Below are 48,853 nucleotides of genomic sequence, written 5' to 3'. Positions count from 1 at the left end.
CGTCAGTTCATGCCGACGCACCATGACCGACTCATGCCCGGAACGGCAGCAGATCCACCACCCGGGCAAGAGCCATCAGACACGGCCTAGTGCTGTGGCCGCAAACCGTTCCGGTCACAGCACCAGGGCCTGTCCGGGCGACGGACCGTCAGCGCGACGCGGGGGCCAGCTCCTCGGCCAACTGCCGCACCAGCGGGGTCCGGTAGGCCGCCGCCACCTGCTCCAGCCAGGCCACCTCGGCGTCCAGGTCGTCGTCGGCCGGCCCCGCCCCGGGGGGACGGCCCGGCGACTTCGGACCGTCACCCGGCGCCGCCCGCTTCAGGGCGCACCGCAGTGACACCGCCTCCACGGAGGCGTCCAGCGTCCCTCCCGACAGACCCTCGGCGGCCAGTGCGGCCCGGGCCGCTTCCCGTACCTCCCCGCTGTCGAAGGAACCCACCGCCAGGGCGCCGTCCCTGATCTCGATGACGTACCGGTACAGCAGGACGTCCGGATCCTTCTTCAGCTCGGAGGGCAGCGAGAGCATCACCTCGGGCGCCGCCTCGCGCAGCGCCGACCACAGCGGACGGATCCTCGCGAGGCGGCCGCGGACCCGCCGGAGCCGGACCCGTTCGGCCAGGCTCGGCCAGGCCACCCCGAGGATCAGCAGGAGCAGCGCGCAGGCCAGCAGCAGCTGGGTGGTGGCCACGACGGCCGAGTTGCGGAACCAGCCGGGTACGACCGACTGCACCGCCAGATACGCCACGCGGTGGCACACGTAGAGGAGCCCGGCGACACTTCCCGCGCCGATCAGCCGGAGCGAGGTGAGCAGCGAACCCGAGGCCGCCTGACCGCCGTAGCGCAGGCACATCGAGGCGCAGTTCGTGAGACCCCATCCGAGATAGAGCGTCACGATCCCCCAGTACGCCAGGGACCAGCCGGTCGTCGCCTGCGTCAGCAGGTCCTCGTCGCCGTCCGGACGCGGCATCATGGCGAACACGAGCACCAGCGCCGGCCCGGCCACCGTCAGCCAGCGCACCGGGGAGGACAGCCTCCGCCGGTCGCCGGTGGTCTGGTGGACGAACTCGATCAGGCAGGCCGCGGCGGCCAGTGTGAGCAGATGGACGATCAGATTCGTGCCGCTGGCCACGCCCAGCAGGCCGTCGATGCCCCGCCGGACACCGGGCACCCCGGCCACGGTCGCCGCCGTCACCAGGGACAGGGCGCCCCACAGCGACCGCTCCCGCAGTCCGCCGGCCAGCGCACCCCGCCCCATCCAGGCCGTACCGAGCGTCAGCGGACCGACCAGCGCCAGATCGAAGGCGCGCACCGCGCTCATGCCCCGCGCCCCAGGCCGAGGGCGTCACCCAGCCGGCCGAGAACCCCGGCGGCCCGCGACGAGGCGTCCCGGCCGGCCACCGGGCGGCTCCGGCCGTGACTGCTCATCAGTGTCGCCAGCAGCTCCGCCTGTTGCTCCTCGACGGCCGAGTAGTCGGTGCGTCCCCTGGCGAGCATGCGGTTCACCATCGCCGGGTCGAGATGGGGGAAGAGGCCGGGCGGAAGGGATCGGTCCCCTTCCTGCTGCTGTCCGTGGTCGAGCAGCATGTGCGCCAGTTCGTGCAGGATGATGTGGGTTTGGTGCACGCGGCTGGTGGCGGCCTCGTAGAAGACGATGTCGGAATCACCCAGGCTCAGCCAGAGACCGCACACGCCCGCGACGGAACCGGCCGTATCGGGCAGCGGGAGCAGGTGGAGGGGGCGTCCGCGCCGGTCGGAGACCGAACGGCAGAGCCGCTCGACGTCCAGCGGACGGGCTATCTCCAGCTCATCGAGGATCTCCGTGAACCGGACATCGACGGCCGACCAGTTCTCGTGCTGCACAGATCCCCCCGCCGCGCGGCACGCACCCTCCCGGGCGGGCGGACGCGTGACTTTTCGCGGGAAGTCTATGCACCGTCACTGACAGGGGTTCATCCGGACGTCTCGGGCGGCCGCCCGGCGCCGCCCTCCGGGGCGTCGGCCACCCGGGCGGCGCGTTCCACGAGGGTGCGCACCAGGTCGAGTCCGTGAGCGGAAGACGTCGCCACCGTGGCGGCACGCAGCGCCACGGACCGTACGTCGTTGGCCCTGATGGCGTTGAGGAGACCCAGTTGCGCCATGGTCTGGGTGGCCACGTCGTCGTCGACGAAGTAGGCGGTCGGCACCCCGAAGAAGCGGGCGAGGGCCCGGAGCGTCCCGATGGTCGGGTTGGGGACCTTGCCGTTCGCGAGCATGGAAAGCCGGCCGACCGAGAGCGTGGTGTCCCCGGCGCCGCCGTCCTCCCGGATGCCGTCCACCACCTCCTGCAGCGTGTGGCGGCGGCCGAGCGGCTGCACGTGGGCGAAGAGGTATTCGAGACGGACAGCGAGACGCTGCGCCTCGGCCGGTTGCTCGTCCGGGGATGCGCTCATGTCAGCTGTGCGGTCGCTGTCGTCCACCGCGCCCTTGCCTCTCGCCGTCACCTGTCTCCGGGAAGTATTCCGCAAGGAGGGCGCCCGCGGACCGGCCTGGTGCGGCGAGAGCCGCGGAAACCGGAAACGGGCGGCAGTCCGGGTCTCCCCGGCCTGCCGCCCGCCATTCCCCCGTTGTCCCCCGTTGCTCCCCGCTGTCCCCCGTCAGCGAGGCTCCGGTTCAGCGAACCGCGAGCTTGACGGCCTCGATGGCGCGGTTCTGGCCGACGGTGCCGACACCCACGCCGGTGTGGTAGCCGGACCAGCCGGTCCAGCCGTGGTTCTCGATGTGGCCGTCGATGGCGACGCCGGTGCTCACCGTGATCTCGATGGCCTCGATCTGCAGGCCCAGGCCCTCGGTGCCCAGGGCGATGGTCTGGTTGTCGTCAGCGCACTGCCACTTGTCCGGCCAGCCCAGGTTCTGGACGTGGGCACGCGCGCAGAGACGGCCGGTGCCGACCTTGGCGATGAGCAGCTTCTCCAGGTGCTGGTTCTTGCCTTCGGTGCCGGCGATCTCGCCGTTGCACCTGGGCGTCTGCCAGCCCTCGTTCTGGACATGGGCCTGGTAGCAGATCCCGGCGCCCGAGGTCGCCGCCAGAGCGCTGTCGATGCTCGACGTCGCGGCGCCGGCCGGCGAGGCGACGGCTACGGAGGCGACGGTGAGCGCGACGGTGGCGAAGACGGCGGAAAGCGGCTTGAGCATGGGACCCCCCAGGTCGGCGACCGGGCGGCGGCTGCTGCCCGGGTGGTCCTCATATTCGTCAGGCACCCCGGTGTTGGTCAACGTTTAATGAACTCCGCAGTGCGTCGTTTTGCGTCATCTGCTCCGGTATCGGCCAGAAGATGGGGCGATTTTCGGCTTGGCCGTCGCGCATCTTGGCGTGATCGCGCAGGTTGATTTCACTAAAGGACAACTGCGGTGAAGGTGAAGGACGCCATCCGCAGGCCGGGAACCGGGGAGAAGTCCGGGCCGCGGGCGAAACCCAGCCGGGTGTACAGGGCCACGGCGGGTACGTTCGCCGCTCCCGTCGTCACGGTGACGGGGCGCCCGGCCAGGACGTCGGTCAGTACGTGGTCCAGCAGCAGGGAGGCGATGCCGCGGCGGAACCAGGCCGGGGCCACGCACAGGCGGTCGATGCAGACGCTGCCGTCCTCCTCTTCCTCCCACGCGAGGAATCCGGTGATCTCGCCCGCCCCGGACAGCGCCCCGATCCAGTGCAGCGGCCGTGCCCGCAGCTCCGCGAGGCTCTCGCTCAGCGCGGGGATGCCGTCGAAGCCGATCAGCTCCGCCTCGACCGCGTACGCGGCCAGTCCTATGCGGTGGACGGCGGCGGCGGTCGCGTCGTCGGTCAGGTCCAGCGGGCGGATCAGCGGGTTCGGCACGGGTCCCCTTCGGGCGGCGGCGGGAGGACCCCACGCTACTCGGAGCCGCCGGGACCGGCCCGCCGCAGGCCCGGGCCTGAACCGTTTAGCGGCGCGGCCACTCCGCTCGGTACGATTCAGGCGCGCAGTGTTCGCTCGCGCACCCCCTGAGGCAGGAGAGACCGGTGTCAGACGTCCGTGTGATCATCCAACGCGATTCCGAGCGGGACGAGCGCGTGGTGGCCACGGGCACTACGGCGGCGGAGCTCTTCGCCGGCGAGCGCACCATCGTGGCCGCGCGCGTCGCCGGCGAGCTGAAGGACCTCGCGTACGAGGTGAAGGACGGCGAGACCGTCGAGCCGGTGGAGATCTCCTCCGAGGACGGCCTGAACATCCTGCGCCACTCGACCGCGCACGTCATGGCGCAGGCCGTGCAGGAGCTCTTCCCCGAGGCCAAGCTGGGCATCGGCCCGCCGGTCCGGGACGGCTTCTACTACGACTTCGACGTGGCCAGGCCCTTCACCCCCGATGACCTCAAGACCATCGAGAAGAAGATGCAGGAGATCCAGAAGCGCGGGCAGAAGTTCGCCCGCCGCGTGGTCTCCGACGAGGCGGCCCGCGAGGAGCTCGCCGACGAGCCGTACAAGCTGGAGCTCATCGGCATCAAGGGTTCGGCCTCGACCGACGACGGCGCGAACGTCGAGGTGGGCGCCGGCGAGCTGACCATCTACGACAACCTCGACGCGAAGACCGGCGAGCTGTGCTGGAAGGACCTCTGCCGCGGTCCCCACCTGCCCACCACCCGCAACATCCCGGCCTTCAAGCTCATGCGCAACGCGGCCGCCTACTGGCGCGGCAGCGAGAAGAACCCGATGCTCCAGCGCATCTACGGCACCGCGTGGCCCTCGAAGGAGGAGCTGAAGGCGCACCTCGACTTCCTCGCCGAGGCCGAGAAGCGCGACCACCGCAAGCTGGGCAACGAGCTCGACCTCTTCTCCGTCCCGGACGAGATCGGCTCCGGCCTCGCCGTCTTCCACCCCCGCGGCGGCATCATCCGCCGCACGATGGAGGACTACTCGCGCCGCCGGCACGAGGAGGAGGGCTACGAGTTCGTCTACTCCCCGCACGCCACCAAGGGCGCCCTCTTCGAGAAGAGCGGGCACCTGGACTGGTACGCGGAGGGCATGTACCCCCCCATGCAGCTCGACGGTGGTACCGACTACTACCTCAAGCCCATGAACTGCCCGATGCACAACCTGATCTTCGACGCGCGCGGCCGGTCCTACCGCGAGCTGCCGCTGCGCCTGTTCGAGTTCGGCACCGTGTACCGCTACGAGAAGTCGGGCGTCGTGCACGGCCTGACCCGCGCCCGGGGCTTCACCCAGGACGACGCGCACATCTACTGCACCCGCGAGCAGATGGCGGACGAGCTCGACCGCACGCTCACCTTCGTCCTGAACCTGCTGCGCGACTACGGTCTGACCGACTTCTACCTGGAGCTGTCGACCAAGGACCCGGAGAAGTTCGTCGGCTCGGACGAGGTCTGGGAGGAGGCCACCTCGGTCCTCCAGCAGGTCGCCGAGAAGCAGGGCCTCCCGCTGACCCCCGACCCGGGCGGCGCGGCCTTCTACGGCCCGAAGATCTCCGTGCAGGCGCGGGACGCGATCGGCCGTACCTGGCAGATGTCGACCATCCAGCTCGACTTCAACCTGCCGGAGCGCTTCAACCTGGAGTACACCGCCCCGGACGGCTCCCGCCAGCGCCCGGTCATGATCCACCGCGCGCTGTTCGGCTCGATCGAGCGCTTCTTCGCGGTCCTGCTGGAGCACTACGCGGGCGCCATGCCGCCGTGGCTCGCCCCGGTCCAGGCCGTCGGCATCCCGATCGGCGACGGGCACGTGGAGTACCTCCAGGAGTTCGCCGCCGAGGCGAAGAAGAAGGGCCTGCGGGTCGAGGTGGACGCCTCCTCCGACCGCATGCAGAAGAAGATCCGCAACCACCAGAAGCTCAAGGTCCCGTTCATGATCATCGTCGGCGACGAGGACATGGCCGCGGGCACGGTCTCCTTCCGCTACCGCGACGGTTCGCAGGAGAACGGCGTCCCGCGTGACGAGGCGCTGGCGAAGCTGGCCAAGGTCGTCGAGGACCGCGTCCAGGTCTGATCGCGGACGCGCGGCCGAGCCGTACCGAGGGGCCCCCGGAAAGAGATCACTTTCCGGGGGCCTTCCTCGTACGCGCAGGCGAGGTCATATGCTGCATGCCATGACGATTCAGCCGGAGCAGCAGATCGGTGTGGGCACGCAGGACGCGTTCCAGCGCCTGTGGACGCCTCACCGGATGGCGTACATCCAAGGGGAGAACAAGCCGACCGGCCCGGAGGCCGGGGACGGCTGCCCCTTCTGCGGGATTCCGGAGATGACCGACCAGGACGGCCTGGTGGTGGCCCGGGGCAAGCATGTGTACGCCGTGCTGAACCTGTACCCGTACAACGGCGGGCACCTGATGGTCGTCCCGTACCGGCACGTCGCCGACTACACCGAGCTCGACGGCCCCGAGACGGCCGAGCTCGCGGACCTCACCAAGCGGGCCATGATCGCGCTGCGCAAGGCGTCCGGGGCACACGGTTTCAACATCGGCATGAACCAGGGCGCGGCCGCCGGCGCGGGCATCGCCGCCCACCTGCACCAGCACATCGTGCCCCGCTGGGGCGGGGACACGAACTTCATGCCGGTCGTCGGCCACACCAAGGTGCTGCCCCAACTGCTCGCGGAAACGCGGCAGATGCTCGCGGACGCCTGGCCCACGGACTGACGGACGCCCGGCCCGCGCGCTGTCGCCGGCCGGGCGCCCTGCCCGACCGGCGGGGCGGGTCCGGCTACGCGTCGTACACGTCCGCCTTGCGCGGCGCGGGTTCCTGGATGAGGCCGCTCATGATCGAGGACCGGTTGGTGAAGCGGTCGGTGTCGACGCCGTTCTCCTCCAGGACCTTGAAGGTGGCGGCGTGCACCGACCTCAGGACCGGGGCCACGGTGCGCAGCGCGTCATCGGCCATGAAGCGGTGGCGCCACATCGAGTTCGCCCAGACGTGGCGCAGGCCGAAGGGCTCGGGCAGGACCAGTTTGCCGCCGAGGAAGTCGAGGACCGGCGGGTACCAGGTCAGCGGGGCCCGCACGGCGAGGCGTACCACCTCCTGGGTGGTGACCAGCGGGAGCGGGCGCTCCACGGTCTCCCAGAAGCGGATGCTCTTGGGCACCTCCACCACCGGGGCCTTGGACTTCGTGGTGAACAGTCCGTGCACGGGGCCCAGGGCGTGCGCGGTGACGTCCACGCGCAGCGTCTTGTAGAGCACGGTGACGGTCACCAGCATGGTGATGACGAGCTGGCCGTCCCAGAGCGGGTACTGGATGCCGAGGTAGTGCCGGTTTCCCGCGCTGAACTGCTGCTCGTTGCAGATGCGGGTGATCTCGTGCGGCTTGATGAGGAAGGTGTCGGTGTTCTCGCCGGTGGGGCGGGCCACCTCGGCGGCGCCCTCGCCGACCGGGGTGACGATCCAGTGCTGGATGGCGGCGGGCGGGAACCCGCCGGTGTGCAGGGGGCCGCGTTCCAGCTTGCGGAGCTGGGTGTCGATCGCGCGTATGACGTCCCAGCTGCGGAACGGGTGGATCTCGGCGCCCTCGGCCTTGGGGGACAGCTCCTCGGCCATCTGCCAGCTGCCCCAGCGGGTGCCCATGCCGAGGATGCCCTTGGGGCCCGCGTAGAAGACGTGGTTGCTGCGGTCCTCCGCGGTCAGCTTGGCCAGCTGGTGGCGCAGGTCCTCGCGGGCCTTCTCGTCGGGGTTGCCGGGCACCGCCTCCGGGATCTTGGCGCCGATGCCGTCCCCGTCCAGCAGCCCGTCCCAGCGGGAGCGCAGGTCGGCGGCGGTGGACTCGCAGAGGCGGCGGGCGAGCAGCCAGCCCAGCGCCGGGGCGATGATCATGCCGCGGAGGTAGAGGCCGAGGAAGCCGGTGAACGGCAGCCTGAACATCAGGACGGCCACCACGATGCCCACGCCCACCAGGACCGCGGTGCCGATCCACGAGGAGCGCTTGCCCTCGCCGGAGGACAGGGACTTGCGGAGCTGGAACAGGCCCAGCCACAGCAGCAGGCCGGGCAGGAAGAGCACCCCGCAGACCAGCATGATCAGGCGGAGCTTCTGGTCACGCTCCTTGCGGATGCGGGACGCGGCCAGGCAGTGCTCGACGACGGTCTGCGGATCGGCGCCGAAGGACTGGATGAGCGGTTTGCGGGCCGCGCCGAGGGTGCGGGCCTCGACGGCCCGGCAGAAGGCCTCGCCGAGGTTGGGCTCGAAGAGGGAGATCTTGGGCGGCTTCACCGTGGCGGGGTGGTTCTCGCTGTTGGCCCCGAGTATGGAGGCCAGATCGGTGTCCTTCGCGCCGTCCCGGTACGCGGCGGAGGCCAGTGCGTTGGTCGCCGCCGTCTGGCCGCCGCCCCCCTGGAGCGGAATCTGCGCCCCGGGCCTGAAGTCGAATCCGTCGTCCGCCACCGCTGCCCCCATCGCTGTGCGTTCGTGCTCAATTGGTGCGCCGATGAGCCTATCGGCGGATCCCGCCCCATGGTCATGGGACAGGGAAATGCCGCCCACCGCAAGCTGGTTGGGTGGGCGGCGGCCGCCGCCCCCGCCGGCGGCCTCCGTACGGCTATGTCAACTAGCTTCCCTTCTCCGCCTGTTCGCGCACCTTGTCCGCGATCTGAGGGGGCATCGGCTCGTGGCGGGCGTAGGACCGGGCGAAGCGGCCGGTGCCGTGCGAGACGGAGCGCAGCTCGATGGCGTAGCGGCCGATCTCGATCTCGGGGATCTCGGCCCGGACCCGGGTCCGCCCGGATCCGGCCTGCTCGGTGCCCACGACGCGGCCGCGGCGGCCTGCGAGGTCGCTCATGACGGGGCCGACGTACTCGTCGGGCACCAGGACGGAGAGCTCGGCGACGGGTTCGAGGAGGTGGATGGCGGCCTCGGCGGCGGCCTCGCGCAGGGCGAGGGCGCCGGCGGTCTGGAAGGCGGCGTCGGAGGAGTCCACCGAGTGGGCCTTGCCGTCGAGGAGGGTGATGCGGACGTCGACCAGCGGGTAGCCGGCCGAGACCCCGCGGGCGGCCTGGGCGCGTACGCCCTTCTCCACGGACGGGATGAACTGCCGGGGCACGGAGCCGCCGACGACCTTGTCGACGAACTCGATGCCGCTGCCGGGCGGGAGCGGCTCGACCTCGATCTCGCAGATCGCGAACTGGCCGTGGCCGCCGGACTGTTTGACGTGGCGGCCGCGTCCGGCGGCCTTGGCGCCGAAGGTCTCGCGCAGGCTCACCTTGTGCGGTACGGGGTCCACCTGGACCCCGTAGCGGGTGCGCAGCCGCTCCAGGGCGACGTCCTGGTGGGCTTCGCCGAGGCACCACAGGACGACCTGGTGGGTGTGCGGGTTCTGCTCCAGCCGCATGGTCGGGTCCTCGGCGACCAGCCGGGCCAGGCCCTGGGAGAGCTTGTCCTCGTCGGCCTTGCTGTGGGCCTCGATGGCGAGGGGGAGCAGCGGGTCGGGCATGGTCCAGGGCTCCATCAGGAGCGGGTCGTCCTTGGCGGAGAGGGTGTCGCCCGTCTCGGCGCGGGTGAGTTTGGCCACGCAGGCCAGGTCGCCGGCGATGCACCGGGTGAGGGTGCGCTGCTGTTTGCCGAAGGGGGAGCTGAGGGCGCCGATCCGCTCGTCGACGTCGTGGTCCTCGTGCCCGCGGTCGGCGAGCCCGTGCCCGGAGACGTGGACGGTCTCCTCGGGCAGCAGGGTGCCGGAGAAGACCCGGACGAGGGAGACGCGGCCGACGTAGGGGTCCGAGGAGGTCTTGACGACCTCGGCGAGCAGGGGGCCGTCGGGGTCGCAGGTGACCTCGGGGCGGGCGGCGCCGTCGGGGGCGGTGACGGTGACGGGGGCGCGTTCCAGCGGCGTGGGGAAGCCGCCGGTGACCAGTTCGAGGAGTTCCACGGTGCCGAGGCCCTGGCGGGCCCCGTCGGCGGCGGGGGCGGCCATCAGGACCGGGTGGAAGGTGCCGCGGGCGACGGCGCGCTCCAGGTCGTCGACGAGGGTCTTGAGGTCGATGTCCTCGCCGCCGAGGTAGCGGTCCATGAGGCCCTCGTCCTCGCTCTCGGCGATGATCCCCTCGATGAGGCGGGACCGGGCGTCGGTGATGAGGGCGAGCTCCGCGGGGTCCGGGTCGCGTTCGGTGCGCTCCCCGGAGGCGTACTCGTAGACCCGCTGGGAGAGCAGGCCGAGCAGGCCGGTGACGGGGGCGTGGGCGTCGGCCGCGGCCGGTCCGTGCAGGGGCAGGTACAGCGGGATGACGGCGTCCGGGTCCTGCGCGCCGAAGATCTCGCCGCAGACGGTGGCCATCTGGGTGTAGTCGGCGCGCGCTGCCTCCAGATGGGTGACGACGATGGCGCGGGGCATGCCGACGGCCTCGCACTCGTCCCAGACCATGCGGGTGGCCCCGGAGAGGCCTTCGGCGCCGTCCGCGGCCGAGACGACGAAAAGGGCCGCGTCCGCTGCGCGCAGACCGGCCCTGAGTTCCCCGACGAAGTCGGCGTATCCGGGGGTGTCCAGAATGTTGATCTTGATCCCGCCCCATTCGACGGGGACGAGGGAGAGCTGGACGGAGCGCTGTCGCCGGTGCTCGATCTCGTCGTAGTCCGAGACGGTGGCGCCGTCCTCGACCCGGCCCGCCCGGTTGACCGCGCCCGCGGTCAGGGCGAGGGCTTCGACCAGCGTGGTCTTGCCGGATCCGCTGTGGCCGACCAGCACGACGTTCCGTACGGAGGACGGTCGGTCGGCCGTCAGTGCCCTGCCGGCGGCTCCGGCTTGGTGAGATGTGGCTCCCATGGTTCTCGTGCCTCCCGGTCGTGACGGTGAGGAGGGGGTGCGTCGAAGGGGAATACGCGGTTCTTCGAGCTTTGCACTGGTGTCACACCGCGTCCATACGTCGTACCGGTGGTGTACGGGAGAGGGCCCCGGGGCGGTCCGCGACGTGAAGTACGTCTTACGTGGCCCGAACCGGTGGGTGCGCGGCGTCCGGGCGGCGGCGCGCTGGCTACGATGGGCCAGCCGGTGGCCGTGGTGGCCGTGCGGCCCAGCGACCCTCCGGGAAGGCCATGCTGAACAAGTACGCGCGTGCATTCTTCACGCGTGTTCTCACGCCATTCGCCGCTTTTCTGCTCCGGCGGGGGGTGAGCCCGGACGCGGTCACCCTGATCGGCACGGCCGGAGTGGTGGCGGGAGCGCTGGTCTTCTTCCCCAGGGGCGAGTTCTTCTGGGGCACGATCACCATCACCCTCTTCGTCTTCTCCGACCTGGTGGACGGGAACATGGCCCGCCAGGCCGGTGTCTCCAGCCGGTGGGGCGCCTTCCTCGACTCCACCCTCGACCGGGTGGCCGACGCGGCGATCTTCGGCGGACTGGCGCTCTGGTACGCCGGCTCCGGCAACGACAACGTGCTCTGCGCGGTGACGATCTTCTGCCTGGCCAGCGGCCAGGTGGTCTCGTACACGAAGGCGCGCGGGGAGTCGATCGGGCTGCCGGTGGCCGTCAACGGGCTCATCGAGCGGGCCGAGCGGCTGGTGATCTCGCTGGTCGCGGCCGGTCTGTCCGGGCTCCAGACCTTCGGGGTGCCGTCCTGGATCGGGGTGCTCCTGCCGGTCGCCCTGTGGGTCGTGGCGGTGGGCTCGCTGGTCACGCTGATCCAGCGGGTGGTCACCGTGCGCCGTGAGTCGGCCGAGGCCGACGCGGCCGCGGCCGCCGCCGAGGGTGGCGCCGCCTGATGGGCAAGGCACAGGACAAGCTGGTCGACGGGCTCTACGGGCTCGGCTGGGCCGGCGTCAAGAAGCTCCCCGAGCCCGCGGCGGTGGCCCTCGGCCGCCGGATCGCGGACTTCGCGTGGAAGCGGCGCGGCAAGAGCGTGCTGCGGCTGGAGTCCAATCTGGCCCGGGTGGTACCGGACGCGGGCCCGGAACGGCTGCGCGAGCTGTCGCAGGCGGGCATGCGCTCGTACATGCGGTACTGGATGGAGTCCTTCCGGCTGCCCACCATGGACCCGCGGCGGTTCGGCGTGGACGTCGAGATGAAGGACGACCACATCCTGCGCGAGGCCCTGGCCTCGGGGCGCGGGGTCGTCGTCGCCCTGCCGCACCTGGCCAACTGGGACCTCGCCGGGGCCTGGGCCATCGGCCACATCGGCGTGCCGTTCACCACGGTCGCCGAGCGGCTCAAGCCCGAGAGCCTCTACGACCGCTTCGTGGCCTACCGCGAGAGCCTGGGCATGGAGGTGCTGCCGCACAGCGGGGGCGCCGCCTTCGGCACCCTCGCCCGCCGGCTCCGCTCCGGCGGCCTGGTCTGCCTGGTCGCGGACCGGGACCTGTCGGCCTCCGGGGTCGAGGTGGACTTCTTCGGCTCCACGGCGCGCATGCCGGCCGGGCCGGCGCTGCTGGCCCAGCAGACGGGGGCGGTCCTGCTCCCGGCGACCCTCTACTACGGGGACACGCCGAAGATGTACGGCCGCATCCACCCCGAGGTGGAGGTGCCGAAGACGGGTACCAGGACCGAGAAGACCACGGTCATGACCCAGGCCGTCGCGGACGCGTTCGCGTGGGGCATCGCCGAGCACCCGGAGGACTGGCACATGCTGCAGCGGCTGTGGCTGGACGATCTGACCGACCAGGGGGAGCGCCCGTAGTGAAGATCGGCATCGTGTGCCCGTACTCGTGGGACGTGCCGGGCGGCGTCCAGTTCCACATCCGGGACCTGGCCGAGCACCTGATCCGGCTCGGCCACGAGGTGTCGGTACTGGCCCCGGCGGACGACGAGACCCCGCTGCCGCCTTACGTGATCTCGGCGGGGCGGGCGGTGCCGGTGCCGTACAACGGCTCGGTGGCCCGGCTGAACTTCGGCTTCCTCTCGGCGGCCAGGGTGCGGCGCTGGCTGCACGACGGCACCTTCGACGTGATCCACATCCACGAGCCGGCCTCGCCCTCGCTGGGGCTGCTGTCCTGCTGGGCCGCGCAGGGGCCGATCGTGGCCACCTTCCACACCTCGAACCCGAGGTCGCGGGCGATGATCGCCGCGTACCCGATCCTCCAGCCGGCGCTGGAGAAGATCAGCGCGCGGATCGCCGTGAGCGAGTACGCGCGGCGCACGCTGGTCGAGCACCTCGGCGGTGATGCGGTGGTGATCCCGAACGGCGTGGACGTGGGCTTCTTCGCGTCGGCCGAGCCCAAGGCGGAGTGGGGCGGGCAGACCCTCGGCTTCATCGGCCGCATCGACGAACCGCGCAAGGGCCTGCCGGTGCTGATGGCGGCCTTCCCGAAGATCGTGGAGGCCTGCCCGGAGGTACGGCTGCTGGTCGCGGGACGCGGTGACGAGGAGGAGGCGGTGGCCTCCCTCCCGGCGGACCTGCGCTCCCGCGTCGAATTCCTCGGCATGGTCTCGGACGAGGACAAGGCGCGGCTGCTGCGCAGCGTGGACGTCTACGTGGCCCCGAACACGGGCGGCGAGAGCTTCGGCATCATCCTCGTCGAGGCCCTGTCGGCGGGCGCGACGGTGCTGGCCTCGGACCTGGACGCCTTCGCGCAGGTGCTCGACCAGGGCGGGGCGGGCGAACTCTTCACGAACGAGGACCCCGACGCGCTGGCTGCGGCGGCCGTCGGCCTGCTGCGGGACCCGGCCCGGCGGGCGGAGCTGAGCGCGCGCGGCTCGGCGCACGTGCGCCGCTTCGACTGGTCCACGGTCGGGGCGGACATCCTGGCCGTCTACGAGACGGTCACGGACGGCGCGGCGGCGGTGGCCGCCGACGAGCGCGTCCCGCTCCGCACCCGCCTCGGCTTCTCGCGGGACGCCTGAGCCCGGGGGATCACCAGCCGGCGGAGACGGTCCGGTCCGGCCGCCCGCCGGGGGTGACGGTCACCTCGTGGACCGTGCCCTCCGCCGTCGTGACACGGAGCCGGTCGGACGCCGTCCACACGGCTTCGCGGAGCTCGTCGGCCGGGTCGTCGCCGTTGAACCGGCCGACCGCCCAGCGGCGCTCCAGGGGCCAGGTCCCCTCGTGGACGTAGACGTACCAGAGCGGGTCGATCATGGCCGCGCCCTCCTCCACGACCAGCCGCCGGTCGTCGCGGCCCGGCGCGGCCTCGTTCTTCGTCTCCTCGGCTCCGCCGAACATCGCCATCAGGAGGGAGGCCATCAGCAGGACGGGGATGCCGATGGTGAGCAGCAGGACGCACAGGGCCAGGCGCACCGTGGACTTCGCCAGCCCGAGCAGGACCGCCCCGGTCAGTGCCGCCAGGACGAGCCACCCCAGCAGGACGGCGTGCTCGCGGGCGCGCACGGCCAGGACGTAGCCGCCCGAGTCGCCTCCGTAGAGGAAACCGCAGGCGGCCGTCGCCAGGAGGGCGAGGGCGGCGGCCAGTAGTGCGGCGGCCAGTGGTCTGCCGTGGCGCGTGAGCTGCATGGTCCCCCCGAACGGTGTGGATCACGCAGCCTAGGGGAGCGGGCGGGACGGGGGCCAGGGGCGATGGGGGCCGGGCCGCCGCGGAGCGGTAGGGTCGCGCAGCGTGATCGAAACCCTTGTCTGGATCGCGCTGGCTCTCGGAGTCATCGGGGTCTACCTCAGCTGGACCGCCGGCCGGCTCGACCGGCTCCACTCGCGGATGGACGCCGCCCGGGCCGCGCTCGACGCCCAGCTCGTGCGGCGGGCCTCCGTGGTGGTGGAGGTCGCCACCTCCGGTGTGCTCGACCCCGCCTCCTCCCTGGTGCTGTACGAGGCCGCGCACGCGGCCCGGCAGGCCGAGGAGGAGCACCGGGAGGTCGCCGAGAGTGAGCTCAGCCAGGCGCTGCGGGCGGTGTTCGCCGACGTCGACCAGGTCGAGGTGCTGAAGGCGGCCCCCGGCGGGGCGGAGGCCACCGAGGAGCTGGCCGCGGCCGTCCGCCGGGTGCCCATGGCGCGGCGCTTCCACAACGACGCCGTACGGGCCGCCCGCGCCCTGCGCAGGCACCGCAAGGTGCGCTGGTTCCGGCTGGCCGGGCACGCCCCGTTCCCCCTCGCCTTCGAAATGGACGACGAGCCTCCGGCGGACCTGGCGGAGCGCCCCGTATAGGGCCGCGAGGGGCGGTCCAGTGCCGCAGGGGACAAGTGAAGAGGCCACCGGCTCCACATTGGCCCTTGTTGTGGACTGGTCGGTGGGGTTTCCTCGGCGGAGTAGTACCCGTCTCCCTTTCGAGTTTCCTTCGAGTGAGGTCATCCCGTGAGCACGCTTCCCACCTCCCCCCAGTCCGCTGAGTCGGCCATCGGCACCTCGCGCGTCAAGCGCGGCATGGCCGAGCAGCTCAAGGGCGGCGTGATCATGGACGTGGTCAACGCCGAGCAGGCGAAGATCGCCGAGGACGCTGGCGCCGTGGCCGTCATGGCCCTGGAGCGGGTTCCGGCCGACATCCGCAAGGACGGCGGGGTCGCCCGCATGTCCGACCCGAACATGATCGAAGAGATCATCGAGGCCGTCTCGATCCCGGTCATGGCCAAGTCCCGCATCGGGCACTTCGTCGAGGCCCAGGTCCTGCAGTCCCTCGGCGTCGACTACATCGACGAGTCCGAGGTCCTGACCCCGGCCGACGAGGTCAACCACTCCGACAAGTGGGCCTTCACCACCCCCTTCGTCTGTGGCGCCACCAACCTGGGCGAGGCCCTGCGCCGCATCGCCGAGGGCGCGGCCATGATCCGCTCCAAGGGCGAGGCCGGCACCGGCAACGTGGTCGAGGCCGTCCGCCACCTGCGCCAGATCAAGAACGAGATCGCCCGCCTGCGCGGCTACGACAACAACGAGCTGTACGCCGCCGCCAAGGAGCTGCGCGCCCCGTACGAGCTCGTCAAGGAGGTCGCCGAGCTCGGCAAGCTCCCGGTCGTGCTGTTCTCCGCTGGTGGCGTCGCCACCCCGGCCGACGCCGCGCTGATGCGCCAGCTCGGCGCCGAGGGCGTCTTCGTCGGCTCCGGCATCTTCAAGTCCGGCGACCCGGCCAAGCGCGCCGCCGCCATCGTGAAGGCCACCACCTTCTACGACGACCCGAAGATCATCGCGGACGCCTCCCGCAACCTGGGCGAGGCCATGGTCGGCATCAACTGCGACACCCTGCCCGAGGCCGAGCGCTACGCCAACCGCGGCTGGTAGTCATCACCATGAGCACCCCCGTGATTGGTGTCCTGGCCCTCCAGGGCGACGTACGGGAGCACCTGATCGCCCTGGCCGCGGCGGACGCCGTGGCCAGGCCGGTCCGGCGTCCCGAGGAGCTCGCCGAGGTCGACGCCCTGGTGATCCCCGGCGGCGAGTCCACGACCATGTCGAAGCTCGCCGTGCTGTTCGGCATGCTGGAGCCGCTGCGCGAGCGCGTGCGGGCCGGCATGCCCGTGTACGGCACCTGCGCCGGCATGATCATGCTCGCCGACAAGCTCCTGGACGGCCGTGAGGACCAGGAGACGCTCGGCGGCATCGACATGATCGTCCGCCGCAACGCCTTCGGCCGCCAGAACGAGTCCTTCGAGGCGAAGATCGAGTTCACGGGCATAGAGGGCGGCCCCGTCGAGGGCGTCTTCATCCGCGCCCCGTGGGTCGAGTCCGTCGGCGGCGCCGCCGAGGTGCTCGCCACGTACGACGGCCACACGGTCGCCGTGCGCCAGGGCAACGTCCTGGCGACCTCGTTCCACCCCGAGCTGACCGGCGACGACCGCGTGCACGCGTACTTCGTCGACATGGTGCGCGCGGGGCTGTGACCGGGTCCCGGTAGGATCGGGAACGAACACTGTTGGTGACGCGAAGGAGACAGGCGGATGTCCGGCCACTCTAAATGGGCTACGACGAAGCACAAGAAGGCCGTGATCGATGCCAAGCGCGGCAAGCTCTTCGCGAAGCTGATCAAGAACATCGAGGTCGCGGCCCGTATGGGCGGCGCCGACATCGACGGCAACCCGACGCTCTTCGACGCCGTTCAGAAGGCCAAGAAGAGCTCGGTCCCGAACAAGAACATCGACTCCGCGGTCAAGCGCGGCGGCGGTCTCGAGGCCGGCGGCGCCGACTACGAGACGATCATGTACGAGGGCTACGGCCCGAACGGTGTCGCGGTGCTCATCGAGTGCCTCACCGACAACCGCAACCGTGCCGCCTCCGACGTGCGCGTCGCCATGACCCGCAACGGCGGCTCCATGGCGGACCCGGGCTCGGTCTCGTACCTGTTCAACCGCAAGGGTGTCGTCCTCCTGCCCAAGGGCGAGCTCTCCGAGGACGACGTCCTGGAGACGGTGCTCGAGGCGGGTGCCGAAGAGGTCAACGACCTCGGCGAGCAGTTCGAGATCATCAGCGAGGCCACCGACATGGTCGCGGTCCGTACCGCGCTCCAGGAGGCGGGCATCGACTACGACTCGGCCGACTCCAACTTCCTGCCCACCATGCAGGTCGAGCTGGACGAAGAGGGCGCGCGCAAGATCTTCAAGCTGATCGACGCGCTGGAGGACAGCGACGACGTCCAGAACGTCTTCGCCAACTTCGACGTCTCGGACGAGGTCATGGAGAAGGTCGACGCGTAACGCCGCGTCCACGCACTGACGGCGGGCCGACGGGGACACACCCCGTCGGCCCGCCGCGTTGTCAGTGGCACCGGCTAGCCTGTCGTGAGATGTCGGTGATCGCCCGCTGAGGACCGCAACCATCAATTGAGGAACCCACGCGGCGATCAGCCAGGTCCGCGAGAGCGGCGGCGGTTCAGCCGCAAAGAGGGTGGGGGGTGCGGTGAAGGTACTCGGTGTGGACCCGGGGCTGACGCGGTGCGGCGTCGGCGTCGTCGAGGGAGTCGCCGGACGCCCCCTGACCATGCTCGGCGTAGGTGTCGTACGGACGCCCGCGACCGCCGAGTTGGGCCACCGGCTCGTCGCCATCGAGCAGGGCATCGAGGAATGGCTCGACACGCACCGGCCCGAAGTCGTCGCCGTGGAGCGGGTGTTCAGCCAGCACAACGTCAGCACCGTGATGGGCACCGCCCAGGCGAGTGCAGTTGCCATGCTGTGCGCCGCCCGGCGCGGCATACCCGTCGCCCTGCACACCCCCAGTGAGGTCAAGGCCGCCGTCACCGGCAGCGGCCGGGCCGACAAGGCGCAGATCGGGGCCATGGTGACCCGGCTGCTGCGGCTCGCCGAGCCGCCCAAGCCCGCCGACGCCGCCGACGCCCTCGCCCTCGCCATCTGCCACATCTGGCGGGCCCCCGCCCAGAACCGCCTCCAGCAGGCGGTCGCCCTGCACGCCTCGAAAGGCCGTACCCGATGATCGCCTTCGTCAGCGGCCCGGTCGCCGCGCTCGCCCCCACCCTGGCCGTCATCGAGGTCGGGGGAGTGGGCATGGCCGTGCACTGCACGCCCGCCACGATCGCCGGCCTGCGGACGGGCGAGCAGGCCCGGCTGGCCACCTCCCTGGTCGTACGCGAGGACTCGCTGACCCTGTACGGCTTCGCCGACGACGACGAGCGGCAGGTCTTCGAACTGCTCCAGACCGCGAGCGGGGTCGGGCCCAGGCTGGCGCAGGCCATGCTCGGCGTGCACAGCCCGGACGCGCTGCGGCTCGCCGTCTCCACCGGGGACGAGAAGGCGCTCATGGCGGTGCCGGGCATCGGCAAGAAGGGCGCCCAGAAGCTGCTCCTGGAGCTGAAGGACAAGCTGGGGGCTCCGCGTGGTTCCAGCGGCCTGGTGGGGGCGCAGCGGGCCGCCGCGTCGGGTCCGGCGCCGTGGACGGAGCAGCTGGCGGCGGCCCTGATCGGGCTGGGCTACGCGTCGCGCGATGCGGAGGAGGCGGTGGCGGCCGTGACGCCGCAGGCCGAAGCCGCCATCGCCTCCGGCGGCGCGGCCCCCGTCCCCCAGCTCCTGCGGGCGGCCCTCCAGTCCCTGAACCGCGCCCGCTAGGCCGCGCCGCCGCTGCGAGGCCCCTGCCCCGAATTACCGGGGCTCCGCCCCGGACCCCGCTCCTCAAACGCCGGAGGGGCTGGAATTGGCCCGGCGAGGCTGGACTGCCCGCAGGGCAAAGTCAGCCCCGCCGGCGTTTGAGGCGCGGGGTCTGGGGCGGAGCCCCAGGAGGCGGCGCCGCACACGACAGACCACCGTGCAAACCGAGAAGGCAGACTGACACCGTGAACTGGGACGACGACACCGAGGCCACCGCCGAGGGCGACCGCATCGTCGCGGCCGCCGCAGACGGCGAGGACACCGCCGTGGAGGCGGCCCTGCGCCCCAAGGACCTCGGCGAGTTCGTCGGCCAGGAGAAGGTCCGCCAGCAGCTGGACCTCGTCCTCAAGGCGGCCCGCCAGCGCGGCGCCACCGCGGACCACGTCCTGCTCTCCGGTGCGCCCGGCCTCGGCAAGACCACGCTGTCGATGATCATCGCGGCCGAGATGGGCGCGCCCATCCGGATCACCTCCGGCCCGGCCATCCAGCACGCGGGCGACCTCGCAGCCATCCTCTCCTCCCTCCAGGAGGGCGAGGTCCTCTTCCTCGACGAGATCCACCGCATGTCCCGGCCCGCCGAGGAGATGCTGTACATGGCCATGGAGGACTTCCGGGTCGACGTGATCGTCGGCAAGGGGCCGGGAGCCACCGCGATCCCGCTGGAGCTGCCCCCGTTCACCCTGGTGGGGGCCACCACCAGGGCCGGACTGCTGCCCCCGCCGCTGCGCGACCGCTTCGGCTTCACCGGCCACATGGAGTTCTACGCCCCCGAGGAGCTGGAGCGGGTCATCCACCGCTCCGCCCGCCTCCTCGACGTGGAGATCGACACCGCCGGGGCCGCCGAGATCGCCGGACGGTCCCGGGGCACCCCGCGCATCGCCAACCGGCTGCTGCGCCGCGTCCGCGACTACGCCCAGGTCAGGGCCGACGGCGTGATCAACCGCGAGGTGGCCGGCACCGCCCTCCAGGTGTACGAGGTGGACGGGCGCGGGCTCGACCGGCTGGACCGGGCCGTGCTGGAGGCGCTGCTCAAGCTGTTCGGCGGCGGCCCCGTGGGGCTGTCAACCCTCGCCGTGGCCGTCGGTGAGGAGCGGGAGACCGTGGAGGAGGTCGCGGAGCCCTTCCTGGTCCGCGAGGGCCTGCTCGCGCGGACGCCCAGGGGGCGGGTGGCGACGCCCGCCGCATGGGCTCACCTGGGGCTCGTCCCGCCGCAGCACGGCGGCAGTGGATCAAGCGGACAACAGGGCTTGTTCGGGGCCTGACGGCGCGGAGGTTCGACCGCTCAGGAACTGCGGTGCCATGCTGGGCGTTGTTCCATCGGTGCGGACTCGCCTAGACTCCGCCGATGCCGACCCTTCGGGTCGGCGTGCCCACCCCCGTAGAAAAAGGCCGTCTCCCGTGCGGTCGTGCGAAGGATCTCCGTCCCGTGAATCTCGTGACACTCCTCCCGTTCATCGTGCTCATCGGGGCGATGTTCCTGATGACCCGTTCCGCGAAGAAGAAGCAGCAGGCTGCCGCGCAGATGCGCGACCAGATGACGCCCGGCACCGGCGTCCGCACCATCGGCGGCATGTACGCCACGGTGAAGGAGGTCGGTGACGACACCGTCACCCTTGAGGTGGCCCCCGGCGTCCACGCGATCTACGCGAAGAACGCCATCGGCGCCGTTCTCGAGGACGCGGAGTACAACCGCATCGTCCACGGCGTCGGCCACGACGAGCCGACCGACACGCCGGTCGTCCCGGACGACGCCTCTTCCCTGACCGAGGCCCCGAAGACGGACCTGGCCAAGGACGGGGACGAGTCCCCCAAGCTCGACCTGGGCAAGAAGGACGCCTCCGACGAGGACGCCTCCGAGAACGCCCCCGGCGACGAGCCCAAGGACGGCAAGGCCGACGGCGAGGCCGGCGCCAAGTAGCGTCGGCCGGGACCGCGGGGGCGCCTGACCGGCGGCCGCCGCGGTCCCGCCAGTGACACTTCTGCGGGGGGCAGGGGTCCCCACCACACATTTCGTGGCCGTCCGCGCGCTGACCCGGCGCGGGGCGGTTGGACAGGGAGAAACGACAAGGTGGCAGCACCGAAGAAGGGCCGGCGGCCCACGGGGGCTCAGGGGAGGCCGGGGCGCGCCCTGGCGATCATCCTGATCGCGATGGTGGCGCTCACCGCGGGGATGTTCATCTCCAAGCAGACGACTCCCCGCCTGGGCATCGACCTCGCCGGCGGTACGAGCATCACGCTCAAGGCCAAGAGCGAGCCCGGCAAGCCGGACGCGATCAACGAGACCAACATGAACACGGCGGTCGGCATCATCGAGCGCCGCGTCAACGGTCTCGGCGTGTCGGAGGCCGAGGTCCAGACCCAGGGCCGCGACCACATCATCGTGAACATCCCCAAGGGGATGAACGAGAAGCAGGCGCGCGAGCAGGTCGGCACGACCGCCCAGCTGTACTTCCGTCCCGTCCTGGCCTTCGCGGACGGCGCCCCGGTCGCTCCGGAGCCCTCGGGCAGCCCGAGCCCCTCCGCGAGCGGTTCCGGTGCTCCGAAGGCGCAGGACGGCAACAAGCCCTCCTCCCCGGCCACCCCGTCGTCCAGCGCCACTTCCCAGGGCCGCGCGCTCAGTGAGGCCCTCAAGGCCCCGAACGCCCCCACTCCCTCGCCCTCGGCGAGCGAGTCGAAGAAGGCAGACGACAAGGCGGCGCCCACCCCGACCCCGACCCCGCCTCCGTCGGGTGACGAGGCCGCTGCCGCCGCCCTCCAGGCCAAGTTCGCCACGCTCGACTGCACCGACGAGGCGCAGCGCGCCGCCGTCGGCAAGGGCGTCAAGCCCGAGGAGCCGACGCTCGCCTGTGGCCAGCGCGGCGACGCCTGGGGCAAGTGGGTGCTCGGTCCGGCCGCCGTCGAGGGCAAGGACGTGAAGAGCGCCAAGGGCGTCATCGACCAGCAGTCCGGTCAGTGGATCGTCACGATGGACTTCAACGACCGCGGCAGCGACGCCTTCGCCAAGGTCACCGGCGAGCTGGCCGCGAAGCAGATGCCGCAGAACCAGTTCGCGATCGTGCTCGACGGTTCGGTCGTCTCCGACCCGTCCGTCAGCTCCGCGATCACGGGCGGCAACGCCCAGATCTCCGGCGGCTTCACCCAGCAGTCCGCGCAGGACCTGGGCAACATGCTCTCGTACGGCGCCCTGCCGCTGTCCTTCCAGGAGGACAGCGTCACCACCGTCACCGCCGCGCTCGGCGGCGAGCAGCTGAGGGCCGGCCTGATCGCCGGAGCCATCGGCCTGCTCCTCGTCGTGATCTACCTGCTGGTGTACTACCGCGGTCTGGCGTTCATCGCCATCATCAGCCTCCTGGTGTCCGCGATCCTCACCTACACGATCATGGCGCTGCTCGGTAAGGGCATCGGCTTCGCGCTGAACCTGCCCGCCGTCTGCGGTGCGATCGTCGCGATCGGCATCACGGCGGACTCGTTCATCGTGTACTTCGAACGCATCCGTGACGAGATCCGCGAGGGCCGCACCCTGCGTCCGGCCGTCGAGCGGGCTTGGCCCCGTGCCCGGCGCACCATCCTGGTCTCCGACTTCGTGTCGTTCCTGGCCGCGGCGGTGCTCTTCATCGTCACCGTCGGCAAGGTCCAGGGCTTCGCCTTCACGCTGGGTCTGACCACCCTGCTCGACGTGGTCGTGGTGTTCCTCTTCACCAAGCCCGTCATGACGCTGCTGGCGCGCACGAAGTTCTTCTCCAGCGGTCACCCGTGGTCCGGGCTGGACCCCAAGCGGCTCGGCGCCAAGCCGCCGCTGCGCCGGTCCCGTCGTACCGGTGCCGCCCCCGCCCCCGTCGACGCAAAGGAGGCGTGAGAGATGTCGAAGCTGGGAGATCTCGGCGCCAGGCTGTACCGCGGTGAGGTCGGCTACGACTTCGTCGGCAAGCGCTTTCTCTGGTACGGCGTTTCCATCCTGATCACCATCACGGCGATCGTGGCCCTGGCCGTTCAGGGCCTCAACATGGGCATCGAGTTCAAGGGCGGTGCCGTCTTCACCACCCCGAAGACGGCCGTCTCCGTCGCCAAGGCGACGGAGGACGCGGAGAAGGCCTCGGGCCACGACGCGATCGTCCAGGAGCTCGGCACCGGCGGCCTTCGGATCCAGATCTCGGGCGTCGACACCGCCGCCGCGACCGAGGTGAAGAAGCAGCTCGCCACCGACCTCAAGGTCACCGAGGCCGATATCAACGCGGACCTGGTCGGCCCCAGCTGGGGCTCCCAGATCGCGAACAAGGCGTGGACCGGCCTCGGCATCTTCATGGTGCTCGTGGTGATCTACCTCGCCATCGCCTTCGAGTGGCGCATGGCCATCGCGGCCCTGATCGCCCTGATCCACGACCTCACGATCACCGTCGGCGTGTACGCGCTGGTCGGCTTCGAGGTCACCCCGGGTACGGTCATCGGTCTGCTGACCATCCTCGGTTACTCCCTCTACGACACCGTCGTCGTCTTCGACGGTCTGAAGGAGGGCTCGAAGGACATCACCAAGCAGACCCGCTGGACGTACAGCGAGATCGCCAACCGCAGCATCAACGGCACGCTGGTCCGCTCGATCAACACCACGGTCGTGGCGCTGCTCCCGGTCGCCGCGCTGCTGTTCATCGGCGGCGGCTTCCTGGGCGCGGGCATGCTCAACGACATCTCGCTGTCGCTGTTCGTCGGCCTCGCGGCCGGTGCGTACTCCTCGATCTTCATCGCGACCCCGCTGGTCGTGGACCTGAAGGAGCGCGAGCCCGCCATGAAGGCGCTGAAGAAGCGGGTGCTCGCCAAGCGGGCGGCCGCGACGGCGAAGGGCGAGTCCCCGGACGAGGGCTACGAGTCCGGCAGCGACGGCGACGAGCCGCAGATCGTGTCGCAGGGCCGGTCCGGGCGGCGCCGGTGACCGCGCTGCCGTCCGAGGACGTACGCGAGCTGCTGCTCAGCCGGATCAAGGACGTGCCGGACTACCCCAAGCCGGGCGTGATGTTCAAGGACATCACCCCACTGCTGGCGGACCCGAAGGCCTTCGCGGCCCTCACGGACGCGCTGGTGGAGCTGGCCGTGCGGTACGGGGCGACGAAGATCGTCGGGCTGGAGGCGCGGGGGTTCATCCTCGCGGCTCCGGTCGCCGTACAGGCCGGGATCGGCTTCGTACCGGTGCGCAAGGCCGGGAAGCTGCCGGGCGCGACGCTCGCCCAGTCCTACGAGCTGGAGTACGGGACCGCGGAGATCGAGGTCCACGCGGAGGACCTGGCGGCCGGTGACCGGGTCATGGTCATCGACGACGTACTGGCCACCGGTGGCACCGCCGAAGCCTCGCTCTCGCTGATCCGGCGGGCCGGGGCGGAGGTCGCCGGGGTGGCGGTCCTGATGGAGCTGTCGTTCCTGCCGGGGCGCCTGCGGCTGGCCGACGCGTTGGGTGCGGCTCCGCTGGATGCGCTGATCGTGGTCTGACTCTTGCTGCGCGAAGCGGCGGGTGTCCGGGTTCGCCCCGGGTGCCCGCCGCTTTCGCGTACGGCGCCGCTGCCGGGGGCTCTGCCCCCGGACCCCCGCGCCTCAAACGCCGGCGAGGCTGGTTTCGGCGGGAGGCTCGGCGAACGAGGGGGCGGAACCCTCGCTACGATGGGTTATCCGGACCGGACACGGGCACCGGATCCGCTGAGGAGCGCTCTTGCCAGACGAGGTCCAGCCAATCTCCGCCGCGCAGCCCGACCCGCAGGCCGAGCCGGCCGCGGCGCCCGCCGCCACGCCCCCGCCGGCCCCGCCGGTCAAGCCCGCGCCGGCGAAATCGGCCGGGTCCTCCAACCGGGTGCGCGCCCGCCTCGCCCGCCTCGGCGTCCAGCGTTCCAGCGCGTACAACCCGGTACTGGAGCCCCTCCTCCGGATAGTCCGCAGCAACGACCCGAAGATCGAGACGTCCACGCTGCGCCAGCTGGAGCAGGCCTACCAGGTCGCCGAGCGCTGGCACCGCGGCCAGAAGCGCAAGAGCGGCGACCCGTACATCACCCACCCGCTCGCGGTGACCACGATCCTCGCCGAGCTGGGCATGGACCCGGCCACGCTCATGGCCGGTCTGCTGCACGACACCGTCGAGGACACCGAGTACGGGCTCGAAGACCTGCGCCGTGACTTCGGCGACGCGGTGGCCCTGCTCGTCGACGGCGTCACCAAGCTCGACCGGGTCAAGTTCGGCGAGGCCGCCCAGGCCGAGACCGTCCGCAAGATGGTCGTCGCGATGGCCAAGGACCCGCGCGTCCTGGTGATCAAGCTCGCCGACCGGCTCCACAACATGCGCACCATGCGCTACCTCAAGCGGGAGAAGCAGGAGAAGAAGGCCCGCGAGACCCTTGAGATCTACGCGCCGCTGGCCCACCGCCTCGGCATGAACACGATCAAGTGGGAGCTGGAGGACCTCGCCTTCGCGATCCTCTACCCCAAGATGTACGACGAGATCGTCCGCCTGGTGGCCGAAAGAGCACCCAAGCGCGACGAGTACCTCGCCGTCGTCACCGACGAGGTGCAGACCGACCTGCGGGCGGCCCGCATCAAGGCCACCGTCACCGGCCGGCCCAAGCACTACTACAGCGTCTACCAGAAGATGATCGTCCGCGGCCGCGACTTCGCGGAGATCTACGACCTGGTGGGCATCCGCGTCCTCGTCGACACCGTCCGGGACTGCTACGCAGCCCTCGGCACGGTGCACGCGCGCTGGAACCCGGTCCCCGGCCGGTTCAAGGACTACATCGCGATGCCCAAGTTCAACATGTACCAGTCGCTCCACACGACGGTCATCGGGCCCAGCGGCAAGCCGGTCGAACTCCAGATCCGCACCTTCGACATGCACCGCCGCGCCGAGTACGGCATCGCCGCGCACTGGAAGTACAAGCAGCAGACCGTCGCCGGCACCTCCAAGGTCCGCACCGACGTCCCGCAGGCCGCCAAGGGCACCGCAGGCCAGGACACCGTCAACGACATGGCCTGGCTGCGCCAGCTGCTCGACTGGCAGAAGGAGACCGAGGACCCCGGCGAGTTCCTCGACTCGCTGCGCTTCGACCTCTCCCGCAACGAGGTCTTCGTCTTCACGCCCAAGGGCGACGTCATAGCGCTGCCCGCCGGCGCCACCCCCGTGGACTTCGCGTACGCCGTCCACACGGAGGTCGGCCACCGGACCATAGGGGCCAGGGTCAACGGGCGCCTCGTCCCGCTGGAGTCCACGCTCGACAACGGCGACCTGGTCGAGGTCTTCACCTCCAAGGCCGAGGGCGCCGGGCCCTCCCGCGACTGGCTCGGCTTCGTCAAGTCCCCGCGGGCCCGCAACAAGATCCGCGCCTGGTTCTCCAAGGAACGCCGCGACGAGGCCATCGAGCACGGCAAGGACGCCATCGCGCGGGCCATGCGCAAGCAGAACCTGCCGATCCAGCGCATCCTCACCGGCGACTCGCTCGTCACGCTCGCGCACGAGATGCGCTACCCCGACATCTCCTCCCTGTACGCGGCGATCGGCGAGGGCCACGTGGCCGCGCAGGGCGTCGTACAGAAGCTCGTGGCGGCCCTCGGCGGCGAGGAAGCGGCCAACGAGGACATCGAGGAGTCCATCCCGCCCGCCCACGGCCGGAGCAAGCGACGCAAGAACGCCGACCCGGGAGTCGTCGTCAAGGGCGTCGACGACGTGTGGGTCAAGCTGGCCCGCTGCTGCACCCCGGTGCCGGGCGACCCGATCATCGGGTTCGTCACGCGCGGCAGTGGCGTATCGGTTCACCGCGCGGACTGCGTCAACGTGGACTCGCTCTCCCAGCAGCCCGAGCGGATGCTGGAGGTCGAGTGGGCGCCCACCCAGTCCTCCGTCTTCCTGGTCGCCATCCAGGTCGAGGCACTGGACCGGTCCCGCCTGCTGTCGGACGTCACCCGGGTCCTGTCGGACCAGCACGTGAACATCCTGTCGGCGGCCGTGCAGACCTCCCGCGACCGGGTGGCCACCTCGCGGTTCACCTTCGAGATGGGCGACCCGAAGCACCTGGGGCACGTCCTGAAGGCCGTCCGCGGCGTCGAGGGCGTCTACGACGTCTACCGCGTCACCTCGGCCCGCAGGCCGTAAACGCGCCCACGCGACGGGAAGGGCCCCGGTACGGATCTCCGTACCGGGGCCCTTCCCGTGACCGCCTTCAGCGGGTTCGGCGCAGTCAGCCGCCGAACTCCTCCAGGCCCTTGAGCGCCTGGTCCAGCAGGGCCTGGCGGCCCTCCAGCTCACGGGCCAGCTTGTCGGCCTTCGCGTTGTTGCCCGCCGCGCGGGCCGCGTCGATCTGGCCGCGCAGCTTGTCCACCGCCGCCTGGAGCTGCCCCGTCAGGCCGGCCGCACGGGCCCGCGCCTCCGGGTTCGTACGACGCCACTCGCCCTCTTCGGCCTCCTGGATCGCCCGCTCCACCGCGTGCATCCGGCCCTCGACCTTCGGCCGGGCGTCCCGCGGCACGTGGCCGATGGCCTCCCAGCGCTCGTTGAGGGAGCGGAACGCGGCACGGGCCGCCTTCAGGTCCGTGACCGGGACGAGCTTCTCGGCCTCGTCGGCCAGCTCCTCCTTCAGCTTCAGGTTCTCCACCTGCTCGGCGTCCCGCTCGGCGAAGACCTCGCTGCGCGCCGCGAAGAACACGTCCTGCGCACCGCGGAAGCGGTTCCACAGGTCGTCCTCGGACTCGCGCTGGGCCCGGCCCGCCGCCTTCCAGTCCGCCATCAGCTCGCGGTAGCGGGCTGCCGTCGGACCCCAGTCGGTCGACTTCGACAGCGACTCGGCCTCCGCGACCAGCTTCTCCTTGACCTTGCGGGCGTCCTCGCGCTGCGCGTCCAGCGAGGCGAAGTGCGCCTTGCGGCGCTTGGAGAAGGCGGAGCGGGCGTGCGAGAAGCGGTGCCACAGCTCGTCGTCCGACTTGCGGTCCAGGCGCGGCAGGCCCTTCCAGATGTCCACCAGGGCCCGCAGCCGCTCGCCGGCACTGCGCCACTGGTCGCTCTGCGCCAGCTGCTCGGCCTCGACCACCAGCGCGTCCTTGGCCGCACGGGCCTCGTCCGTCTGCTTGGCCTTCTGGACCTTGCGCTCCTCGCGCCGGGACTCCACGGTCGCCACCAGCTTGTCCAGCCGGACGCGCAGCGCGTCGAGGTCGCCCACGGCATGGTGCTCTTCGACCTGCGTACGCAGGTGGTCGATCGCCGTCTGGGCGTCCTTGGCGGACAGATCGGTGGTCCGCACCCGCTTTTCGAGGAGACCGATCTCGACGACCAGGCCCTCGTACTTGCGCTCGAAGTAGGCCAGGGCCTCCTCCGGGGTGCCCGCCTGCCACGAGCCGACGACCTTCTCGCCCTCGGCAGTACGCACGTACACGGTGCCCGTCTCGTCGACTCGGCCCCACGGGTCGCTGCTCACAGCGCCTCCTCCACCTGATGCCTGTGAGGGGTTCACCCCCGGGCATCGTCCACAGTTTCCTGGGGCGGGCCGCGCCCGCCCTGCACAACGCCAACATAGGCGACCGCCGGGCCGGCTGTCCGCATCCCGCACGACGGAATATCGACGCAGCGGGTGGGGGACGCCGGCCGCGGCTCCGGGCCGCCGCGGGCCGTCAGCCCTGGGTGACCGCGCCCTTCTCGATCTTCACCTCGTTCTTCGGAGCCCCGTCCTGGCCGCCGTCGGCCGTTCCGGCCTTGGCGATGTCCTCGAGGATCTTCAGGCCGGCCGCGTCGATCTTGCCGAACGGGGTGTACCCCGGGGCCAGCGGGCTGTCCTTGTAGACCAGGAAGAACTGGCTGCCGCCGGAGCCCGGCTGCCCGGTGTTGGCCATGGCCACCGTGCCCGCCGGGTACGTCACCTGGCCCTGCTCGTTCGGCTTGCCGAGGGAGTCCAGGTTCTCGTCCGGGATGGTGTAGCCGGGGCCGCCCCGGCCTGTGCCCTCCGGGTCGCCGCACTGGAGCACGTAGATCCCGCCGGTCGTCAGCCGGTGGCACTTGGTGTTGTCGAAGTACCCCTTGTCGGCGAGCGACTTGAAGGAGTTGACCGTCTGCGGGGTCTTCGCCGCGTCCATCGCGAAGTTGATGTCGCCCGCGCTGGTCTTCAGGGCGAAGGTGTACTTCGCCTTCTGGTCGATCGCCATCTCGGGCGAGGGGGACTGCTTGGGCGTGGGCTCGGCGGACGGGCTCGCGGACGGATCCGCCGCCTGGTCCTTCTTGTCCGAGTCGAAGACGCCGCCGACGATGAGGCCGACCAGTGCCGCGACCACCACGGCCACCGCCGCACCGATCACGGCCATCCGCCGGCGCGCCTTCTGCCGGGCCTCGGCCCGGCGCTTCTGCTGGCGCTCGTACTTCTCCCTGGCGAGCTGTCGCCGCCGCTGATCGCTCGTGACCACCGGGTCGTCTCCTTGTACGTGTCTGGTACCGCTGTCCGGGCTGGGCTAGCCCGTACCGTATATGGGTTAGCTGTGTAATGAGCGGCGCCGGTAGGCTCTGAGCAGCTGCATTCCGATCCGCAGCCTCCCGCCGGACGACGATTGAGGACGAACGTGCTGATTGCCGGGTTCCCCGCCGGGGCCTGGGGGACCAACTGTTACGTGGTCGCCCCCGCCGCAGGCGAGGAGTGCGTCATCATCGACCCGGGCCACCAGGCCGCCCAGGGTGTCGAGGAGACGCTGAAGAAGCATCGGCTCAAGCCCGTCGCGGTCGTCCTGACCCATGGCCACATCGATCATGTGGCCTCGGTGGTCCCGGTGTGCGGAGCACACGACGTACCGGCCTGGATCCACCCCGAGGACCGCTACATGATGAGCGACCCGGAGAAGGCCCTCGGCCGCTCCATCGGGATGCCGCTCATGGGCGAGCTGACCGTGGGCGAGCCGGACGACGTCCGCGAGCTCACCGACGGCGCCGGACTGAAACTGGCCGGTATGGACTTCTCGGTGGCGCACGCGCCGGGGCATACCAAGGGGTCGGTGACCTTCAGGATGCCCGAACTGGCCGACGTACCGCCGGTCTTCTTCTCGGGCGACCTGCTCTTCGCCGGCTCCATCGGACGCACCGACCTGCCCGGCGGCTCCCACGCCGAGATGCTCGAGTCGCTGGCCCGCGTGTGCCTGCCGCTCGACGACTCGACCGTGGTGCTGTCCGGCCACGGTCCCCAGACCACCATCGGCCGTGAGCGCGCGACCAACCCGTACCTGCGGGAGGTCGCCGCCGGCCTGGGAGACGGCACAGCCGCTCCACGACGAGGAATGTGACGAGATTTTCGTGGCTACTTTTCAGGCCCCCAAGGGCACGTACGACCTGATCCCGCCGGTCTCCGTGAAGTACCTGGCGGTACGCGAGGCCATCGCGGCCCCGCTCCGGAATTCCGGCTACGGCTACATCGAGACCCCCGGCTTCGAAGACGTGGGCCTCTTCGCCCGCGGTGTGGGCGAGTCCACCGACATCGTCTCCAAGGAGATGTACGCCTTCGAGACCAAGGGCGGCGACCAGCTGGCCCTGCGCCCCGAGGGCACGGCCTCGGTGCTGCGCGCGGCGCTGGAGGCGAGCCTGCACAAGAAGGGCAACCTGCCGGTCAAGCTCTGGTACTCGGGCTCGTACTACCGCTACGAGAAGCCGCAGGCGGGCCGCTACCGCCACTTCTCGCAGGTCGGCGCCGAGGCCATCGGTGCCGAGGACCCGGCGCTCGACGCCGAGCTGATCATCCTGGCCGACCAGGCGTACCGCTCGCTGGGCCTGCGCAACTTCCGGATCCTGCTGAACTCGCTGGGTGACAAGGAGTGCCGCCCGGTGTACCGGGAGGCGCTGCAGTCGTTCCTGAGCGGCCTCGACCTGGACGAGGAGACCGTCCGCCGGGCCGAGATCAACCCGCTGCGCGTCCTCGACGACAAGCGGAGGGACGTGCAGAAGCAGCTGGTCGGCGCGCCGATGCTGCGGGACTACCTGTGCGACGCGTGCAAGGCGTACCACGAGGAGGTCCGGGCCCTGGTGACGGCGGCCGGGGTCGTTTTCGAGGACGACGAGAAGCTGGTCCGCGGGCTGGACTACTACACGCGGACCACCTTCGAGTTCGTCCACGACGGTCTGGGCTCCCAGTCCGCGGTGGGCGGCGGCGGCCGCTACGACGGCCTGTCCGAGATGATCGGCGGACCGGCGCTGCCGTCGGTCGGCTGGGCGCTCGGCGTGGACCGCACGGTCCTGGCCCTGGAGGCCGAGGGCGTCGACCTGGACATCCCGGCGTCGACGTCGGTGTTCGCGGTGGCACTGGGCGAGGAGGCCCGGCGCGTGCTGTTCGGGAAGGTCACCGAGCTCCGCAGGGCGGGGGTCGCGGCGGACTTCTCGTACGGCGGCAAGGGCCTCAAGGGTTCGATGAAGGACGCGAACCGGTCGGGTGCGCGCTTCACCGTCGTCGCCGGTGAGCGCGATCTCGCCGAGGGCGTCGTCCAGCTGAAGGACATGGAGTCCGGGGAGCAGGCCCCCGTGGCGCTGGCCGACCTGGTCGCCACCGTCCAGGCCCGTCTGGCCTGACCGGACCGGGTGCGCCGCCGAGGGCGGGGCCGGGGATTCCGCAGAGCGGAGTCCTTCCGGCCCCGCCCTCGGCGCTTCCGCCGGGGTCCCGCCGGGGCGCCGGCCGAGGCCCGCTCGCGCGGGCCCGGAGCGGTGGTGGGTCCTTATCCGGATCGAACGGTGGCCACACAGCCCGGTACGGCACAATGGCCGGTGCTTGTTGACCTTGCAGATGTGGAGCGGGCGGTATGACGACACGAGGCACGGACGCGGACACCGCCCCGAGGACCACGACCGGAGGCAGCCGGGCCCTGGCCCTGCTGCTGGTGATCACGGGAGCGCTCGGTCTGCTCGCCGCCTGGGTGATCACGATCGACAAGTTCAAGCTGCTGGAGGACCCGGACTTCGTTCCCGGGTGCAGCCTGAACCCGATCGTCTCCTGCGGCAACATCATGACCAGCGACCAGGCGGCCGTCTTCGGCTTCCCGAACCCCATGCTGGGGCTGGTGGCCTACGGGATCGTGGTCTGCGTCGGCATGAGCCTGCTGGCCGGGGCGCGGTTCGCCCGCTGGTACTGGCTGACGCTGAACGCGGGCACCCTCTTCGGCGTCGTCTTCTGCGCCTGGCTGATGTACCAGTCGCTGTACAACATCAACTCGCTCTGCCTGTGGTGCTGCCTGGCCTGGGTCGCCACGATCATCATGTTCTGGTACGTGACCTCGCACAACGTCCGCCAGGGCCTCCTGCCCGCGCCCGGCTGGCTGCGGGGCTTCTTCGACGAGTTCACCTGGGTGCTGCCCGTCCTGCACATCGGGATCATCGGCATGCTGATCCTGACCCGCTGGTGGGACTTCTGGACCTCCTGACGGCGGCCGCCCTGTCAGTGGGCTCGCATAGGCTTCCGGTGTGGAACCAGACCTCTTCACCGCTGCCGCCGAGGACCGCCAGGAGAAGGACCCCGCGAGCTCTCCGCTCGCCGTGCGGATGCGTCCGCGCACCCTGGACGAGGTCGTCGGCCAGCAGCACCTGCTGAAGCCCGGCTCCCCGCTGCGGCGGCTGGTCGGGGAGGGGGCCGGCGGCCCTGCCGGTGCCTCCTCGGTGATCCTCTGGGGGCCGCCGGGCACCGGGAAGACCACCCTCGCGTACGTGGTCAGCCAGGCCACGAAGAAGCGGTTCGTGGAGCTGTCCGCCATCACGGCGGGCGTCAAGGAGGTCCGGGCGGTCATCGAGGGCGCGCGGCGCGCGGCCGGTGGCTACGGCAAGGAGACCGTCCTCTTCCTGGACGAGATCCACCGCTTCAGCAAGGCGCAGCAGGACTCGCTCCTGCCGGCCGTGGAGAACCGCTGGGTGACGCTGATCGCGGCGACCACGGAGAACCCGTACTTCTCGATCATCTCCCCGCTGCTGTCGCGGTCGCTGCTGCTGACCCTCGAACCGCTCACGGACGGGGACCTGAGCGCGCTGATGCGCCGGGCCCTGACCGAGGAGCGGGGCCTCGGCGGGGCCGTCACCCTCCCGGCGGACGCCGAGGCGCACCTGCTGCGGATCGCCGGGGGCGACGCCCGGCGGGCGCTGACGGCGCTGGAGGCGGGCGCCGGTTCGGCCATCGCCAAGGGCGAGGAGGCGATCACCCTCGAAACGGTGGAGGAGGCGGTCGACCGGGCGGCCGTGCGGTACGACCGGGACGGCGACCAGCACTACGACGTGGCGAGCGCCCTGATCAAGTCGATCCGAGGCTCCGACGTGGACGCGGCGCTGCACTACCTGGCGCGGATGATCGACGCGGGGGAGGACCCGCGGTTCATCGCCCGGCGGCTGATGATCTCGGCGAGCGAGGACATCGGGCTCGCCGACCCGACGGCCCTGCCCCTGGCCGTGGCCGCGGCCCAGGCCGTGGCGCTGATCGGCTTCCCGGAGGCCGCGCTGACGCTGTCGCACGCGACGATCGCGCTGGCCCTGGCCCCGAAGTCGAACACGGCCACGACCGCGATCGGCGCGGCTCTGGCCGACGTACGGGCGGGGCTGGCGGGCTCGGTGCCGCCGCACCTGCGGGACGGCCACTACAAGGGCGCGGCGAAGCTGGGCCACGCCCAGGGGTACGTGTACCCGCACGACGTGCCGGGCGCCATCGCCGCGCAGCAGTACGCGCCGGACGAGATCCACGGGAAGCGGTACTACGAGCCGACGCGGTACGGGGCGGAGGCGCGGTACGCGGACGTGGTGGAAAAGGTCCGGGAACGGCTGCGCGGCGAGTGAGGCGCGGCGCAGCTGCCGGGGCTCCGCCCCGGCCCGCGCCTCGAACGCCGGCGGGCCTGAGATGGCTAGCATCCCGGGCATGGGACGCCGGGCTTCGCTCATCGCCGTGACCGCCGCGCTCCTGCTGAGCGGCTGCCATCACGACGACCCCGGGAAGGCGCGAGCCAGCGCGGCGGCGCTGGTCGCGCAGGTGCCGCTCGCCAGTGCGGGGTTCCCGCCCGGCGCGGCCACCGCCAGGACCATGCTGGCCGGGCTGAAGGTGGAGCGGGGCAAGAACTGGCAGACGTACGAGCGGGAGAACTTCGGCAAGTACTGGTCCGACGAGACCGACGCCGTCGGCGGGCGCAACGGATGTGACACCCGGGACGACGTGCTGCGGCGGGACCTGAGCGAGCTGCGCGAAGGGGACCGCAACCCCTGCGTCGTGGTGTCCGGGGTGCTGCACGATCCGTACACCGGCAAGGAGCTCCCGTACACCTACCGTCGCGCCTCGCAGATCCAGAGCGACCACGTGGTCGCGCTGGGCGCCGCCTGGCGGGGCGGCGCGTACGGCTGGACGGCGCAGCGCAGGCTGGAGTACGCCAACGACCTCGACGTCCTGCTCGCCGTGGACAAGCAGACCAACTACGACAAGGGCAGCAGGACCGCCGACAAGTGGAGGCCGCCGCGGCGGGAGTACTGGTGCGAGTACGGGCGCCGCTATACGGGGATCAAGGCCAAGTACCGGCTGTCCGTGACGGCGCCCGAGAAGCTCGCCCTGCAGGAGCTGCTGGCGTCCTGCCCTCAGTGAGACGCCGCCGAGAACAGGGTGTGCATCGCCCGGCGCAGCCCGCAGATGTCCGCGACCGGCTCCGGGAAGTCGAAGCGGGCGTCGAAGGTTCCGGCGGCGCCGCCGGTGAAGCGGACCCGCAGGCCCAGGCGGTCCAGGGCGAGGGGGACGGCGGTCATGGAGCCGGCGCCCCGCGATCCGAGCAGCCCGCACAGTTCGCCTAGGCGGTCGCCGTGGGCCGTGTGCAGGTGCTGGAGCAGCTCCGCCTCGTGCGCGGACATCGGGTCGGGCTCCGCCGTGGCCAGCGCCTCGGGCTCTACGTGATCGGCGCCCCACAGGTCGTCCACCGATATCTCGCCGACCTCCAGGCGCAGCATCATCCAGGCCGGCCGTCCGGCGTACGGGGGCTCCAGGGACTCCGTCATGCCCAGCAGCTCGCCCACCGGCCGGCGCTCGGCGAGCAGGACGGCGCAGGCCGCGCGGTCGGTGCCGCGCACCGGCGTCAGCCACCCGGCCAGCCACGCGCGGCCTCGGATACGATGGGGCACGGACACCGGCGCCACGTCCGTGATCTCGATCACGGCGGTGAGGTCGTCGTCCTGGGCGTGAGCGGCTGCCCTGGCAGCCGCGGATTCCCCGGAAACAAGGAGAATCACGTCCCCGTCCGGGGTGACGGTCCGTGCGACCGGCATCCCTGTCCCGAACTCGTCGAGTGCCTGGCTGTCACGAGCACCCGGCAGGGTGAGGGATACTGAGGCGTTGGACTCTACGAGGGTTCGTACGCGTTCGGCTCCGGTGAGCTGCCGAACGCCTTCCCTGGGACGCGGCTGACCTTGCTTATCGTCGTCGAAAGCAGATTCCGTTTCGTTGGAATCTGAACTTCGACGCGCACTGGGCAGGGGGATCCCATGTGGTCGAGACATTACGTCCTCCTCGCTAAGGTAAGCCTCACCTAACTTACATGGAGGTAGGTTCCACGTGAACCAGAAGCGACCCAAGGTCAAGAAGTCGCGTGCCCTCGGCATTGCGCTGACCCCGAAGGCCGTCAAGTACTTCGAGGCCCGCCCCTACCCGCCGGGCGAGCACGGCCGTGGCCGCAAGCAGAACTCGGACTACAAGGTTCGTCTGCTGGAGAAGCAGCGTCTGCGCGCTCAGTACGACATCTCTGAGCGTCAGATGGCCCGCGCGTACGACCGCGCCAAGAAGGCCGAAGGCAAGACGGGCGAGGCGCTGGTCGTCGAGCTCGAGCGTCGCCTCGACGCCCTGGTCCTGCGTTCGGGCATCGCCCGCACCATCTACCAGGCTCGCCAGATGGTCGTTCACGGCCACATCGAGGTCAACGGTGGCAAGGTCGACAAGCCGTCGTTCCGTGTCCGCCCGGACGACGTCATCACGGTGCGCGAGCGCAGCCGCGAGAAGGTTCCGTTCCAGGTTGCCCGTGAGGGTGGCTACGCAGGCGAGGGCGAGACCCCGCGCTACCTGCAGGTCAACCTGAAGGCCCTGGCCTTCCGCCTGGACCGCGACCCGAACCGCAAGGAAATCCCGGTCATCTGCGACGAGCAGCTCGTCGTCGAGTACTACGCCCGCTGATGCAGGCGTAGCCCTCACAGGCTGGTGGAAACCCGCCGTCCCCTCGGGGGCGGCGGGTTTTCCGCATGTACGGGCGCCGGCGCTGCACCGCCGTCACGGCTGCCGGCGCTGTCACCGCTGTCACGGCGGAGCGGTTCCCCCGCCCGTCACGGCCGTCACGGCTGGTCCGCCGCCGCCCGGCGCTGCGCCCGTGGTCCGCGCGGCCCGCCCCGGCCCACCCGCAGCCCGGCGGTCGCGGCGCCCCGCTCCCCGGGAGCGTGCCGCGCGCGCACGACGAGCGCCTCGCGGCTCAGCTCCCGCCCCTCGGCGGCGTACGCCGCGTAGCGCTCGGCGCCCAGCAGCTCGCCCGCCCGCTCCTGGCACATCAGCCGCGGGGCGTTGAAGTACCCCGAGCCGAACAGCTGCAGCCCCACCCCGTCCCACATCGGCTCCGCCGCCCCCTGGAGCACCGCCGCCTCCGCCGGATGGCCCTCGGCGACCGTGACCAGGGCCAGCAGCTCCAGCGCCAGCACCAGCCCGACCAGGTCGTGGAAGGTGTGGTTGATCTCCACGCACTCGGTCAGCAGCCGCCGCGCCTCGGCCGTAGCCCCCGCGTCCAGGGCCGCGTACGCGAGGACGTACAGGGCGTACGCCTTGGTCCAGCGCTCCCCGCGTTCCTCGCAGATGTCACGGACCTCCTCGCACAGCGAGAGCGCGCCCGCCAGTTCCCCCTGGAAGGCCAGCGCCATCGCCAGCTCCACCTGGCACATCAGCACGCCGCTGTTCAGCTCGCCGGCCTCCCGGTACCGCTCCAGCGCCGAACCCAGCAGCTCCCGGGCCCGCGCCATGTCGTCGGAGACCAGTGCCAGACAGCCCAGCCGGTGCACCGCGTAGGCCGCCGCGACCGGGTTGCGCGCCTGCGCCGCCCCCTCCCGGCACTCGTACAGGGCGCTCATCGCGGCCACCGCGTCCCCCTGGAGGGCCGCGACGTAGCCGAGCACCCACAGCGCCTTCAGCCGCGAGCTCTCGTACGGACGCTCCGCGGGCCCGGAACCCGGCCCGGCGGTGCCGGCGCAGGGCTCCAGGGTCCGGTCCAGCCAGTGCCGGCCCTCGGTCAGCCGCCCGCAGCCCGCCCAGTAGAACCAGAGGGTGCCCGCGAGGTACTGGCTCAGGTGGGCCTCGTCCGGCTCCTCCAGGCAGCACTCCAGTGCGAGCCGCAGATTCGGCAGCTCCACCTCCACCAGCGCGGCCACCTCCTGCTGACGCGGGCCGAACCAGTCCAGCTCGCACCAGGTCGCGAGGCCCATGTACCAGTCCCGGTGGCGGCGGCGCAGCCGCCGGCCGTCACCCGTCGACTCCAGCCAGCCCGCCCCGTACAGCCGTACGGTTTCCAGCATCCGGTAGCGGACCCCGGCGGCCGTCTCCTCCCGGGCCAGCAAGGACTGGGCGAGCAGTTCCCCGACCAGGTCCAGCACGCCCTCCACGGGCAGGTCCGGGCCCGCGCACACGTACTCGGCGGCGTCGAGGTCGAACAGGCCCGCGAACACCGACAGCCGCGCCCACAGCAGCCGCTCCCGGGGCGTGCACAGCTCGTGGCTCCAGCCGATGGCCGTGCGCAGCGTCCGGTGCCGGGGGAGCACCCCGCGCGGGCCGCCCGCCAGCAGCGCGAAACGGTCCTCCAGCCGGGCCAGTACCTGTGCGGGGGGCAGCACCCGCAGCCGGGCCGCCGCCAGCTCCAGGGCCAGCGGGATCCCGTCCAGGCGGGCGCACACCTCCGCCAGCACGGCCCGGTCCGCCCCCGTCACCGCGAAGGCCGGATCGGCCTCGGCGGCCCGTTCCGCCAGCAGCGCCAGGGCCTCCTGGGGGGCCAGCGGGGCCAGCGGGAAGATCCGCTCCCCCTCCAGGTCCAGCGGACGCCGGCCCGCCGCGAGCACCCGCAGGCCGGGGGAGCGGAGCAGCAGCTCCCGTACCAGCCCGGCCGTCTCCTCGACCAGCTGCTCGTAGCCGTCCAGCACCAGCAGCAGGCGCCGTCCGGCCAGGTGCTCGGCCAGCACGGTCCGGGGCGGCCGGGTGGTGTGGTCGGTCAGCCCGAGCGCCTCCGCGAGGGCGAGCTCCAGCAGCGCGGGGTCCCGTACGGTGGCCAGCTCGGCCAGCCACAGGCCGTCGCAGTAGCGTTCCTGCGCGCCCTCCTGCGCGCCCTCCTGCGCATCCTCCTGGGCCCGCTCCGCCGGGCCGGCCCCGCCGGCGAGCGTCCGGGCCGCCGCGAGCGCCAGCCGGGACTTGCCCACACCGCCCACCCCGGTCACCGTGACCAGCCGGGAGGACTCCAGCAGCCGCCCCAGTCCGGCGAGTTCGCCACCCCGCCCGACGAACCGGTTCAGCTCCGGGGGAAGATTGCCCCAGGCGGTGTCTCGAAGGGGTCTCTGTCGCATGGGACACGGAGAGTACTGGTCCGCACGCGCTGCGTACAAGGCGATCCTCCGACCTCGGAATTCCGGTACAGCCGGGGATCTCGGGCGCGATAGGGTCGGAGGACAAATCTTCTAGCGGTGCAGGTACAGACAGAGAGCGGTGTGACGTGTCCGGTGGAGAGGTGGCCGGGATCCTCGTGGCCGTCTTCTGGGCCATCCTGGTCTCCTTCCTCGCGGTGGTGCTGGTGAGGCTGGCCCAGGTGCTGAAGGCGACCACCAAGCTGGTGGCCGACGTGACCGACCAGGCCGTCCCGCTGCTCGCCGACGCCTCCACCACCGTCCGCTCCGCGCGCACCCAGCTCGACCGGGTCGACGCCATCGCGAGCGACGTCCAGGAAGTCACCTCCAACGCCTCCGCGCTGTCCTCCACCGTGGCCTCCGCCTTCGGCGGACCGCTGGTCAAGGTCGCGGCCTTCGGCTACGGGGTCCGCAAGGCCCTCGGCCGGACGGAAGAGGCACCCGCGAAGACCTCCCGACGCACCGTGATCGTCGGCCGTACGGTGCCGGCCGCCCGGCGCCGGAAGCAGAAGGGCTGAGACCGCCGATGTTCCGCCGAGCCTTCTGGTTCACCGCAGGCGCCGCCGCCGGCGTGTGGGCCACCACCAAGGTCAACCGCCAGCTGAAGAAGCTGACGCCGGAAAGCCTCGCCGCCCAGGCCGCCGACAAGGCCCTTGAGGCGGGGCACCGCCTCAAGGATTTCGCCCTCGACGTCAAGGCGGGAATGACGCAGCGCGAGGACGAGCTGAACGACGTACTGGGGCTGAACAGCGACCCCGACCGGCCCGACAACGTCACCGCCCTCCCCGGGCCGCGGCGGCTGCGGGCCATCGCGCACGACCCGCACGACAAGACCACCCCCCGATCGAACCGCTCGGCGGTTACGTACAACCGGAATGAGGACCACTGATGGAGTCGGCTGAAATCCGCCGCCGCTGGCTGAGCTTCTTCGAGGAGCGCGGTCACGCCGTTGTCCCTTCGGCGTCGCTCATCGCGGACGACCCGACTCTGCTGCTGGTGCCCGCGGGCATGGTGCCGTTCAAGCCCTACTTCCTGGGCGAGGTCAAGCCGCCGGCCCCGACGCTCACGAGCGTGCAGAAGTGCGTCCGCACCCCGGACATCGAAGAGGTCGGCAAGACCACCCGCCACGGCACGTTCTTCCAGATGTGCGGCAACTTCTCCTTCGGGGACTACTTCAAGGAAGGCGCCATCAAGTACGCCTGGGAGCTGCTCACCAGCTCCGTGGCGGACGGCGGCTACGGCCTGGAGCCCGAGAAGCTCTGGATCACGGTCTACCTCGACGACGACGAGGCCGAGCAGATCTGGCGCGAGAAGATCGGCGTCCCCGCCGAGCGCATCCAGCGCCTGGGCAAGAAGGACAACTTCTGGTCCATGGGCGTCCCCGGCCCCTGCGGCCCGTGCTCGGAGATCAACTACGACCGCGGCCCCGAGTTCGGCGTCGAAGGCGGCCCGGCCGTCAACGACGAGCGCTACGTGGAGATCTGGAACCTGGTCTTCATGCAGTACGAGCGCGGCGCCGGCGACGGGAAGGAAGACTTCCCGATCCTCGGCGACCTGCCGTCGAAGAACATCGACACGGGTCTGGGCCTCGAGCGTCTCGCCATGATCCTGCAGGGCGTGCAGAACATGTACGAGACCGACACCCTGCGCGTGGTCATGGACAAGGCCACCGAGCTGACCGGCGTCCGCTACGGCGCCGAGCAGGGCACGGACGTCTCGCTGCGCGTGGTCGCCGACCACATCCGCACCTCGACCATGCTCATCGGCGACGGGGTCACCCCCGGCAACGAGGGCCGCGGCTACGTGCTGCGCCGCATCATGCGCCGCGCCATCCGCAACATGCGCCTCATGGGCGCCACCGGCCCGGTCGTCAGGGAACTCGTCGACGTCGTCATCGAGACGATGGGGCAGCAGTACCCGGAGCTGGTCACCGACCGCAAGCGCATCGAGACCGTCGCGCTCGCCGAAGAGGCCGCCTTCCTGAAGGCCGTCAAGGGCGGTACGAACATCCTCGACACCGCCGTGAGCGAGACCAAGGCCGCGGGCGGCACGGTCCTCTCCGGCGACAAGGCGTTCCTGCTCCACGACACCTGGGGCTTCCCGATCGACCTCACCCTGGAGATGGCCGCCGAGCAGGGCCTCTCCGTGGACGAGCCCGGCTTCCGCCGCCTCATGCAGGAGCAGCGCGACCGCGCCAAGGCCGACGCCAAGGCCAAGAAGACCGGCCACGCCGACGTCTCCTCGTACCGCGAGATCGCCGACAGGGCCGGCGGCGGCACCGAGTTCACCGGCTACGCCACCAACCAGGGCGAGTCCACGATCGTCGGCCTGCTGGTCAACGGCGTCTCCGCGCCCGCCGCCTCCGAGGGCGACGAGGTCGAGGTCGTCCTCGACCGCACCCCCTTCTACGCCGAGGGCGGCGGCCAGCTCGCCGACCAGGGCCGCATCAAGCTCGACTCCGGCGCCGTGATCGAGGTCCGCGACGTCCAGCAGCCGGTCCCCGGTGTCTCCGTGCACAAGGGCTCCGTCCAGGTCGGCGAGGTGACGGTGGGCGCCTCCGCGTACGCCGCCATCGACGTCAAGCGCCGCCTGGCCATCGCCCGCGCCCACTCGGCCACCCACCTGACCCACCAGGCGCTGCGCGACGCGCTGGGCCCGACGGCCGCCCAGGCCGGTTCGGAGAACAGCCCCGGCCGCTTCCGCTTCGACTTCGGTTCGCCGAACGCCGTCCCCGGCACGGTCCTCACCGACGTCGAGCAGAAGATCAACGACGTGCTCTCCCGCGAGCTGGACGTCACCGCCGAGATCATGAGCATCGACGAGGCCAAGAAGCAGGGCGCCATCGCCGAGTTCGGCGAGAAGTACGGCGAGCGCGTGCGCGTCGTCACCATCGGCGACTTCTCCAAGGAACTGTGCGGCGGTACGCACGTCGGCAACACCAGCCAGCTCGGCCTGGTGAAGCTGCTCGGCGAGTCCTCCATCGGCTCCGGCGTGCGCCGCGTCGAGGCCCTCGTCGGCGTGGACGCGTACAACTTCCTCGCCAAGGAGCACACGGTCGTCGCCCAGCTCCAGGAGCTCGTCAAGGGCCGTCCGGAGGAGCTGCCGGAGAAGATCGCCTCCATGATCGGCAAGCTGAAGGACGCCGAGAAGGAGATCGAGAAGTTCCGCGCGGAGAAGGTCCTCCAGGCCGCCGCCGGTCTCGCCGAGAACGCCCAGGACATCCGCGGCGTCGCCCTCGTGGTCGGCCAGGTGCCGGACGGCACCGGCGCCGACGACCTGCGCAAGCTGGTCCTCGACGTCCGCGGCCGCATCCAGGGCGACCGCCCCGTCGTCGTGGCCCTGTTCACCGTGGCGGGCGGCCGCCCGCTGACCGTCATCGCCACCAACGAGGCGGCCCGCGAGCGCGGCCTCAAGGCCGGCGACCTGGTCCGCGCCGCCGCCAAGACCCTCGGCGGCGGCGGTGGCGGCAAGCCGGACGTCGCCCAGGGCGGCGGCCAGGACCCGGCCGCCGTGCCGCAGGCCATCGCCGCGGTCGAACGCCTCGTGGTAGAGACGGCCTGACGATGACTCTGCGCCGCGGCCGCCGCCTCGCGATCGACGTCGGTGACGCCCGGATCGGGGTCGCCTCGTGCGACCCCGACGGGGTGCTGGCCACTCCGGTCGAAACCGTGCCGGGACGTGACATCCCGGCCGCCCACCGGCGGCTGCGGCAGCTCGTGGAGGAGTACGAGCCGCTCGAAGTCGTGGTCGGCCTTCCCCGCTCGCTCAGCGGGCGGGAGGGGCCGGCCGCGGCCAAGTGCCGTGCCTTCGCTGCGGAACTCGCCAAGGGCATCAAGCCGGTCGTGGTGCGGCTGGTGGACGAGCGGATGACCACGGTCACCGCCGCCCAGGGGTTGCGGGCCGCCGGGAAGAACGCCAAGAAGGGCCGTTCGGTCATCGATCAGGCGGCCGCGGTGGTGATCCTGCAGAACGCTCTTGAGACCGAACGGGTATCAGGTAATCCGCCCGGCGAGTGCGTCGAAGTGGTTGTCTGATCGCGATACGGTAACGTTCCGCGAGATGAGACGGCATTCGAACAGCCGTCGCCCACCACTCAAAGAGGCGGAACCGGGTGTCACGGCAGACGGAATCCGTGGCCTCCGTCTCGCGGCTCTAGGGGACCGATGACTGAGTATGGCCGGGGCCGTGGCTCCGAACCGTGGCACCCCGAGGACCCCCTGTACGGGGACCAGGGGTGGACCGCGCACCAGACCCAGCAGGGCCAGCCGCCCTACGGCGGCGACCCGCAGCAGCAGTATCCGCAGGAGCCGCAGTACCAGCAGCAGTACCCCGCTCAGTACCCGCAGCAGCCGCAGTACACCGAGCAGCAGCAGTACCAGCAGTACGCCGAGCAGCAGGGCTACGCCCAGCAGCCCCAGGTCCAGCAGCAGGCCCACCCGCAGCAGCAGGCCCACCCCCAGCAGCCGGTGTACGACGGCCAGGTCTGGGACACCGGCCAGGGCCAGTACGTGGCCGCCGCCGTCCAGGCCGACCCCTACGTGGCGGCCGATCCGTACGCCCAGCAGACCGTCGTGGCGTACCCCGGCGAGGCCCCCGACCTGTACAGCACGCCCGAGGCATACCCGCCGCCGCAGCCGCCGGACCGGCGCCACCTGGAGCCGGATCCGGCCGATCTGCTGGAGGAGGAGCCCGAGACCTCGTCGCTCGCCGACGACGGCCGGGGCTCCGACGACGGTGACGGGCCGGGCGGGCGCGGCGGTCGCCGGGCCGGGCGCTCGAAGGGCGGCAAGGGCAAGAAGCAGCGCAGCGGCGCCGCCTGCCTGATCGCGGCCCTCGTGATCGTGGGCGTGGTCGGAGGCGGCGGCTACTACGGCTACACCTACCTCAAGGACCGGTTCGCCCCGGCGGAGGACTTTGCGGGCGAGGGGGTCGGCGAGACGATCGACGTCGAGATCCCCAAGGACTCGTCCCTGGCCACGATGGGCAACATCCTCAAGAAGCACGGCATCGTGGCGAGCGTGGAGGCCTTCACCACGGCTGCCGACCTCAATCCCAAGGGCAAGTCGATCCAGGCGGGTGTGTACCCGCTCAAGAAGAAGATGTCGGCCGCGGCAGCCGTCAAGCTGATGACCGACCCCACGAAGCTGAACGTGATCACGGTCCCCGAGGGCAAGCGGAACACCGAGGTCTACAAGGCGATCGACAAGCGGCTGGACAAGCCGGAGGGCACCACGGAGGAGATCGCCAAGCGCGAGGGCAAGAACCTCGGCCTGCCGGCCTGGGCGGGCAACAACAAGAACCTGATCGACCCGCTGGAAGGCTTCCTCTTCCCGGCGCGCTATGACGTCAGCAAGGACAGCACGCCCGAGTCCCTGCTCAAGCAGATGGTCAAGAACGCGACGGACAAGTACACCGAGCTGGGCATCGAGGGCAAGGCCAAGGAGCTGGGCCTGGAGAATCCGCTCCAGGTGGTCACGGTCGCCAGCCTCGTCAACGCCGAGGGCAAGAACCACGAGGACTTCCGGAAGATGGCCGAGGTCGTCTACAACCGGATGAAGAAGACCAACGACGTCACCAACCAGCGGCTCGAATTCGACTCGACGTACAACTACATCAAGGGCACGAGCGACCTCAACTTCTCGATGAAGGAGGCCAGGGCGCTCGACCACCCCTACAACACGCACTTCATCAGGGGACTGCCCGCCGGTCCGATCGGGAACCCCGGCGCGGAGGCCCTGACCGCTACGCTCAACCCCGACCACGGCGGGTGGATGTTCTTCGTGTCGGTCGACGGGAAGACGACGACCTTCACCCAGACCTACGAGGAACACCAGAGGCTCGCCGATGAGTTCCAGGAACGGCAGAAGCAGAAGAACGGCGGATAGCACGACATGTCACGGATAAGGGCCGCGGTGCTGGGTTCGCCCATCGAGCACTCCCTCTCACCGGTGCTGCACCGCGCCGCCTACCAGGAGCTCGGCCTCGACGACTGGTCGTACGACCGCTTCGAGGTCGACGAGGCCGCGCTCCCGGGTTTCGTCACGAACCTCGGCCCCGAGTGGGCCGGGCTGTCGCTGACCATGCCGCTGAAGCGGGCCGTCATCCCGCTGCTCGACGGCATCAGCGACACCGCCGCCTCGGTCGAGGCGGTCAACACCGTCGTCCTCACCGAGGACGGCCGCCGCCTCGGCGACAACACGGATATCCCGGGCATCCTCGCCGCACTTCACGAGCGCGGGGTCGAGAAGGTGCCGTCCGCCGCCATCCTCGGCGCCGGCGCCACCGCCTCCTCGGCGCTCGCCGCGCTCTCGCGCATCTGCTCCGGCGAGGTCACCGCGTACGTCCGCACGCCGGCCCGCGCCGACGAGATGCGGCAGTGGGGCGAACGGCTCGGCGTCCAGGTCCGGACGGCCGACTGGTCGCGGGCGGCCGAGGCACTGGCCGCGCCGCTGGTGATCGCGACCACCCCCGCCGGTACGACGGACGCCCTCGCCCCGGCCGTACCCGAAGCGGCGGGGACCCTGTTCGACGTGCTCTACGAACCCTGGCCCACCGCCCTCGCGGCGGCCTGGTCCGGGCGCGGCGGCAAGGTCGTCGGCGGACTGGACCTCCTCGTCCACCAGGCCGTGCTCCAGGTCGGGCAGATGACCGGCCGGCCCGGTCCCCTCGCGGCCATGCGGGCCGCGGGAGAACGGGCCCTCGCCGCCCGCTAGTGCTGTGACCGGAAAGGTTCACCGGGTCGCGCCGCCCGGCACGGCACCTCGCCGCGTTGTCGGACCGCGCCGGTACGTCCCGTACGAGCCGCGGCCCTCCGCCTCGCGATGCACCGCACCGGACGACGCGACCCGGCAGACCTTTCCGGCCACAGCACTAGGACCCCCGTCCGGGTCCGTGGACGGTTCCCCAGCCGCTCACCTGATGGACGAGCCGTCCGATTACTGGACCGGGGCCCGGTCCACGGGCCCGGACATGGGAGGATCGGGTACGGCGGGTCCGGGCCGCGCACCCGATCGCGCCGTCGCTGTATCAGGCGCGAGCATGAGGAGCATCGTTGAGCAGGTTGCGTTGGCTGACTGCCGGGGAGTCGCACGGACCGGCGCTGGTGGCGACGCTGGAGGGCCTTCCCGCCGGCGTCCCGGTCACCACCGAGCTGGTGGCCGACCACTTGGCCCGGCGCCGGCTCGGCTACGGCCGCGGTGCCCGGATGAAGTTCGAACAGGACGAGATCACCTTCCTCGGCGGCGTCCGCCACGGGCTCTCGCAGGGTTCGCCGATCGCCGTCATGATCGGCAACACCGAGTGGCCGAAGTGGGAGACCGTCATGTCGGCCGACCCGGTCGACCCCGCGCTGCTCAAGGACACCGGGCGTAACGCGGCGCTGACCCGCCCCCGCCCCGGTCACGCCGACCTGGCGGGCATGCAGAAGTACGGCTTCTCCGAGGCCCGCCCGATCCTGGAGCGCGCCAGCGCCCGTGAGACAGCCGCCCGGGTCGCCCTCGGCGCCGTCGCCCGGTCCTTCATCAAGGAGGCCGCCGGCATCGAGATCGTCTCGCACGTGGTGGAGCTGGCCGCGGCCAAGGCCCCGTACGGCGTCTACCCGACCCCCGCCGACGTCGAGAAGCTCGACGCCGACCCGGTGCGCTGCCTCGACGCGGACGCGAGCAAGGCGATGGTCGCGGAGATCGACCAGGCCCACAAGGACGGCGACACCCTCGGCGGCGTCGTCGAGGTCCTCGCCTACGGGGTCCCCGTCGGGCTCGGTTCGCACGTCCACTGGGACCGCCGCCTCGACGCCCGGCTCGCCGCCGCGCTCATGGGCATCCAGGCCATCAAGGGCGTCGAGGTCGGCGACGGCTTCGAGCTGGCCCGCGTGCCCGGCTCCAAGGCGCACGACGAGATCGTCTCCACCCCCGAGGGCCTCAGGCGGACCTCCGGCCGCTCCGGCGGCACCGAGGGCGGTCTGACCACCGGCGAACTGCTGCGCGTCCGGGCCGCGATGAAGCCCATCGCGACCGTGCCGCGCGCGCTGGCGACCGTCGACGTGGCGACCGGCGAGGCGACGGTGGCCCACCACCAGCGCTCCGACGTGTGCGCCGTGCCGGCCGCGGGCATCGTGGCCGAGGCCATGGTCGCGCTCGTGCTGGCCGACGCGGTCGTCGAGAAGTTCGGCGGGGACTCGGTCCCCGAGACCCGCCGCAACGTCCAGTCCTTCCTCGACAACCTGCAGATCCGGTGACGCGCGGACCACTGGTCGTCCTCGTCGGCCCCATGGGGTCCGGCAAGTCCACGGTGGGCTCGCTGCTGGCCGAGCGGCTCGGCGTCCCCTACCGGGACACCGACGCCGACATCGTCGCGGCCCAGGGCCGGGAGATCTCCGACATCTTCGTCGACGAGGGCGAGCCGTACTTCCGCGAGCTGGAGCGGCAGGCGGTCGCCGCCGCCGTCGCCGGGCACAGCGGAGTCCTCTCCCTCGGCGGCGGCGCCGTGCTCGACGAGGGCACCCGCGCGCTGCTCACCGGCCTGCCCGTCGTCTACCTGTCGATGGACGTCGAGGAAGCCGTACGGCGCGTGGGCCTCGGCGCCGCGCGCCCGCTGCTGGCCGTCAACCCGCGCCGCCAGTGGCGCGAGCTGATGGAGGCCCGGCGCCCCCTGTACACCGAAGTCGCGCGCGTCGTGGTGGCCACCGACGACCGCACCCCCGAAGAGGTCGCCCAGGCGGTCCTCGACGCTCTGGAGTTGAAGGACGTATGACAGACCAGGTGACGCGGATCCACGTCGGCGGAAGCGCCGGACACGACCCGTACGACGTGCTGGTCGGCCGGCAGCTGCTCGGCGAACTCGGCACCCTGATCGGTACCAAGGCCCAGCGGGTCGCCGTGATCCACCCCGAGGCCCTGGCGTCGACGGGCGAGGCGCTGCGCGACGACCTGGCGGAACAGGGCTACGAGGCGGTCGCCATCCAGGTGCCGAACGCCGAGGAGGCCAAGACCGTCGAGGTCGCGGCGTACTGCTGGAAGGCGCTCGGCCAGTCCGGCTTCACCCGCACCGATGTGATCGTCGGCGTCGGCGGCGGAGCCACCACCGACCTCGCGGGCTTCGTCGCGGCCTCCTGGCTGCGCGGGGTGCGCTGGGTCGCCGTGCCGACCACCGTCCTGGCGATGGTGGACGCGGCCGTGGGCGGCAAGACCGGCATCAACACCGCCGAGGGCAAGAACCTGGTGGGCGCCTTCCACCCGCCCGCCGGGGTGCTGTGCGACCTGGCGGCCCTGGACTCGCTGCCGGTCAACGACTACGTGAGCGGCCTGGCCGAGATCATCAAGGCCGGATTCATCTCCGACCCGAAGATCCTCGACCTGATCGAGGAGGACCCGCAGGCCGCCCGTACGCCGGCCGGCCCGCACACGGCCCAGCTGATCGTGCGCTCCATCCAGGTCAAGGCCGACGTGGTCTCCAGCGACCTGAAGGAGTCGGGACTGCGCGAGATCCTCAACTACGGCCACACCCTCGCGCACGCCATCGAGAAGAACGAGCGCTACAAGTGGCGGCACGGCGCGGCCGTCTCCGTCGGCATGGTCTTCGCCGCGGAACTCGGCCGGCTCGCCGGGCGGCTCGACGACGCGACGGCGGACCGCCACCGCGAGATCCTGGCCGCCGTCGGCCTGCCGCTGACCTACCGCGGCGACCAGTGGCCCAAGCTGCTCCAGACCATGCAGGTCGACAAGAAGTCCCGCGGCAACCTGCTGCGCTTCATCGTCCTGGACGGACTGGGCAAGCCCACCGTCCTGGAGGGACCCGACCCGGCGCACCTGATCGCCGCGTACGGCGAGGTGTCGGCGTGAGCCGCAGGGTCCTGGTGCTGAACGGTCCCAACCTGGGCCGGCTCGGCTCGCGCGAGCCCGATGTGTACGGGGCCACCTCGTACGCCGGACTCGTGGAGAGCTGCCGGGCGCTGGGGGAGGAGCTCGGCTTCGACGTCGAGGTCCGCGAGACCAACGACGAGGGCGAAATGATCCGCTGGCTCCACGAGGCGGCGGACGGGAAGACCCCCGTGGTGATCAACCCGGGGGCCTTCACGCATTATTCGTACGGGATGCGGGACGCGGCCGCGCAGCGCACCGCGCCCCTGATCGAGGTGCACATCTCGAACCCGTACGCCCGCGAGGAGTTCCGGCACACCTCGGTCATCGCCGCGGTGGCGACCGGGACGGTGGCGGGCTTCGGCATCGGCTCGTACCGGCTGGCGCTGCGCGCGCTGGCGGACGAGGTGTCCGCCTGACGCTGTGCCCGGCGGTGGCGCGCGGGCGCGACCCACCCCACCCACACCAACCCCCGCGCATGGGAGGGGGAAGGCCCCCCCGACATAAAAGTT

Annotated in this window: 45 protein-coding genes; 33 read left to right on the top strand and 12 right to left on the bottom strand. The window is 71.3% G+C overall.

Annotated elements, in window-relative coordinates; translation table 11 throughout:
- Window positions 1-148: 148 nt before the first annotated feature.
- The 5 genes from AB0D94_RS30560 to AB0D94_RS30540 all read right to left on the bottom strand — a co-directional run bounded on the left by AB0D94_RS30560 (window position 149) and on the right by AB0D94_RS30540 (window position 3,851).
- A complete protein-coding gene (locus tag AB0D94_RS30560; protein ID WP_362058342.1) occupies window positions 149-1,318 on the bottom strand; it encodes an MAB_1171c family putative transporter in 1,170 nt (389 codons plus the stop codon).
- On the bottom strand, window positions 1,315-1,860 hold the full coding sequence (locus AB0D94_RS30555) for a hypothetical protein (protein WP_362058339.1): 546 nt from the start codon (window positions 1,858-1,860) through the stop codon (window positions 1,315-1,317). Before AB0D94_RS30555 ends, AB0D94_RS30560 begins: the two co-directional genes overlap by 4 nt.
- Window positions 1,861-1,949: 89 nt before the next feature.
- Window positions 1,950-2,429, bottom strand: a complete 480-nt coding sequence (locus AB0D94_RS30550) for a helix-turn-helix domain-containing protein (RefSeq protein WP_362058336.1) — start codon at window positions 2,427-2,429, stop codon at window positions 1,950-1,952.
- A gap of 220 nt (window positions 2,430-2,649) precedes the next feature.
- Window positions 2,650-3,237 (bottom strand): hypothetical protein, encoded by a 588-nt coding sequence (locus AB0D94_RS30545; protein ID WP_362058333.1) that lies wholly within the window; start codon window positions 3,235-3,237, stop codon window positions 2,650-2,652.
- Window positions 3,238-3,371: 134 nt separating this feature from the next.
- On the bottom strand, window positions 3,372-3,851 hold the full coding sequence (locus AB0D94_RS30540; protein ID WP_362058330.1) for a GNAT family N-acetyltransferase: 480 nt from the start codon (window positions 3,849-3,851) through the stop codon (window positions 3,372-3,374).
- Window positions 3,852-4,015: 164 nt separating this feature from the next.
- On the opposite strand from AB0D94_RS30540, the gene thrS reads away from it, so the two are divergent.
- Entirely contained in the window at window positions 4,016-5,992 is a 1,977-nt protein-coding gene (gene thrS / locus AB0D94_RS30535; protein ID WP_362058327.1) for a threonine--tRNA ligase, read from the top strand.
- Window positions 5,993-6,080: 88 nt separating this feature from the next.
- Window positions 6,081-6,641, top strand: a complete 561-nt coding sequence (locus AB0D94_RS30530) for an HIT domain-containing protein (protein WP_362058324.1) — start codon at window positions 6,081-6,083, stop codon at window positions 6,639-6,641.
- A gap of 64 nt (window positions 6,642-6,705) precedes the next feature.
- Here the strand turns inward: AB0D94_RS30530 and AB0D94_RS30525 are convergent, their stop codons facing one another.
- Both AB0D94_RS30525 and AB0D94_RS30520 read right to left on the bottom strand, forming a co-directional pair.
- On the bottom strand, window positions 6,706-8,373 hold the full coding sequence (locus AB0D94_RS30525; RefSeq protein WP_362058321.1) for a hypothetical protein: 1,668 nt from the start codon (window positions 8,371-8,373) through the stop codon (window positions 6,706-6,708).
- A gap of 163 nt (window positions 8,374-8,536) precedes the next feature.
- On the bottom strand, window positions 8,537-10,741 hold the full coding sequence (locus AB0D94_RS30520; RefSeq protein WP_362058318.1) for an elongation factor G-like protein EF-G2: 2,205 nt from the start codon (window positions 10,739-10,741) through the stop codon (window positions 8,537-8,539).
- Window positions 10,742-11,010: 269 nt separating this feature from the next.
- Here AB0D94_RS30520 and pgsA point away from each other — a divergent pair, with 269 nt between their 5' ends.
- From pgsA to AB0D94_RS30505, 3 genes are read left to right on the top strand one after another with little or no spacing between them, the layout of a single operon-like run.
- Window positions 11,011-11,676, top strand: a complete 666-nt coding sequence (gene pgsA, locus AB0D94_RS30515) for a phosphatidylinositol phosphate synthase (RefSeq protein WP_362058315.1) — start codon at window positions 11,011-11,013, stop codon at window positions 11,674-11,676.
- Window positions 11,676-12,587 (top strand): phosphatidylinositol mannoside acyltransferase, encoded by a 912-nt coding sequence (locus tag AB0D94_RS30510; RefSeq protein WP_266937869.1) that lies wholly within the window; start codon window positions 11,676-11,678, stop codon window positions 12,585-12,587. The genes pgsA and AB0D94_RS30510 overlap by 1 nt, the downstream gene beginning before the upstream one ends.
- Entirely contained in the window at window positions 12,587-13,750 is a 1,164-nt protein-coding gene (locus AB0D94_RS30505) for a glycosyltransferase family 4 protein (protein ID WP_362058311.1), read from the top strand. Before AB0D94_RS30510 ends, AB0D94_RS30505 begins: the two co-directional genes overlap by 1 nt.
- Before the next feature lie 10 nt (window positions 13,751-13,760).
- On the opposite strand, the gene AB0D94_RS30500 is transcribed toward AB0D94_RS30505, so the two are convergent.
- Entirely contained in the window at window positions 13,761-14,357 is a 597-nt protein-coding gene (locus AB0D94_RS30500) for a hypothetical protein (RefSeq protein ID WP_362058308.1), read from the bottom strand.
- A gap of 103 nt (window positions 14,358-14,460) precedes the next feature.
- Here AB0D94_RS30500 and AB0D94_RS30495 point away from each other — a divergent pair, with 103 nt between their 5' ends.
- The 12 genes from AB0D94_RS30495 to AB0D94_RS30440 all read left to right on the top strand — a co-directional run bounded on the left by AB0D94_RS30495 (window position 14,461) and on the right by AB0D94_RS30440 (window position 26,994).
- Window positions 14,461-15,003 (top strand): hypothetical protein, encoded by a 543-nt coding sequence (locus AB0D94_RS30495; protein WP_362058305.1) that lies wholly within the window; start codon window positions 14,461-14,463, stop codon window positions 15,001-15,003.
- Window positions 15,004-15,150: 147 nt separating this feature from the next.
- The gene (pdxS, locus tag AB0D94_RS30490; RefSeq protein WP_266937873.1) at window positions 15,151-16,068 is read left to right on the top strand and encodes a pyridoxal 5'-phosphate synthase lyase subunit PdxS; all 918 of its coding nucleotides are present in this window, start codon (window positions 15,151-15,153) and stop codon (window positions 16,066-16,068) included.
- Between the two features lie 8 nt (window positions 16,069-16,076).
- Window positions 16,077-16,667, top strand: coding sequence for a pyridoxal 5'-phosphate synthase glutaminase subunit PdxT (pdxT, locus tag AB0D94_RS30485; RefSeq protein ID WP_362058300.1), 591 nt, complete (start codon window positions 16,077-16,079; stop codon window positions 16,665-16,667).
- 57 nt (window positions 16,668-16,724) lie between these two features.
- Entirely contained in the window at window positions 16,725-17,477 is a 753-nt protein-coding gene (locus tag AB0D94_RS30480; protein ID WP_329387776.1) for a YebC/PmpR family DNA-binding transcriptional regulator, read from the top strand.
- Between the two features lie 202 nt (window positions 17,478-17,679).
- Entirely contained in the window at window positions 17,680-18,210 is a 531-nt protein-coding gene (ruvC, locus tag AB0D94_RS30475) for a crossover junction endodeoxyribonuclease RuvC (RefSeq protein ID WP_362058295.1), read from the top strand.
- Window positions 18,207-18,839, top strand: a complete 633-nt coding sequence (gene ruvA, locus AB0D94_RS30470) for a Holliday junction branch migration protein RuvA (protein ID WP_362058292.1) — start codon at window positions 18,207-18,209, stop codon at window positions 18,837-18,839. Before ruvC ends, ruvA begins: the two co-directional genes overlap by 4 nt.
- Before the next feature lie 224 nt (window positions 18,840-19,063).
- Entirely contained in the window at window positions 19,064-20,140 is a 1,077-nt protein-coding gene (gene ruvB / locus AB0D94_RS30465; protein ID WP_362058289.1) for a Holliday junction branch migration DNA helicase RuvB, read from the top strand.
- Between the two features lie 164 nt (window positions 20,141-20,304).
- Window positions 20,305-20,796 (top strand): preprotein translocase subunit YajC, encoded by a 492-nt coding sequence (yajC, locus tag AB0D94_RS30460; RefSeq protein WP_362058286.1) that lies wholly within the window; start codon window positions 20,305-20,307, stop codon window positions 20,794-20,796.
- Between the two features lie 150 nt (window positions 20,797-20,946).
- The gene (gene secD / locus AB0D94_RS30455; RefSeq protein ID WP_362058283.1) at window positions 20,947-22,734 is read left to right on the top strand and encodes a protein translocase subunit SecD; all 1,788 of its coding nucleotides are present in this window, start codon (window positions 20,947-20,949) and stop codon (window positions 22,732-22,734) included.
- 3 nt (window positions 22,735-22,737) lie between these two features.
- A complete protein-coding gene (gene secF / locus AB0D94_RS30450; RefSeq protein ID WP_362058280.1) occupies window positions 22,738-23,802 on the top strand; it encodes a protein translocase subunit SecF in 1,065 nt (354 codons plus the stop codon).
- A complete protein-coding gene (locus AB0D94_RS30445) occupies window positions 23,799-24,353 on the top strand; it encodes an adenine phosphoribosyltransferase (RefSeq protein WP_362058277.1) in 555 nt (184 codons plus the stop codon). The genes secF and AB0D94_RS30445 overlap by 4 nt, the downstream gene beginning before the upstream one ends.
- A gap of 217 nt (window positions 24,354-24,570) precedes the next feature.
- A complete protein-coding gene (locus tag AB0D94_RS30440; RefSeq protein WP_362058274.1) occupies window positions 24,571-26,994 on the top strand; it encodes a bifunctional (p)ppGpp synthetase/guanosine-3',5'-bis(diphosphate) 3'-pyrophosphohydrolase in 2,424 nt (807 codons plus the stop codon).
- Window positions 26,995-27,079: 85 nt separating this feature from the next.
- On the opposite strand, the gene AB0D94_RS30435 is transcribed toward AB0D94_RS30440, so the two are convergent.
- Both AB0D94_RS30435 and AB0D94_RS30430 read right to left on the bottom strand, forming a co-directional pair.
- Complete coding sequence (locus tag AB0D94_RS30435) at window positions 27,080-28,309, bottom strand: DUF349 domain-containing protein (protein ID WP_362058271.1); 1,230 nt, start codon at window positions 28,307-28,309, stop codon at window positions 27,080-27,082.
- A 193-nt stretch (window positions 28,310-28,502) separates the two neighbouring features.
- Window positions 28,503-29,285, bottom strand: a complete 783-nt coding sequence (locus tag AB0D94_RS30430; RefSeq protein ID WP_362058268.1) for a peptidylprolyl isomerase — start codon at window positions 29,283-29,285, stop codon at window positions 28,503-28,505.
- A gap of 153 nt (window positions 29,286-29,438) precedes the next feature.
- On the opposite strand from AB0D94_RS30430, the gene AB0D94_RS30425 reads away from it, so the two are divergent.
- The 5 genes from AB0D94_RS30425 (at window position 29,439) to AB0D94_RS30405 (ending at window position 34,447) form a co-directional block, all read left to right on the top strand.
- The gene (locus AB0D94_RS30425; protein ID WP_362058265.1) at window positions 29,439-30,149 is read left to right on the top strand and encodes an MBL fold metallo-hydrolase; all 711 of its coding nucleotides are present in this window, start codon (window positions 29,439-29,441) and stop codon (window positions 30,147-30,149) included.
- A 10-nt stretch (window positions 30,150-30,159) separates the two neighbouring features.
- Complete coding sequence (hisS, locus tag AB0D94_RS30420) at window positions 30,160-31,422, top strand: histidine--tRNA ligase (RefSeq protein WP_362058262.1); 1,263 nt, start codon at window positions 30,160-30,162, stop codon at window positions 31,420-31,422.
- A gap of 227 nt (window positions 31,423-31,649) precedes the next feature.
- Window positions 31,650-32,267 (top strand): vitamin K epoxide reductase family protein, encoded by a 618-nt coding sequence (locus AB0D94_RS30415; RefSeq protein WP_362058259.1) that lies wholly within the window; start codon window positions 31,650-31,652, stop codon window positions 32,265-32,267.
- Between the two features lie 40 nt (window positions 32,268-32,307).
- Window positions 32,308-33,657: a replication-associated recombination protein A gene (locus AB0D94_RS30410; RefSeq protein ID WP_362058256.1), complete on the top strand. Its 1,350-nt coding sequence runs from the start codon at window positions 32,308-32,310 to the stop codon at window positions 33,655-33,657.
- 79 nt (window positions 33,658-33,736) lie between these two features.
- Window positions 33,737-34,447 carry an HNH endonuclease family protein gene (locus AB0D94_RS30405; protein WP_362058253.1) on the top strand — a complete coding sequence of 237 codons (711 nt, stop codon included), beginning with the start codon at window positions 33,737-33,739 and terminating at the stop codon, window positions 34,445-34,447.
- Here AB0D94_RS30405 and AB0D94_RS30400 read toward each other — a convergent pair.
- Entirely contained in the window at window positions 34,441-35,118 is a 678-nt protein-coding gene (locus AB0D94_RS30400) for a DUF2470 domain-containing protein (RefSeq protein ID WP_362058250.1), read from the bottom strand. The genes AB0D94_RS30405 and AB0D94_RS30400 overlap by 7 nt on opposite strands.
- A 286-nt stretch (window positions 35,119-35,404) precedes the next feature.
- On the opposite strand from AB0D94_RS30400, the gene rpsD reads away from it, so the two are divergent.
- Window positions 35,405-36,016, top strand: a complete 612-nt coding sequence (gene rpsD, locus AB0D94_RS30395; protein ID WP_030294564.1) for a 30S ribosomal protein S4 — start codon at window positions 35,405-35,407, stop codon at window positions 36,014-36,016.
- Between the two features lie 155 nt (window positions 36,017-36,171).
- Here the strand turns inward: rpsD and AB0D94_RS30390 are convergent, their stop codons facing one another.
- A complete protein-coding gene (locus AB0D94_RS30390) occupies window positions 36,172-38,427 on the bottom strand; it encodes a regulator (RefSeq protein WP_362058246.1) in 2,256 nt (751 codons plus the stop codon).
- 146 nt (window positions 38,428-38,573) lie between these two features.
- Here AB0D94_RS30390 and AB0D94_RS30385 point away from each other — a divergent pair, with 146 nt between their 5' ends.
- From AB0D94_RS30385 to aroQ, 10 genes are all read left to right on the top strand, one after another.
- On the top strand, window positions 38,574-39,002 hold the full coding sequence (locus tag AB0D94_RS30385; protein WP_362058243.1) for a DUF948 domain-containing protein: 429 nt from the start codon (window positions 38,574-38,576) through the stop codon (window positions 39,000-39,002).
- An 8-nt stretch (window positions 39,003-39,010) separates the two neighbouring features.
- A complete protein-coding gene (locus tag AB0D94_RS30380) occupies window positions 39,011-39,373 on the top strand; it encodes a DUF6167 family protein (RefSeq protein WP_362058240.1) in 363 nt (120 codons plus the stop codon).
- Window positions 39,373-42,045, top strand: coding sequence for an alanine--tRNA ligase (gene alaS, locus AB0D94_RS30375; protein WP_362058237.1), 2,673 nt, complete (start codon window positions 39,373-39,375; stop codon window positions 42,043-42,045). Before AB0D94_RS30380 ends, alaS begins: the two co-directional genes overlap by 1 nt.
- Window positions 42,046-42,047: 2 nt before the next feature.
- The gene (gene ruvX, locus AB0D94_RS30370) at window positions 42,048-42,518 is read left to right on the top strand and encodes a Holliday junction resolvase RuvX (protein WP_362058234.1); all 471 of its coding nucleotides are present in this window, start codon (window positions 42,048-42,050) and stop codon (window positions 42,516-42,518) included.
- Window positions 42,519-42,647: 129 nt separating this feature from the next.
- Entirely contained in the window at window positions 42,648-44,369 is a 1,722-nt protein-coding gene (gene mltG, locus AB0D94_RS30365) for an endolytic transglycosylase MltG (RefSeq protein WP_362058231.1), read from the top strand.
- A gap of 6 nt (window positions 44,370-44,375) precedes the next feature.
- Window positions 44,376-45,197: a shikimate dehydrogenase gene (locus AB0D94_RS30360; protein ID WP_362058228.1), complete on the top strand. Its 822-nt coding sequence runs from the start codon at window positions 44,376-44,378 to the stop codon at window positions 45,195-45,197.
- A 338-nt stretch (window positions 45,198-45,535) separates the two neighbouring features.
- Window positions 45,536-46,720, top strand: coding sequence for a chorismate synthase (gene aroC / locus AB0D94_RS30355; RefSeq protein WP_362058225.1), 1,185 nt, complete (start codon window positions 45,536-45,538; stop codon window positions 46,718-46,720).
- Window positions 46,717-47,235: a shikimate kinase gene (locus tag AB0D94_RS30350; protein WP_362058222.1), complete on the top strand. Its 519-nt coding sequence runs from the start codon at window positions 46,717-46,719 to the stop codon at window positions 47,233-47,235. Before aroC ends, AB0D94_RS30350 begins: the two co-directional genes overlap by 4 nt.
- A complete protein-coding gene (gene aroB / locus AB0D94_RS30345; protein WP_362058219.1) occupies window positions 47,232-48,323 on the top strand; it encodes a 3-dehydroquinate synthase in 1,092 nt (363 codons plus the stop codon). The genes AB0D94_RS30350 and aroB overlap by 4 nt, the downstream gene beginning before the upstream one ends.
- Window positions 48,320-48,760 (top strand): type II 3-dehydroquinate dehydratase, encoded by a 441-nt coding sequence (gene aroQ / locus AB0D94_RS30340; protein ID WP_362058216.1) that lies wholly within the window; start codon window positions 48,320-48,322, stop codon window positions 48,758-48,760. Before aroB ends, aroQ begins: the two co-directional genes overlap by 4 nt.
- Window positions 48,761-48,853: the final 93 nt, after the last annotated feature.

Origin of the sequence: Streptomyces sp. NPDC048255, assembly GCF_040652415.1 — a bacterium.
Classification (GTDB): Bacteria; Actinomycetota; Actinomycetes; order Streptomycetales; family Streptomycetaceae; genus Streptomyces.
Note: the sequence above shows the minus strand (reverse complement) of the source record. Positions and strands in the feature narration are given on the sequence as shown.

What these genes read in the sequence shown, in the direction of transcription:
- AB0D94_RS30560 (WP_362058342.1), bottom strand. Translation starts at nt 1,318, where the DNA reads ATGAGCGCGGTGCGCGCCTTCGATCTGGCGCTGGTCGGTCCGCTGACG.
- AB0D94_RS30550 (WP_362058336.1), bottom strand. Translation starts at nt 2,429, where the DNA reads ATGAGCGCATCCCCGGACGAGCAACCGGCCGAGGCGCAGCGTCTCGCT.
- AB0D94_RS30530 (WP_362058324.1), top strand. Translation starts at nt 6,081, where the DNA reads ATGCTGCATGCCATGACGATTCAGCCGGAGCAGCAGATCGGTGTGGGC.
- AB0D94_RS30520 (WP_362058318.1), bottom strand. Translation starts at nt 10,741, where the DNA reads ATGGGAGCCACATCTCACCAAGCCGGAGCCGCCGGCAGGGCACTGACG.
- pgsA (WP_362058315.1), top strand. Translation starts at nt 11,011, where the DNA reads ATGCTGAACAAGTACGCGCGTGCATTCTTCACGCGTGTTCTCACGCCA.
- AB0D94_RS30510 (WP_266937869.1), top strand. Translation starts at nt 11,676, where the DNA reads ATGGGCAAGGCACAGGACAAGCTGGTCGACGGGCTCTACGGGCTCGGC.
- AB0D94_RS30500 (WP_362058308.1), bottom strand. Translation starts at nt 14,357, where the DNA reads ATGCAGCTCACGCGCCACGGCAGACCACTGGCCGCCGCACTACTGGCC.
- pdxT (WP_362058300.1), top strand. Translation starts at nt 16,077, where the DNA reads ATGAGCACCCCCGTGATTGGTGTCCTGGCCCTCCAGGGCGACGTACGG.
- AB0D94_RS30480 (WP_329387776.1), top strand. Translation starts at nt 16,725, where the DNA reads ATGTCCGGCCACTCTAAATGGGCTACGACGAAGCACAAGAAGGCCGTG.
- ruvA (WP_362058292.1), top strand. Translation starts at nt 18,207, where the DNA reads ATGATCGCCTTCGTCAGCGGCCCGGTCGCCGCGCTCGCCCCCACCCTG.
- secF (WP_362058280.1), top strand. Translation starts at nt 22,738, where the DNA reads ATGTCGAAGCTGGGAGATCTCGGCGCCAGGCTGTACCGCGGTGAGGTC.
- AB0D94_RS30415 (WP_362058259.1), top strand. Translation starts at nt 31,650, where the DNA reads ATGACGACACGAGGCACGGACGCGGACACCGCCCCGAGGACCACGACC.
- AB0D94_RS30405 (WP_362058253.1), top strand. Translation starts at nt 33,737, where the DNA reads ATGGGACGCCGGGCTTCGCTCATCGCCGTGACCGCCGCGCTCCTGCTG.
- AB0D94_RS30400 (WP_362058250.1), bottom strand. Translation starts at nt 35,118, where the DNA reads ATGCCGGTCGCACGGACCGTCACCCCGGACGGGGACGTGATTCTCCTT.
- AB0D94_RS30390 (WP_362058246.1), bottom strand. Translation starts at nt 38,427, where the DNA reads ATGCGACAGAGACCCCTTCGAGACACCGCCTGGGGCAATCTTCCCCCG.
- AB0D94_RS30380 (WP_362058240.1), top strand. Translation starts at nt 39,011, where the DNA reads ATGTTCCGCCGAGCCTTCTGGTTCACCGCAGGCGCCGCCGCCGGCGTG.
- alaS (WP_362058237.1), top strand. Translation starts at nt 39,373, where the DNA reads ATGGAGTCGGCTGAAATCCGCCGCCGCTGGCTGAGCTTCTTCGAGGAG.
- ruvX (WP_362058234.1), top strand. Translation starts at nt 42,048, where the DNA reads ATGACTCTGCGCCGCGGCCGCCGCCTCGCGATCGACGTCGGTGACGCC.
- mltG (WP_362058231.1), top strand. Translation starts at nt 42,648, where the DNA reads ATGACTGAGTATGGCCGGGGCCGTGGCTCCGAACCGTGGCACCCCGAG.
- AB0D94_RS30360 (WP_362058228.1), top strand. Translation starts at nt 44,376, where the DNA reads ATGTCACGGATAAGGGCCGCGGTGCTGGGTTCGCCCATCGAGCACTCC.
- aroB (WP_362058219.1), top strand. Translation starts at nt 47,232, where the DNA reads ATGACAGACCAGGTGACGCGGATCCACGTCGGCGGAAGCGCCGGACAC.